Source organism: Anoxybacillus suryakundensis (genome assembly GCF_001418025.1).
GTDB lineage: Bacteria > Bacillota > Bacilli > Bacillales > Anoxybacillaceae > Anoxybacillus > Anoxybacillus tengchongensis.
The window spans coordinates 1-57671 of the sequence record NZ_LIOK01000006.1; the positions used below are offsets into that span (position 1 = coordinate 1).

General features: G+C 42.5%; 64 protein-coding genes (1 of these 64 running past the window's edge). 12 read left to right on the plus strand and 52 right to left on the minus strand.

The window, feature by feature from the left end:
• Nucleotides 1-519: 519 nt before the first annotated feature.
• Entirely contained in the window at nucleotides 520-726 is a 207-nt protein-coding gene (locus ASC42_RS05450) for a CDGSH iron-sulfur domain-containing protein (RefSeq protein WP_003394257.1), read from the plus strand.
• 31 nt (nucleotides 727-757) lie between these two features.
• Here the strand turns inward: ASC42_RS05450 and ASC42_RS05455 are convergent, their stop codons facing one another.
• From ASC42_RS05455 to ASC42_RS05465, 3 genes are read right to left on the minus strand one after another with little or no spacing between them, the layout of a single operon-like run.
• Nucleotides 758-1072: an iron-sulfur cluster biosynthesis family protein gene (locus ASC42_RS05455; protein WP_055440896.1), complete on the minus strand. Its 315-nt coding sequence runs from the start codon at nucleotides 1070-1072 to the stop codon at nucleotides 758-760.
• 14 nt (nucleotides 1073-1086) lie between these two features.
• Nucleotides 1087-1872: an SDR family NAD(P)-dependent oxidoreductase gene (locus ASC42_RS05460; protein ID WP_055440897.1), complete on the minus strand. Its 786-nt coding sequence runs from the start codon at nucleotides 1870-1872 to the stop codon at nucleotides 1087-1089.
• Nucleotides 1869-2816 (minus strand): MBL fold metallo-hydrolase, encoded by a 948-nt coding sequence (locus ASC42_RS05465; protein WP_055440898.1) that lies wholly within the window; start codon nucleotides 2814-2816, stop codon nucleotides 1869-1871. The genes ASC42_RS05460 and ASC42_RS05465 overlap by 4 nt, the downstream gene beginning before the upstream one ends.
• Nucleotides 2817-3254: 438 nt before the next feature.
• Here ASC42_RS05465 and proI point away from each other — a divergent pair, with 438 nt between their 5' ends.
• Both proI and namA read left to right on the plus strand, forming a co-directional pair.
• Nucleotides 3255-4076: a pyrroline-5-carboxylate reductase ProI gene (proI, locus tag ASC42_RS05470; protein ID WP_055440899.1), complete on the plus strand. Its 822-nt coding sequence runs from the start codon at nucleotides 3255-3257 to the stop codon at nucleotides 4074-4076.
• Between the two features lie 72 nt (nucleotides 4077-4148).
• Nucleotides 4149-5150: an NADPH dehydrogenase NamA gene (gene namA / locus ASC42_RS05475; RefSeq protein ID WP_055440900.1), complete on the plus strand. Its 1002-nt coding sequence runs from the start codon at nucleotides 4149-4151 to the stop codon at nucleotides 5148-5150.
• Between the two features lie 37 nt (nucleotides 5151-5187).
• Here the strand turns inward: namA and ASC42_RS05480 are convergent, their stop codons facing one another.
• The gene (locus ASC42_RS05480; protein ID WP_055441050.1) at nucleotides 5188-5505 is read right to left on the minus strand and encodes a CHY zinc finger protein; all 318 of its coding nucleotides are present in this window, start codon (nucleotides 5503-5505) and stop codon (nucleotides 5188-5190) included.
• The gene (rnz, locus tag ASC42_RS05485; protein WP_055440901.1) at nucleotides 5505-6440 is read right to left on the minus strand and encodes a ribonuclease Z; all 936 of its coding nucleotides are present in this window, start codon (nucleotides 6438-6440) and stop codon (nucleotides 5505-5507) included. The genes ASC42_RS05480 and rnz overlap by 1 nt, the downstream gene beginning before the upstream one ends.
• A gap of 119 nt (nucleotides 6441-6559) precedes the next feature.
• Between rnz and zwf the strand changes: the two genes are divergently transcribed.
• Both zwf and ASC42_RS05495 read left to right on the plus strand, forming a co-directional pair.
• A complete protein-coding gene (gene zwf, locus ASC42_RS05490; RefSeq protein ID WP_055440902.1) occupies nucleotides 6560-8047 on the plus strand; it encodes a glucose-6-phosphate dehydrogenase in 1488 nt (495 codons plus the stop codon).
• A 13-nt stretch (nucleotides 8048-8060) separates the two neighbouring features.
• Nucleotides 8061-8672, plus strand: a complete 612-nt coding sequence (locus tag ASC42_RS05495) for a cyclase family protein (RefSeq protein ID WP_003394231.1) — start codon at nucleotides 8061-8063, stop codon at nucleotides 8670-8672.
• A 39-nt stretch (nucleotides 8673-8711) separates the two neighbouring features.
• On the opposite strand, the gene gndA is transcribed toward ASC42_RS05495, so the two are convergent.
• The 5 genes from gndA to mce form a co-directional block, all read right to left on the minus strand.
• The gene (gene gndA, locus ASC42_RS05500) at nucleotides 8712-10121 is read right to left on the minus strand and encodes an NADP-dependent phosphogluconate dehydrogenase (RefSeq protein ID WP_055440903.1); all 1410 of its coding nucleotides are present in this window, start codon (nucleotides 10119-10121) and stop codon (nucleotides 8712-8714) included.
• A gap of 65 nt (nucleotides 10122-10186) precedes the next feature.
• On the minus strand, nucleotides 10187-10654 hold the full coding sequence (locus tag ASC42_RS05505; protein ID WP_055440904.1) for a chemotaxis protein CheW: 468 nt from the start codon (nucleotides 10652-10654) through the stop codon (nucleotides 10187-10189).
• A gap of 4 nt (nucleotides 10655-10658) precedes the next feature.
• Nucleotides 10659-11783, minus strand: a complete 1125-nt coding sequence (locus ASC42_RS05510; protein WP_055440905.1) for a M20/M25/M40 family metallo-hydrolase — start codon at nucleotides 11781-11783, stop codon at nucleotides 10659-10661.
• 118 nt (nucleotides 11784-11901) lie between these two features.
• Nucleotides 11902-13452 (minus strand): acyl-CoA carboxylase subunit beta, encoded by a 1551-nt coding sequence (locus ASC42_RS05515; RefSeq protein ID WP_055440906.1) that lies wholly within the window; start codon nucleotides 13450-13452, stop codon nucleotides 11902-11904.
• Nucleotides 13449-13862 (minus strand): methylmalonyl-CoA epimerase, encoded by a 414-nt coding sequence (mce, locus tag ASC42_RS05520; RefSeq protein ID WP_032099988.1) that lies wholly within the window; start codon nucleotides 13860-13862, stop codon nucleotides 13449-13451. Before mce ends, ASC42_RS05515 begins: the two co-directional genes overlap by 4 nt.
• A 140-nt stretch (nucleotides 13863-14002) precedes the next feature.
• On the opposite strand from mce, the gene prli42 reads away from it, so the two are divergent.
• Nucleotides 14003-14101, plus strand: coding sequence for a stressosome-associated protein Prli42 (gene prli42 / locus ASC42_RS13915; protein WP_238811341.1), 99 nt, complete (start codon nucleotides 14003-14005; stop codon nucleotides 14099-14101).
• Between the two features lie 30 nt (nucleotides 14102-14131).
• Here the strand turns inward: prli42 and ASC42_RS05525 are convergent, their stop codons facing one another.
• The 13 genes from ASC42_RS05525 to ASC42_RS05585 all read right to left on the minus strand — a co-directional run bounded on the left by ASC42_RS05525 (nucleotide 14132) and on the right by ASC42_RS05585 (nucleotide 31278).
• Nucleotides 14132-14635, minus strand: coding sequence for a L,D-transpeptidase (locus tag ASC42_RS05525; protein ID WP_055440907.1), 504 nt, complete (start codon nucleotides 14633-14635; stop codon nucleotides 14132-14134).
• A 52-nt stretch (nucleotides 14636-14687) separates the two neighbouring features.
• Nucleotides 14688-15626: an aromatic acid exporter family protein gene (locus ASC42_RS05530; protein WP_055440908.1), complete on the minus strand. Its 939-nt coding sequence runs from the start codon at nucleotides 15624-15626 to the stop codon at nucleotides 14688-14690.
• A gap of 64 nt (nucleotides 15627-15690) precedes the next feature.
• On the minus strand, nucleotides 15691-16791 hold the full coding sequence (meaB, locus tag ASC42_RS05535) for a methylmalonyl Co-A mutase-associated GTPase MeaB (RefSeq protein WP_055440909.1): 1101 nt from the start codon (nucleotides 16789-16791) through the stop codon (nucleotides 15691-15693).
• Nucleotides 16788-18983 (minus strand): methylmalonyl-CoA mutase, encoded by a 2196-nt coding sequence (gene scpA, locus ASC42_RS05540; RefSeq protein ID WP_055440910.1) that lies wholly within the window; start codon nucleotides 18981-18983, stop codon nucleotides 16788-16790. Before scpA ends, meaB begins: the two co-directional genes overlap by 4 nt.
• Nucleotides 18967-20988 carry a methylmalonyl-CoA mutase family protein gene (locus ASC42_RS05545; protein WP_055440911.1) on the minus strand — a complete coding sequence of 674 codons (2022 nt, stop codon included), beginning with the start codon at nucleotides 20986-20988 and terminating at the stop codon, nucleotides 18967-18969. Before ASC42_RS05545 ends, scpA begins: the two co-directional genes overlap by 17 nt.
• Nucleotides 20989-21147: 159 nt before the next feature.
• Complete coding sequence (locus ASC42_RS05550) at nucleotides 21148-22464, minus strand: dihydrolipoamide acetyltransferase family protein (RefSeq protein WP_055440912.1); 1317 nt, start codon at nucleotides 22462-22464, stop codon at nucleotides 21148-21150.
• A gap of 12 nt (nucleotides 22465-22476) precedes the next feature.
• Nucleotides 22477-23460, minus strand: a complete 984-nt coding sequence (locus ASC42_RS05555) for an alpha-ketoacid dehydrogenase subunit beta (protein WP_003394199.1) — start codon at nucleotides 23458-23460, stop codon at nucleotides 22477-22479.
• A 2-nt stretch (nucleotides 23461-23462) separates the two neighbouring features.
• A complete protein-coding gene (locus ASC42_RS05560) occupies nucleotides 23463-24455 on the minus strand; it encodes a thiamine pyrophosphate-dependent dehydrogenase E1 component subunit alpha (RefSeq protein WP_055440913.1) in 993 nt (330 codons plus the stop codon).
• A gap of 11 nt (nucleotides 24456-24466) precedes the next feature.
• Nucleotides 24467-25888: a dihydrolipoyl dehydrogenase gene (lpdA, locus tag ASC42_RS05565; protein WP_055440914.1), complete on the minus strand. Its 1422-nt coding sequence runs from the start codon at nucleotides 25886-25888 to the stop codon at nucleotides 24467-24469.
• Nucleotides 25889-25900: 12 nt separating this feature from the next.
• Nucleotides 25901-27001 (minus strand): butyrate kinase, encoded by a 1101-nt coding sequence (gene buk, locus ASC42_RS05570; protein WP_055440915.1) that lies wholly within the window; start codon nucleotides 26999-27001, stop codon nucleotides 25901-25903.
• A 60-nt stretch (nucleotides 27002-27061) separates the two neighbouring features.
• Complete coding sequence (bcd, locus tag ASC42_RS05575) at nucleotides 27062-28165, minus strand: branched-chain amino acid dehydrogenase (protein ID WP_055440916.1); 1104 nt, start codon at nucleotides 28163-28165, stop codon at nucleotides 27062-27064.
• Nucleotides 28166-28181: 16 nt separating this feature from the next.
• A complete protein-coding gene (yqiS, locus tag ASC42_RS05580) occupies nucleotides 28182-29084 on the minus strand; it encodes a phosphate butyryltransferase (RefSeq protein WP_055440917.1) in 903 nt (300 codons plus the stop codon).
• Nucleotides 29085-29211: 127 nt separating this feature from the next.
• Complete coding sequence (locus tag ASC42_RS05585) at nucleotides 29212-31278, minus strand: sigma 54-interacting transcriptional regulator (protein WP_055440918.1); 2067 nt, start codon at nucleotides 31276-31278, stop codon at nucleotides 29212-29214.
• 124 nt (nucleotides 31279-31402) lie between these two features.
• Between ASC42_RS05585 and ASC42_RS05590 the strand changes: the two genes are divergently transcribed.
• Complete coding sequence (locus ASC42_RS05590; RefSeq protein ID WP_032099999.1) at nucleotides 31403-31654, plus strand: DUF2627 domain-containing protein; 252 nt, start codon at nucleotides 31403-31405, stop codon at nucleotides 31652-31654.
• Here ASC42_RS05590 and ASC42_RS05595 read toward each other — a convergent pair.
• Nucleotides 31646-32380, minus strand: coding sequence for a glycerophosphodiester phosphodiesterase (locus ASC42_RS05595; protein WP_055440919.1), 735 nt, complete (start codon nucleotides 32378-32380; stop codon nucleotides 31646-31648). The two genes, ASC42_RS05590 and ASC42_RS05595, sit on opposite strands and share 9 nt — an antisense overlap.
• A 55-nt stretch (nucleotides 32381-32435) precedes the next feature.
• Between ASC42_RS05595 and ASC42_RS13660 the strand changes: the two genes are divergently transcribed.
• On the plus strand, nucleotides 32436-32582 hold the full coding sequence (locus ASC42_RS13660; RefSeq protein WP_072242674.1) for a YycC family protein: 147 nt from the start codon (nucleotides 32436-32438) through the stop codon (nucleotides 32580-32582).
• 21 nt (nucleotides 32583-32603) lie between these two features.
• Here the strand turns inward: ASC42_RS13660 and spo0A are convergent, their stop codons facing one another.
• From spo0A to ASC42_RS05710, 23 genes are all read right to left on the minus strand, one after another.
• Nucleotides 32604-33383: a sporulation transcription factor Spo0A gene (gene spo0A, locus ASC42_RS05600; protein WP_055440920.1), complete on the minus strand. Its 780-nt coding sequence runs from the start codon at nucleotides 33381-33383 to the stop codon at nucleotides 32604-32606.
• A gap of 217 nt (nucleotides 33384-33600) precedes the next feature.
• On the minus strand, nucleotides 33601-34878 hold the full coding sequence (gene spoIVB / locus ASC42_RS05605) for a SpoIVB peptidase (protein ID WP_055440921.1): 1278 nt from the start codon (nucleotides 34876-34878) through the stop codon (nucleotides 33601-33603).
• Between the two features lie 113 nt (nucleotides 34879-34991).
• The gene (recN, locus tag ASC42_RS05610) at nucleotides 34992-36722 is read right to left on the minus strand and encodes a DNA repair protein RecN (protein WP_055440922.1); all 1731 of its coding nucleotides are present in this window, start codon (nucleotides 36720-36722) and stop codon (nucleotides 34992-34994) included.
• Between the two features lie 18 nt (nucleotides 36723-36740).
• Entirely contained in the window at nucleotides 36741-37190 is a 450-nt protein-coding gene (gene ahrC / locus ASC42_RS05615; protein ID WP_032100003.1) for a transcriptional regulator AhrC/ArgR, read from the minus strand.
• Nucleotides 37191-37283: 93 nt separating this feature from the next.
• Nucleotides 37284-38126: a TlyA family RNA methyltransferase gene (locus ASC42_RS05620; protein WP_055440923.1), complete on the minus strand. Its 843-nt coding sequence runs from the start codon at nucleotides 38124-38126 to the stop codon at nucleotides 37284-37286.
• A 3-nt stretch (nucleotides 38127-38129) separates the two neighbouring features.
• Nucleotides 38130-40022 (minus strand): 1-deoxy-D-xylulose-5-phosphate synthase, encoded by a 1893-nt coding sequence (gene dxs / locus ASC42_RS05625; RefSeq protein ID WP_055440924.1) that lies wholly within the window; start codon nucleotides 40020-40022, stop codon nucleotides 38130-38132.
• Between the two features lie 172 nt (nucleotides 40023-40194).
• On the minus strand, nucleotides 40195-41073 hold the full coding sequence (locus ASC42_RS05630) for a polyprenyl synthetase family protein (protein WP_055440925.1): 879 nt from the start codon (nucleotides 41071-41073) through the stop codon (nucleotides 40195-40197).
• 3 nt (nucleotides 41074-41076) lie between these two features.
• The gene (locus tag ASC42_RS05635; RefSeq protein ID WP_032100006.1) at nucleotides 41077-41289 is read right to left on the minus strand and encodes an exodeoxyribonuclease VII small subunit; all 213 of its coding nucleotides are present in this window, start codon (nucleotides 41287-41289) and stop codon (nucleotides 41077-41079) included.
• Nucleotides 41286-42626 carry an exodeoxyribonuclease VII large subunit gene (gene xseA / locus ASC42_RS05640; RefSeq protein WP_209424227.1) on the minus strand — a complete coding sequence of 447 codons (1341 nt, stop codon included), beginning with the start codon at nucleotides 42624-42626 and terminating at the stop codon, nucleotides 41286-41288. Before xseA ends, ASC42_RS05635 begins: the two co-directional genes overlap by 4 nt.
• A gap of 23 nt (nucleotides 42627-42649) precedes the next feature.
• Complete coding sequence (gene folD, locus ASC42_RS05645; RefSeq protein WP_055440927.1) at nucleotides 42650-43501, minus strand: bifunctional methylenetetrahydrofolate dehydrogenase/methenyltetrahydrofolate cyclohydrolase FolD; 852 nt, start codon at nucleotides 43499-43501, stop codon at nucleotides 42650-42652.
• Nucleotides 43502-43524: 23 nt separating this feature from the next.
• Nucleotides 43525-43911 (minus strand): transcription antitermination factor NusB, encoded by a 387-nt coding sequence (nusB, locus tag ASC42_RS05650; RefSeq protein WP_055440928.1) that lies wholly within the window; start codon nucleotides 43909-43911, stop codon nucleotides 43525-43527.
• 120 nt (nucleotides 43912-44031) lie between these two features.
• A complete protein-coding gene (locus ASC42_RS05655; RefSeq protein ID WP_032100010.1) occupies nucleotides 44032-44427 on the minus strand; it encodes an Asp23/Gls24 family envelope stress response protein in 396 nt (131 codons plus the stop codon).
• A 21-nt stretch (nucleotides 44428-44448) separates the two neighbouring features.
• Nucleotides 44449-45801 carry an acetyl-CoA carboxylase biotin carboxylase subunit gene (gene accC, locus ASC42_RS05660; RefSeq protein WP_055440929.1) on the minus strand — a complete coding sequence of 451 codons (1353 nt, stop codon included), beginning with the start codon at nucleotides 45799-45801 and terminating at the stop codon, nucleotides 44449-44451.
• Between the two features lie 13 nt (nucleotides 45802-45814).
• The gene (gene accB / locus ASC42_RS05665; protein ID WP_055440930.1) at nucleotides 45815-46315 is read right to left on the minus strand and encodes an acetyl-CoA carboxylase biotin carboxyl carrier protein; all 501 of its coding nucleotides are present in this window, start codon (nucleotides 46313-46315) and stop codon (nucleotides 45815-45817) included.
• Between the two features lie 190 nt (nucleotides 46316-46505).
• Nucleotides 46506-47069 (minus strand): SpoIIIAH-like family protein, encoded by a 564-nt coding sequence (locus ASC42_RS05670; protein ID WP_055440931.1) that lies wholly within the window; start codon nucleotides 47067-47069, stop codon nucleotides 46506-46508.
• Nucleotides 47070-47081: 12 nt separating this feature from the next.
• Complete coding sequence (gene spoIIIAG / locus ASC42_RS05675; protein ID WP_055440932.1) at nucleotides 47082-47648, minus strand: stage III sporulation protein AG; 567 nt, start codon at nucleotides 47646-47648, stop codon at nucleotides 47082-47084.
• 6 nt (nucleotides 47649-47654) lie between these two features.
• Complete coding sequence (gene spoIIIAF / locus ASC42_RS05680) at nucleotides 47655-48224, minus strand: stage III sporulation protein AF (protein WP_055440933.1); 570 nt, start codon at nucleotides 48222-48224, stop codon at nucleotides 47655-47657.
• Nucleotides 48225-48240: 16 nt separating this feature from the next.
• Nucleotides 48241-49401, minus strand: coding sequence for a stage III sporulation protein AE (gene spoIIIAE / locus ASC42_RS05685; RefSeq protein ID WP_055440934.1), 1161 nt, complete (start codon nucleotides 49399-49401; stop codon nucleotides 48241-48243).
• A 4-nt stretch (nucleotides 49402-49405) separates the two neighbouring features.
• The gene (spoIIIAD, locus tag ASC42_RS05690; RefSeq protein WP_280790523.1) at nucleotides 49406-49807 is read right to left on the minus strand and encodes a stage III sporulation protein AD; all 402 of its coding nucleotides are present in this window, start codon (nucleotides 49805-49807) and stop codon (nucleotides 49406-49408) included.
• A 6-nt stretch (nucleotides 49808-49813) separates the two neighbouring features.
• Complete coding sequence (gene spoIIIAC / locus ASC42_RS05695) at nucleotides 49814-50020, minus strand: stage III sporulation protein AC (protein ID WP_032100016.1); 207 nt, start codon at nucleotides 50018-50020, stop codon at nucleotides 49814-49816.
• 15 nt (nucleotides 50021-50035) lie between these two features.
• The gene (gene spoIIIAB, locus ASC42_RS05700) at nucleotides 50036-50548 is read right to left on the minus strand and encodes a stage III sporulation protein SpoIIIAB (RefSeq protein ID WP_055440936.1); all 513 of its coding nucleotides are present in this window, start codon (nucleotides 50546-50548) and stop codon (nucleotides 50036-50038) included.
• Nucleotides 50549-51472 (minus strand): stage III sporulation protein AA, encoded by a 924-nt coding sequence (gene spoIIIAA, locus ASC42_RS05705; RefSeq protein ID WP_055440937.1) that lies wholly within the window; start codon nucleotides 51470-51472, stop codon nucleotides 50549-50551.
• Nucleotides 51473-51485: 13 nt separating this feature from the next.
• Nucleotides 51486-51758 (minus strand): YqhV family protein, encoded by a 273-nt coding sequence (locus ASC42_RS05710; RefSeq protein WP_055440938.1) that lies wholly within the window; start codon nucleotides 51756-51758, stop codon nucleotides 51486-51488.
• 195 nt (nucleotides 51759-51953) lie between these two features.
• Here ASC42_RS05710 and ASC42_RS05715 point away from each other — a divergent pair, with 195 nt between their 5' ends.
• Together ASC42_RS05715 and ASC42_RS05725 are read left to right on the plus strand one after the other, a co-directional pair.
• Nucleotides 51954-52259, plus strand: a complete 306-nt coding sequence (locus ASC42_RS05715) for a hypothetical protein (RefSeq protein ID WP_055440939.1) — start codon at nucleotides 51954-51956, stop codon at nucleotides 52257-52259.
• Between the two features lie 311 nt (nucleotides 52260-52570).
• On the plus strand, nucleotides 52571-53236 hold the full coding sequence (locus ASC42_RS05725) for a hypothetical protein (RefSeq protein ID WP_055440941.1): 666 nt from the start codon (nucleotides 52571-52573) through the stop codon (nucleotides 53234-53236).
• A gap of 61 nt (nucleotides 53237-53297) precedes the next feature.
• On the opposite strand, the gene efp is transcribed toward ASC42_RS05725, so the two are convergent.
• The 4 genes from efp to ASC42_RS05745 are packed head-to-tail and all read right to left on the minus strand — an operon-like array spanning nucleotide 53298 to nucleotide 55986.
• On the minus strand, nucleotides 53298-53855 hold the full coding sequence (efp, locus tag ASC42_RS05730; RefSeq protein WP_003394108.1) for an elongation factor P: 558 nt from the start codon (nucleotides 53853-53855) through the stop codon (nucleotides 53298-53300).
• 18 nt (nucleotides 53856-53873) lie between these two features.
• Nucleotides 53874-54935, minus strand: a complete 1062-nt coding sequence (locus ASC42_RS05735) for a M24 family metallopeptidase (protein WP_055440942.1) — start codon at nucleotides 54933-54935, stop codon at nucleotides 53874-53876.
• Nucleotides 54936-54937: 2 nt separating this feature from the next.
• Nucleotides 54938-55384, minus strand: coding sequence for a type II 3-dehydroquinate dehydratase (gene aroQ, locus ASC42_RS05740; protein WP_055440943.1), 447 nt, complete (start codon nucleotides 55382-55384; stop codon nucleotides 54938-54940).
• Between the two features lie 38 nt (nucleotides 55385-55422).
• Nucleotides 55423-55986, minus strand: a complete 564-nt coding sequence (locus ASC42_RS05745) for a YqhR family membrane protein (RefSeq protein WP_055440944.1) — start codon at nucleotides 55984-55986, stop codon at nucleotides 55423-55425.
• A 115-nt stretch (nucleotides 55987-56101) separates the two neighbouring features.
• Between ASC42_RS05745 and ASC42_RS05750 the strand changes: the two genes are divergently transcribed.
• The gene (locus tag ASC42_RS05750) at nucleotides 56102-57031 is read left to right on the plus strand and encodes a DUF1385 domain-containing protein (RefSeq protein ID WP_055440945.1); all 930 of its coding nucleotides are present in this window, start codon (nucleotides 56102-56104) and stop codon (nucleotides 57029-57031) included.
• Between the two features lie 20 nt (nucleotides 57032-57051).
• Nucleotides 57052-57393 carry an SA1362 family protein gene (locus ASC42_RS05755; protein ID WP_055441051.1) on the plus strand — a complete coding sequence of 114 codons (342 nt, stop codon included), beginning with the start codon at nucleotides 57052-57054 and terminating at the stop codon, nucleotides 57391-57393.
• Between the two features lie 15 nt (nucleotides 57394-57408).
• Here ASC42_RS05755 and ASC42_RS05760 read toward each other — a convergent pair whose 3' ends face one another.
• Nucleotides 57409-57671, minus strand: the 3' portion of a protein-coding gene (locus tag ASC42_RS05760; protein WP_055440946.1) for a patatin-like phospholipase family protein. It continues 616 nt past the right edge of the window; only the last 263 of its 879 coding nucleotides appear in the window; its start codon lies off the right edge, out of view; the stop codon is at nucleotides 57409-57411.

Sequence of the window (57671 nt, forward strand, 5' to 3'; positions counted from 1 at the left end):
GTTAGAAAAACGGGTACCGGTCGTCATCCCAGCGTTAGAGAGCCTTCCGCATATGCCGGCACGTTGGGCAAGGCTCATTGTCATGGCTCAAGAGATGTTGACCCAACAAGCCGCATCCTAAGGACGGATTCGGCGGAGCGTACCCTTGACCATCCGAACCTCGCCAAAGGTAAAATCAGGATAGGGCAAGGGCTGCTTTCCTATGCCCTTCTTTTCTGCCCTTGCCCTTACTGACCGTTTTTCTCCTTTGGCGAGTGTTGGTCAAGGGCGAATCCGATTCCACCATCCCCTTTATTTCCCTTCAAAAGGTAGCCCGTGATGACTTTTCATAGATTTTTTGACGCTACCTCAATCACTACTTCCCATTGTACAAAAAGGTGGAGAGGGATCATGTGATATTTATCACAAAAAGTATAATGTAGCTATCTTGTCACTATTCAGACAAACATGTACGTCCTTGCATTTCCAATATGAAATAAGATAGTATATACGATATAAGGTATACAAGGAGGTGGAAAAATGACGAAAGTACAAATTAAAGTGATGGATAATGGTTCATTTCGTGTAACCGGCGATGTCGAATTAATTGACATGGAAGGAAACAAGTTTGAAACAAAAGAAACGTTTTCTCTCTGTCGTTGTGGGCTCTCACAAAACATGCCGTTTTGTGATGCAGCCCATAAAGGAAAATTTCAATCGGTCGTTCGCGCGCCGAAAAACGAATAAGCCCGGCTTTTATTCCGGGCTTTTTTATTTTTTAGCGCTCAACCAGTGACATGCGCGGATTCAATATTTGATTTGGACTTTTTAATTGAAAACACCCTGCTCTATCGACAACGTCAAGCGTCATTTGATCATCGAAAAAAATGAGCTGATGTTTTTCCATCCAAATGGGCACATCGTTTGTTTCGATCGCTACATCATGCTCATCTAGTTCATCGATGAGCAACAAAACAGGCACTCCATTTACGGCACATCCGCAACCATCTGTATCGTATATGAGTTTCACATGTTTATTTCCTTGAACACGACGAAGATGTTCAATCGCTCGTTTTGTCAATGTCACGTTCATCATTTCAACCTCTCTTACTTTTTTAAAAATGCTTGTTTGCCGACTTTTTCAATGAGCGATGGAAATAGTTGATATATACGGCTTCCCATATGCATCCAAAACGGCAAGTTCACTTCGCGCGTAGGGGTAAGCATCACATCAACGATGCGCTTTGCGACAAATTCCGGGCGGAGCATCCATCGCTTTACGTTCTTTACATATTCCCCAGACGTATCAGCAACGGTAAAAAAGTTCGTTTCGATTGGTCCAGGGTTTACAGCCGTCACATAAATGCCATACATTGATGCTTCCATTCGTAAACTATTTGTAAATCCGAGCACAGCATGTTTTGTCGCCGCATATACGCTCGATTTCGGCGTGGCAATTTTTCCTGCTTGCGATGCGATATTAATAATATGACCCGATCGTTTTTCCATCATATGCGCATACACTTTTTTCGTACAAGCGATCAATCCGAGCACATTGACATCAAACATTTGCTTCGCTTCCGAAAGATCAATCTGTTCAACGTATCGAAATACGCCGAAACCAGCATTATTGACAAGAATATGGACATCGATCGAGGTGAGCAAGCGATCAAATACATCGTCTACTTCTTTTACGTTACTAACATCTAATTGCTCATATAGGCAAGAAATACTGTACGTTTGTTCAATCTGTTGCGCAATTTGCGCTAGCTTTTCTTTTGAACGTGCGAGCAATACAGGTATTCCTCCGCGTTTAGCTACTTCGTATGCGATTTGCTCACCGATGCCACTCGATGCTCCTGTAATAACAACGTATTTCCCTTTCAGTTTCATGATCTCACCGCTTCGTACATATATATTTGATCATCTTTTTCTTTTTTCACTGCACCTATCGCCTCTAAATAATCCAGTTGGCCAATCGTTTCAGACATCGTCAACAAAAACTCTCGCTCATATACAGTCGGGAAAAGTGATCGACATACGTCAAATACCGTCATCGGCTTTTCATTCAACAGTTGCCACACGTACTGTGCACGTTCTTTTTGTTTTTCAAGCCGCTTGTCAATAAGCGGTGCGACATCCGTCACATCTTCCCCATGTCCCGTAACAATTGTTGTAATGTCGTACTGGAGTAGTTTTTTTAATGAATCATTATATTGCAAAAGTGGCTTCGGTCGTTCCTTTTCACCAATCGCAGGAGGTTCTAACAGCGGATTAGATGAAATCGCTGCTAGCAAATGGTCGCCTCCGATCATCACACCGTCCGCTTCACGATACAACACGATGTGACTTTGCGCATGACCTGGCGTTTCGATGACCGTCCAACCTTCAATCATATCCCCTTCTTTTACTTCTTGTGTGAGCGAGCGCTCGCACGAAAAACGAAGAGAACGCCGAAAGTTTCCTAGTTTCGTCACACCCTCTTCGCCAACGCCACACTCGATTAAAAATTGTTCGAAATATTGTTGGTGCCACGAAAAAAAAGCAGCATCTTTCGCAATCCAAGGCGCAGCTTTGCGATGCCCAATAACAGGAAGTGACGGCGGCAAATAATCAAGTAAACCGACGTGATCTGGATGGTGATGCGTAATGATGACTTGTTCAATATCTGTCGGTTGGTAGCCGATGTTCTGCAATTCACGAACGAAAACGTTCCATGCTTCCTCCGTTTTTACACCCGCATCGATGAGCGTTAAACGATCCCCTTCGATAATATACATGTTCACATCCCCAACAGCAAATGGCGTGGGAACGACAATGCGATGTAACTGTTCCATTTTTCTGACTCCTTCATTATATCATCATAATTTTCCGTTTCGTCTGTTTATCAGTTTACACTTATTTTCTCTGTTTGTCATTTATTTTTATTTATTTATTAAAAAAATTCAGAAAATAAAACCGTGAAACCTATTGACAACACGCTTGTTTTTCATGCATAATTGCAAACAAATCATATATGTACGAAGCGATGACTAGGGCCAGTACATGATAAACGGTAAAAGAGAGTGAAACCCATTGGCTGAAAGGTTTCATTACCCTCTTTATCATGGAACCTACCCTATGAGCTGTTAGGCAAACCTAACCGTCTTGCCGACGATACCGGCATAAGAGGTGGGCACATTGTGCCAACAAAGGTGGTACCGCGGAAATAAAGACCTTTCCGTCCTTTATCGGACGAAAGGTCTTTTTTATTTTGGAGACGAGGAGGAGAAAGTATGACAATCACGTTTCTCGGTGCAGGATCGATGGCAGAAGCACTTATTTCTGGGGTGACACAAACGTTATATAAGCCAGAGCAAATGATCGTAACGAATCGCTCTCGAATGGAACGACTGACATATATGCAACAAACATACGGGGTACGAATCGACACAGATAAAGCAAAAGCAGTGAAAGAAGCTCATATCGTGATTTTAGCGATGAAGCCAAAAGACGTTGCGGATAGCTTGACGTCGATCAAACATGCATTTAACGAACAGCAACTTATTATTTCATTGCTTGCGGGAGTAACGACCGATACAATTGCATCGCTCATTGGAAAACAAATGCCTGTCATTCGCGCCATGCCGAATACATCCGCAGCCATCGGACAATCCGCCACAGCATTAGCGCAAGGGGCATACGCAACGGACGAACATATGCGCATCGCAAAAACGTTATTTGAAACAGTCGGAATTGTGACGATTGTTGATGAAAAGCACTTGCATGCTGTGACAGGATTATCCGGCAGCGGACCAGCGTACGTTTACTATTTAGTTGAAGCGATGGAAAAAGCAGCGGATGAAATTGGGCTTGAGCGTGATATTGCCAAAGAGCTTATTTTACAAACGATTATCGGCGCGGCCCATATGTTAAAAGCAACAAATAAGCATCCTTCCATCCTACGCAAAGAAGTGACAAGTCCAGGCGGAACGACAGAAGCAGGCATTGGCGTACTTGAACGTTATCGCTATCAAGAAGCGATGATTGCCTGCATTAAACGAGCGACTGAACGTTCAAAAGAACTCGGTGAGGCACTGCTTTCCTCCGTTCAATAGTGCAAGTTGTTTTTCTTTTCCAAATACCCATGGTATCATTTGTTATGAAACATACTGTGGGAGGGATTAGCCATGTTATTTTCACCATATACGATTCGAGATGTTACCTTTAAAAACCGCATTGTTATGTCGCCGATGTGTATGTATGCGTGCGATCGCGAAGACGGAACGGTGCACAATTGGCATCTCATTCATTATGCATCTCGCGCTGTTGGGCAAGTCGGGCTTATTATTGTCGAAGCGACAGCCGTGACACCACAAGGAAGAATTTCAGCTCGCGATTTAGGCATTTGGAATGATGACCATATTGACGGATTACGTACACTTACCTCACTTGTTCACGAACAAGGCGCCAAAATCGGCATCCAACTTGCCCATGCCGGACGAAAAGCGATGGTTGCCGGAGAAATCATCGCGCCATCACCACTTCCATTTGATGAAACGATGCGCACGCCAAAAGAGATGACAAAAGCGGACATTGAAGAAACGATTCATGCGTTTCAACAAGGTGCGCGTCGCGCCAAGGAAGCTAGATTTGATGTCATCGAAATTCACTCCGCGCACGGCTATCTCATTAACGAGTTTTTATCGCCGCTTACAAACAAACGAACAGATGAATACGGTGGAGAAAACCGTTACCGCTTTTTAAGTGAAGTGATTGAAGCGGTAAAAGAAGTATGGGACGGACCGTTGTTTGTCCGCATTTCTGCTTCTGACTACCATCCGGACGGTTTAACGGTGAACGACTACGTCGAATATGCCAAACGAATGAAAGCGCAAGGTGTTGACCTCATTGATGTCAGCTCTGGCGCTGTCGTTCCAGCAAAAATTCAAGTATATCCAGGCTATCAAGTGCCGTTTGCTGAAACAATTCGCCGTGAAGCAGACATGCCAACTGGTGCTGTCGGGCTTATTACGTCAGGCTTACAGGCAGAAGAAATTTTACGTAACGGACGCGCTGATCTCATTTTTATCGGTCGCGAGCTTCTTCGCAACCCATATTGGCCAAGAGCAGCCGCAAATGAACTCGGCATATCGCTTGAAACACCAAAACCATATGTAAGAGGATGGTAAAACACGACAAAGGATGTCCAATGCAACGGACATCCTTTTATATGTCAAAATAATAGTGGGCGTGAAGTTGACACCCCGGATTAAACGCTGCATGGCAGCTTGGGCAACAATAGTTGCTTGTCATATATTGTTCAATCGTTAGTTCCGTTTTGCAAACGCCGCATAAAATAGCTTTTTCATGGAAACGCTCTTTCGGCCACACTTCATGTCGACCGCAACCATGTTCTTCATGACAGTGCACGCACGGGAAATACGTTCGACAACAATAAAACTTAATCGCAATGACATCGCGTTCACTATGATAATGTACGCATCGTGTCTGTTTATCGATGACGCTCCCTTTTACTTCGATCATCACTCATCATTCCCTTTTCTTATAATCGGAAATGATGAAAAATCAAAGGCAAGTGCGACATTCGGAAAAATGGTTTTTGCTTCTTCCACGAGTCGCTCACACATCTCTCCTTGATAACGAGAGCTAATATGTGTCAAAATGAGTTGCTTCACTTCCGCTCGTTTCGCTACTTCCGCTGCTTGCAACGTCGTTGAATGATAGTAATCGTGCGCTAAATGGGCTTCCTCTGCGCTAAATGTCGCTTCATGGACAAGCACATCCGCTTGTTTTGCTAGTTCAACACTTGCCTCACAATAACGTGTATCTCCCATCATGACCACAACGCGCCCTTTTTTCGGTGGGGCAACAAATTTACGCCCATCAATAACTGTTCCGTTATCTAACGTAACGAGCTCTCCCCGTTTAATTTGTTGATAAATCGGACCGGGCTTCACACCAAGCGCGCGCAGCTCGTCAACGAGCAGCGTACCCGGCAAATCTTTCTCGACAATTCGAAAACCGTACGAAGGCAACCCGTGATCAAGCAATTTTGCTGTAACAATAAACTGTTCATCTTCAAATACGACACCTTCTGTAAATTCTTCAATATGTAGCTCATATTTTAGCCGCGTGCCGCTGACCGTCAATGCCGTTTCAACGAACGAACGAATACCCGCCGGACCGTAAACAAAAAGCGGCGTTTCTCCTCCTTGAAATGAACGGCTACCGAGCAATCCGGGTAAACCAAAAATGTGATCGCCATGTAAGTGCGTAATAAAAATACGCTCAATACGTCTTGGGCGAACAGACGTATGTAAAATTTGATGTTGTGTCGCTTCTCCGCAATCAAATAGCCATGTCGCTCCTCTCTCTTCTAACAACTGAAGAGCGATAGCTGAAACGTTTCTACCTTTTGATGGCACACCAGAGCCTGTCCCTAAAAACAATAACTCCACGCTACGATCTCCTCTCTGTTCTTTAATTAGATAAAACATTTGCGTTTACCACAATAAACCTCTAAAATTACATTATCATGAACCTTTCAAAAAATGAATAAAAGCGAGGTATGTGATCCGTGAATGACGTACAACCAAAAGCGACAATTGTAATTTTTGGTGCGACTGGCGACTTAGCAAAACGTAAACTATTCCCATCTATTTATAAACTTTATCAAAAAGGAAAGCTTGATGAACAGTTTGCGGTTGTCGGCGTTGCCCGTCGCCCGCATACAGACGAATCGTTTCGCCACTACGTAAAAGAAACAATTGAAGAAGCAACGAAACAAGAGTTGATAGATGAGAAATTTATTTCTCATTTTTACTATCATTCACTAGATGCGACAAATACACAATCATACAAACAATTAAACGAACTATTAACACACGTCGAAGAACAATTTTACATCCCAGGTAACCGCATTTTTTATTTAGCGATGGCGCCTGAGTTTTTCGGAACGATTACATCGCATTTAAAATCAGAAGGACTGACGACAACGAACGGCTGGACGCGATTAGTCATTGAAAAACCGTTCGGTCACGATTTACAAAGCGCGAAAAAACTAAATGAAGAAATTCGCCAATCGTTTTTAGAAGAGCAAATTTTCCGGATCGATCATTATCTCGGCAAAGAAATGGTGCAAAACATTGAAGTCATTCGCTTTGCGAACGCCATTTTCGAACCGCTTTGGAACAACCGGTTTATTGCTAATATTCAAATTACATCAAGCGAAACGCTCGGTGTAGAAGACCGTGGGCGCTATTACGACCACTCCGGTGCACTGCGCGATATGGTGCAAAACCATATGCTGCAAATGGTCGCCCTTTTGGCAATGGAACCACCGATTAAGCTGACGACAGATGACATTCGCAGTGAAAAAGTGAAAGTGTTGCGCGCCCTTCGTCCGATGACGCATGATGACGTCGAGACATACTTCGTGCGCGGGCAATACGGTCGCGGCATGATGCGCGGGCAACAAGTCGTCGGATATCGTGAAGAACATAACGTCGATCCAAACTCGAATACGGAAACGTTTGTTGCAGGGAAATTAATGATCGACAACTTCCGCTGGGCAGGCGTGCCATTTTACATACGAACCGGAAAACGAATGACAGAAAAATCAACGAAAATCGTTGTGCAATTTAAAGATGTGCCGATGAATTTATATTATCGCACAAGCGAATATGTTCATCCGAACTTGCTCGTCATCCATATTCAGCCAGACGAGGGCATTACCCTTCACTTGAACGCGAAAAAAAGCGGCGAAAACATGAAAACGACGCCGATAAAACTCGACTATTGCTACAACTGCATCGACGGCATTAATACACCAGAAGCGTATGAGAAATTGTTATATGACTGCATGCGTGGCGATGCGACAAACTTTACGCATTGGGATGAAGTCGCTGCTTCATGGAGCTTTGTCGATCCGATTTCGGAAGTGTGGGCAAACACGAAAGCCGCGGACTTTCCGAACTACGAAGCAGGCTCGATGGGACCGAAAAAAGCAGACGAACTATTGCAAAAAGACGGCTTTCATTGGTGGCCGCTTAGCCCAAATATGTGAGGAGGAAACAAACATGAACATGTACGATGTCACCGCCCCAATTTTTGAAGGAATGCCTGTGTATAAAAATAAGCCGGAAAAACAACCGAAGCTAATGACCGTTACGAACGATTACGTCACCGAATCGCGTATCGATATGGATGTGCATACAGGTACGCATATCGACGCACCGCTTCATATGGTAAAAGACGGTGAAACGTTCGAAACGATCCCGCTTGAAAAACTTGTCGGCTACTGCAAAGTATTAGACGTGACAAACGTCGATGATCGCATTACAAAAGAAGATCTCATTCATTTTGACATTCAAGAGAACGATTTTATCTTATTCAAAACGAAAAACTCGTTCGACGACGCTTTTAACTTTGAATTTATTTACGTTGCCGAAGATGCGGCAGCGTACTTAGCCGAAAAACGCATTCGAGGTGTCGGCATCGACGCGCTTGGCGTCGAGCGCAATCAAGCGGGACACCCGACGCATAAAACGCTGTTTAGCCATGGCATTATCATTATCGAAGGGCTCCGACTAAAGGACGTCCCAGCAGGCGAATATTGGATGGTCGCCGCTCCGCTTAAACTCGTCGGCACTGACGCTGCTCCAGCGCGCGTATTATTGTTCAAACAATAATAAACACCCCCTAGAGTCTCTTGCTCTAGGGGGTTTGTTTTATTTCAGCCATTCCGTATGGAACACGCCTTCTTTGTCGATGCGCTCGTATGTGTGGGCACCGAAGTAGTCGCGCTGGGCTTGGATTAAGTTCGCTGGCAATGTTTCCATCCGATAGCTGTCATAGTAAGCTAATGCGCTTGCGAACGCCGGAACCGGGATGCCGCGCATCGCTGCCGTTGCAACGATTTCGCGAAGCGATTGTTGATAGTTTTCAACGATGTCTTTAAAGTATGGGTCAAGCAATAAGTTAGAAAGCGATGGGTCGCGGTCGTACGCTTCCTTAATTTTTTGTAAAAATTGCGCACGAATGATGCAACCGCCGCGGAAAATCATCGCGATATTGCCATATTGCAAATTCCAGTTGTATTCTTCCGATGCAGCCTTCATTTGCGCAAAGCCTTGAGCGTATGAGCAAATTTTGCTCATGTAAAGCGCGCGGCGCACAGCTTCGATAAAATGCGCGCGATCGCCTTCGTACGGCTTCGCAGCTGGTCCTGCTAATAACTTGCTCGCTTTCACCCGCTCTTCTTTCATCGCCGAAATAAAGCGAGCGAATACCGACTCGGTAATGATCGGAAGCGGAACACCTAGATCAAGCGCGTTTTGGCTCGTCCATTTTCCTGTTCCTTTTTGCCCTGCTTTGTCTAAAATGACATCAACAAGCGGCTTGCCCGTTTCTTCATCGATTTTTGTGAAAATGTCCGCTGTAATTTCAATTAAATAGCTGTCTAATTCCCCTTTATTCCATTCCGCAAACACTTCATGAAGCTCTTGGGCATTTAATCCGAGCACATGTTTTAATAAAAAGTATGCCTCGGCAATTAATTGCATGTCGCCATATTCAATTCCGTTATGCACCATTTTTACGTAATGACCTGCACCGTCTGGACCGATGTATGTCGTGCATGGCTCACCGTCGACTTTTGCCGCAATTGCTTCGAAAATCGGACGAACGAGTTCATGCGCCTCTTTTTGTCCACCAGGCATAATTGAAGGACCTTTTAATGCCCCTTCTTCTCCACCTGAAACACCTGTGCCGATGAAATGAATGCCTAGTTCCGCAAGTTCTTTATTGCGGCGCTGCGTATCTTTAAAATACGTATTGCCGCCATCGATGACGATATCGCCTTTTTCTAAATACGGCTTTAGTTGTTCGATTGTTGCGTCTGTCGCGGCACCTGCTTTTACCATTAATAAAATTTTGCGCGGCTTCTCAAGCGCGTGAACAAACTCTTCAATGCTGTATGTACCAACGATGTTTTTTCCTTCTGCTTCCTTTACAAACTCATCCGTTTTTTCACGCGAACGGTTATACACAGCAACGGAATATCCACGGCTTTCAATGTTGAGCGCCAAGTTTTTTCCCATGACTGCTAAACCGATCACACCAATTTGTTGTTTCGCCATAGTAAACGTTCCTTTCTATATTTTGATTGTTCAAAAAAGAACATACCACAATCGTCTTTTCTCGTTCAAGTGTTCTGTCTCTCATTCTTTATATGTTCTTTAATGATGTTTACTCCTTCTAAATGATTAAACAATATCGTAGGATCGATGACTGTAATGAGCCGATCAGGGAAATTGGCAATGCCGATAAAGTATGGCGTCTGTTGATAAGCAAGCATATTCACTTGTTTCATCATATGTGGTGGAATATCAATAATTTCTTTTGCATCATCTACGATAAATGCTACGTGTAAATCGCTCGTATGCACAACGACAAGCCGCGTTTTTTCTGTTTTCGTATACGGACAGCGATATAAAATTTGTGATGTATCTAGTACGGGAACGAGCTCACCACGAATGCGAACAACGCCAAGCATGTACGAAGGCATGCTCGGAATGAGCGTCGGATGGCTCATCTTTTCAATGGAAACGACATGTTCAACCGGAATGGCGTATTGTTCGTTAGACAGTTGGAAAACGACGACTTTATTCATCGTTTCACCCCCTCGCAGCCACTTCCTCAATAATAGCGATGACCATTTCCGTTGCTTTAACAAGTTCTTCAATTGGCATCCGTTCATTTGTTGTATGGATCTCTTCATAACCGATCGCTAAATTGACCGTTGGAATGCCAAATCCGGCAATGACGTTCGCATCGCTGCCGCCGCCGCTACGCAACAGCTCGTGCGGACGACCAATTTTTTCAGCTGCTCGTTTTGCGATTTCAACAACATGATCGCCGTCGCCAAATTTAAATCCTGGATACATCACTTCCACATGAACATCTGCACGACCGCCCATTTCTTCCGCTACGCGCTCAAACGCTTCTTTCATTTTTGCCACTTGCGCTTCCATTTTTTCTGGAACGAGCGAACGTGCCTCAGCTAAAATATCAACGCGATCGCAAACGATGTTCGTTTGTGTTCCACCTTCAAAGCGACCGATGTTTGCGGTTGTTTCTTCATCAATGCGACCAAGCGGCATTTGCGCAATCGCTTTGGCGGCGATTGTAATCGCCGATACGCCACGCTCTGGTGCAACACCTGCATGAGCCGTCTTTCCGTGAACGGTCACTTTCAACTTTGCTTGCGTCGGAGCAGCAACGATAATTTGTCCAACTTTTCCATCGCTATCTAGCGCATAGCCAAATTTCGCTTGAATAAGCGACGGATCGAGCGCCTTCGCCCCAACGAGCCCGGACTCTTCTCCAACAGTAATAATAAATTGAATTGTGCCGTGGGCGATTTGTTTTTCTTTTAATACGCGGAGCGCTTCAAACATCGCGGCAAGCCCTGCTTTATCGTCCGCGCCTAAAATCGTCGTACCATCTGTGACGATATATCCATTTTGAATGGACGGTTTCACCCCTTTTCCTGGCACAACGGTATCCATATGAGATGTAAAGTAAATCGGATCGACTCCTTCTTTTGTCGCTGGCAAAGTGCAAATTAAATTTCCTGCCCCATGCCCTGTTTGCGCTGTCGTATCATCTTCAATGACGTGCAAACCGAGCGCCTCAAACTTTGTTTTCAACACATCCGCAATGTCGCGCTCATATTTCGTTTCCGAATCGATTTGCACAAGCTCTAAAAATTCTTCGACTAAACGCTGCTCATTGACCATCTCGCATCCTCCTATGTATGTACTCATCTTTAAGTATAACGGATTTTTATATCGTTTGCGAAACGTACAATTATTTTTCAAAAAAACATATACCGCCAAACAACTGGCGGTATGTCCTTTACAAAGGAATATTCCCATGTTTCTTTTTCGGACGTTCTTCATGTTTATGACGAAGCATATCGAGCGCTTGAATGAGTTTGATTCTCGTGTCGCGTGGATCGATGACGTCATCGACCATGCCGTATTTTGCTGCGACATATGGATTCGCAAACTTGTCGCGATATTCTTCAATTTTTTGCGCTCGCGTTTCTTCTGGGTTCGGACTATTTTCGATGTCGCTTGCGAAAATAATGTTCGCTGCCCCTTGTGGTCCCATCACAGCAATTTCTGCATTTGGCCATGCGTATACGACATCCGCCCCAATCGATTTACTGTTTAATGCAACGTATGCTCCGCCATATGCTTTCCGTAAAATAACCGTTATTTTCGGCACGGTCGCTTCCGAATACGCATATAAAATTTTTGCCCCGTGGCGAATAATTCCCCCATGCTCTTGTTTGACTCCCGGGAAAAAGCCCGTCACATCTTCAAATGTAATAATCGGAATATTAAACGAGTCGCAAAAACGAATAAAGCGCGCCGCTTTATCCGATGAGTCAATATCTAGTCCTCCCGCCATAAACTTCGGTTGGTTGCATACAAGTCCGACAACTTCCCCTTTTATGCGGGCAAAACCGATGACAATATTTTTCGCAAAATCTTTTTGTACTTCCATAAACGATCCTTCGTCAACGACTTGCCACACGACGTTTCGCACATCGTATGGACGTACCGCATCAATGGGAATAGCATCCGCTAAATCGGGACGGTAATCGCTTTCCTTTTGTGCAGGTGCAACAGGCGGCTTTTCTTGACAATTTTGTGGAAGATAGCTTAATAGCCGTCGTACTTGGGCAAGCACCTCTTCTTCTGTCGCGCCTGAAAAGTGGGCATTTCCGCTAATCGTATTATGAACACGCGCCCCACCTAAATCTTCTGCACTAATCTTTTCTCCAGTCACCGTTTCAATCACTTTCGGTCCCGTAATAAACATTTGGCTCGTTTTTTCGACCATAAAAACAAAATCGGTAATGGCTGGTGAATAGACAGCCCCTCCTGCACATGGCCCCATGATGACAGAAATTTGTGGAACAACGCCTGAATAAATCGAGTTTCGATAAAAAATATGACCGTATCCATCAAGCGACAATACGCCTTCTTGAATGCGCGCGCCACCAGAATCGTTTAATCCAATGATTGGAGCCCCTGTTTTCGCTGCTAAATCCATAATATTCGCAATTTTTTTCGCATGCATCTCCCCAAGCGCTCCACCGAATACAGTAAAGTCTTGCGAAAAGACAAATACCGTTCTCCCATCGATTTTACCGTATCCTGTGACAACTCCGTCACCTGGACCCTTTCTCCCCGCTAATCCAAAGTCGGTGCAACGATGTTCAATAAACGGATTTAACTCAACGAATGTCCCTTCATCTAATAAGAGATCGATTCGCTCTCTTGCCGTTAATTTTCCCTTTTCATGTTGCTTTGCAATTTTATCGTCGCCACCACCTAACTCAATTTCTCGACGACGGTCATATAACTCGTTTATTTTATCGTACATATCCATTATTGCCCACCGACCTTTTCACAAAGCTCATATAACACGCCGCGGGCTGATTTCGGATGCATAAAAGCGATGTGTGCACCACCTGCACCGCGCTTCGGCTGTTCGTGAATCATACGAATGCCGTTATTTTTTAACTCCTGAATGCGCAGTTCAATATCATCCACGCCAAGCGCGACATGATGAATACCTTCACCTCTTTTTTCAATAAAAGAAGCAATGGGACTATGTTCAGAAAGCGGCTCAAGCAGCTCAAGCTTGACATCGCCGACTTTTAAAAATGCTACCCGAACTTGTTCTGATTCGACTGTTTCAATGCCAACGCACGATAAGCCGAGCGTATCCGTATAAAACGGAAGCGCCTCGTCTAACGATTTGACTGCAATACCAATATGATCGACTTTTTTCACTTCCATGCCCCCACCCCTTTGTTGTTCTCGGCTGCAAACCGTCTATGTATTTCGACATTCTTTTTCGTTTTTCCTTCTTTTTTTGCATTTTTTCCTGCTTGTTTGTCGAACAGCATGTTTGTACAATAGGAAGCAAGAGGTGAAGAATGATGCATTCAAAAAAAGTACAAAAAATCGTCGTTTATTTAATGCTCGGTTCGATGCTGTTGACATCATTGCTTGCTGGGTTAAGCATGTGGATATAGAACAAGCTGACCGCATTCGGCCAGCTTGTTCTATTTGAGCGCTCCGTACTTTTTCCCGAGCTGTTGAAATGATTGACTTGTTTTCACAATCGCTACTTTCGTTCCAATAGGCACGTTTGGATATAACGCCTCGACATCACGATTGTGCATTCTTACACATCCTTCTGTTATATAACGTCCAATCGATGACGGTCGATTCGTTCCATGAATCCCATACGTTCGACCGTCTGTCCCGCGGGCCTCAAATCCAATCCAGCGCGTGCCAAGTGGGTTATTCGGTGCACCTCCCGGAATGTTTTTTTTCCGATAATACGGGTTCACCGCCTTCACTGTAACCGTAAATAATCCTTCTGGTGTGAGCGCATTCGTTTTTCCTGTCGCCACCCGATATATGCGTTCAATTTTCCCGTTGCGAATAAAAGCAAGTTGATTCGTTTGTTTGTTGACAACGATCATTGGATCGCCGACCCGCGGATTGTCTCCAAGTGGCCAAAGCGGCGAAATAAAAAGAAAAAAAGCAAACAAAAGCGACATGATCTCACCCTTTTTTTCAATTATTGTGCATCAAAAAAGGGCGATCATACCGTTATAATTGGCTTTTAATGATTAAATATTGCTCCATCTCTTTCACAAAATGCAAAAGAGCAGCTCGTTCTTCAAATTCTTCACGCGTTTTTGGCAACGGCATTTGTTGAAACTGCTTTTTCATCGCTTCAAGCTGACGAATAAAACGATCCGCTGTATTTCCTGGGTGAATGGCATCGCTTAATTCGTCGATAAAATCGGCGATCATATTGCGTTGCTCGACCGTATATGTCATTGAACTAATGAGCGGCAACATGCGCTCAATAATTTCAAATTGCCGCTCACGCATACGAAAATATCGATAATAATAATCTTCATTGCGTAAAAAATGGTTTTCAATGTTTTGTAACGCAAGCGCCTTCGCTTGCTTTAACGTATCGCTTGCTAACGCAATTTCTTTCCCGTCCCATAAACTTTCGTTCGTACGTAAATAATGAACAATTTCTTTAAAAATAATACGAAATAAATCTTCTACAATACGTTGATACTCTTTTAAGTCTTTTTCAACGCTCGGCATGTACATATTGACAAGTAAAGCGATACCGATTCCAATAATCATTAACATCACTTCATTATATACGAGGTGCCACGTCATCGTTTTTGCCATATATACGTGCAAAATAATAACCGTACTTGTTGCAATCCCTTCAGTTACTTTTAACGAAACGGTCGTTGGAATAAAAAACAACAACAATAACCCAATTGAGAGCGGATGATAATGAAGCCCTTCAAAAAAGAGAAATGAAAACAATAAGCCCACTAGCCCAGCAACAAATCGGGCGCGTGCTGTTTGCAACGACTTTTTTTTCGTCACTTGAATACAAAGTATTGTAATAATGCCGGCAGAAGCGAAATTTTCAAGATGTAACCATTGGGCAAGCGCAATGGCACTCGCCGTTCCAATCGCTGTTTTTACTGTCCGATAACCAATTTTTAACACAAATATCACACTCCGCCCTCATTATAACATATCCCATATAAAAGGTGCCCATAACGGACACCTTTTACGTTTGCTCATATAAACGAATTAATTGCTGAGCGGCCATCGTGACCAATTGTTTCCCTTCTATCACATCTTGTTCAATGGTCGGCAACTGTTGTTGTACAGCCGGATGATGAAAAAAGCGGATATGCAAATAATCTTTAATCATCGCGTGCAACCAATCTTTCATCTGTTCTCTTCTTCTTTCTTCAAACACGCCAGATTGTTTTGTCGTTTGGACAAACCGTTCGATTACTTCCCAAATTTGTTCAATGCCCTCTCCGTAAAGAGAAGAACATGTATATGCTTTCGTCCCCCAACCTTTCGTTGCATGACGTAAGTAATGTAAAATTTGATTATATTCTTCTTTTGCAAGCTCCGCCTTCTTTTTATTATCTCCATCTGCCTTATTAATGACGATGGCATCGACGAGCTCCATCATTCCTTTTTTCATTCCTTGTAGTTCGTCACCAGCGCCCGTTAAAGCGAGCAATAAGAAAAAATCAACCATGGCGCGCACTGCCACTTCGCTTTGGCCAACACCAACTGTTTCAACAAGAATAATATCATATCCTGCTGCTTCACAAAGCAACATCGTCTCACGCGTTTTTCGATGCACGCCACCGAGCGTGCCACCCGATGGCGATGGGCGAATAAACGCACGTGGGTTTCGAGCTAAATTTTCCATGCGCGTTTTATCGCCAAGAATGCTTCCTCCTGTAAGCGAGCTGCTCGGATCAACAGCTAACACGGCAACACGATGACCTTTGTCGCATAAAAATTGCCCAAATGCTTCAATAAACGTACTTTTTCCCGCTCCCGGTACACCAGTAATGCCGATGCGAATGGAACGCCCCACATAAGGAAGGAGCTCATGCAATATGCGTTGAGCCTTTTCTGTATGTTTTGCCGCATTGCTTTCAATAAGCGTGATCGCTTGCGCTAAAATGGTGCGTTCGTTATTTAATATCCCTGCGACGTATTCCTCAACTGAACGTTCTTTTCGTTTCACCCACCGTCTTTCTTTTGATGCATAAACATTGTCACTTCCTTTGACGTATGATGTGGCAAACGTATTTCCGTCATCAGCCCATTCTGGTCGGGATGTTCGCTCATCATTCATTCGCTCACTTCCTCATAACCGAGTCGTCGATAAATTTCATGCAATACTTTTTGCGCCGCGACCGGGATAATTGTACCTGGTCCGAAAATAGCTGCTGCACCATGTTCATATAAAAATTCATAGTCTTGTGGTGGAATGACCCCACCAACAACGACGATCATATCTTCCCGCCCTAATTTTCGCAACTCTTCAACAAGTTGTGGCAATAACGTTTTATGCCCCGCAGCAAGCGAGCTCATTCCAACGACGTGCACATCGTTTTCAACTGCTTGTCGCGCTGTCTCTTCTGGCGTTTGAAAGAGCGGGCCAATATCGACGTCAAACCCTAAATCGGCAAATGCGGTGGCAATAACTTTTGCCCCACGGTCGTGCCCATCTTGCCCCATTTTTGCGATTAAAATGCGCGGTCTTCTTCCTTCTAGCTCATAAAACTCATCCGTCATTTTTTTCACGCGCGCAATTTCTTCTTCGTTCGCAAACTCGGCGCTATATACCCCGCTAACAGAACGAATGACCGCTTTATGTCTACCTGCTACTTTTTCAATGGCGTCTGAAATTTCACCTAACGTCGCACGAGCACGAGCGGCTTCAACTGCTAATTCAAGCAAGTTTCCTTCCCCTGTTTCCACCGCTTTTGTAATCGCTTGTAACGCTTGTTGTACACGCGCTTCGTCACGTGAAGCACGCAACTGTTTTAATTTTTCAATTTGCCGCTCTCTGACAGCGGTATTATCGACTTCTAAAATGTCAATCGGCACTTCTTTTTCCGGACGATATTTGTTCACGCCAATAATCGTTTCCGCCCCAGAATCAATTTTCGCCTGCCGTCTTGCCGCTGCTTCTTCAATACGCATTTTTGGCAATCCTGTTTCAATCGCTCTCGCCATCCCACCGAGATTTTCGATTTCTTCAATATGTTTCCATGCTCGCTCCATTAGCTCGTTCGTCAACGTTTCGACGTAATACGAGCCCGCCCACGGGTCAATGACACGGCAAATGCCCGTTTCTTCCTGCAAATAGAGCTGCGTATTGCGAGCGATGCGCGCAGAAAAATCAGTCGGTAACGCAATTGCTTCATCAAGCGCGTTTGTGTGGAGCGACTGCGTATGCCCCATCGCTGCTGCATGCGCTTCAATGAGCGTGCGGACAACGTTGTTGAACGGGTCTTGTTCGGTTAAACTCCAACCCGATGTTTGTGAATGCGTTCGCAACGCCAATGACTTCGGATTTTTCGGGTTAAATGTTTTCATCATTTTCGCCCAAATCACACGCGCTGCCCGCATTTTTGCCACTTCCATAAAATAGTTCATGCCAATTGCCCAGAAAAACGATAAGCGCGGGGCGAACGAGTCGATGTCAATACCTGCTTTTAAGCCCGTACGCACATACTCAAGCCCATCGGCGAGCGTATAGGCAAGTTCAATATCCGCCGGCGCACCCGCTTCCTGCATATGATAACCGGAAATGCTAATGCTATTGAATTTTGGCATATATGTTGCGGTATAGGCGAAAATGTCAGCGATAATGCGCATCGACGTTTCTGGCGGATAAATGTACGTATTGCGCACCATATATTCTTTTAAAATGTCGTTTTGGATCGTACCGGACAGTTTGTCTCGCGTCACTCCCTGCTCTTCAGCAGTGACGATGTAAAACGCCATGATTGGGAGCACAGCTCCATTCATCGTCATCGATACGGACATTTGATCAAGCGGAATGCCATCGAATAAAATTTTCATATCGAGCACCGAATCGATAGCGACCCCTGCTTTGCCGACGTCGCCGACGACGCGTGGATGGTCAGAATCATAGCCGCGATGGGTGGCAAGGTCAAACGCAACCGACAACCCTTTTTGCCCCATGGCTAAATTACGGCGGTAAAAGGCGTTGCTTTCTTCGGCGGTGGAAAAACCTGCGTATTGGCGAATCGTCCAAGGCCGAACAACGTACATTGTTGGGTACGGTCCGCGCAAATACGGCGAAATGCCTGGCATATAATCGAGAAAATCAAATCCTTCAATATCTTTTTTTATATATAGCGGTTTAAGCGAAATTTGTTCATTTGTTTGAAAGAAAAGGTCGTCAATGGATGTTTGCAGCTTTTCTTCGATAGCCTGCTTCCATTGTTGTTCGCTCACCGTATCGCCTGTTCGCTGGAAAGGAATATTCGTAAAATCAACTTTCCGCTCCATCTAAAGCCACCCCCATGTCCTTCATAAACGCTACAAGCGTTTCATAGCAATTCGAACCGATATGAATAAATCCGTCCACTCCAGCTTCTATAAAAGCAGTTTCGATTTCTGGCGATTGTTTTCCAGCAACGTAGACGTTTCGTGGCGGATTCACGCCCTTTAATGCTTTCGCAATCGCTGGAACCGCTTCCGGATAGCTTTCGTCCGTTCCGCAAATGATATAGTGCGTTCCGTCTGTTTCTAACGCTTCTTTGATCGCCTCGTCAACCGACATATAACCGTCATTTTTTACGACAGCAAATCCACCTGCTTCAAAAAAGCCGGTCATAAAATCAGCACGCGCCTTATGATAGACGACAGCACCGAGATTGATGAGATGCACGGTTGGACGCTTTCCATGCGTTTTTAAATACCTCTCCGCTGCTTGACGCAGTTGCTCAAACGGCTCAGATAGGCGCCATTGGCGAACTGGGGGAATGGCAATCGACGGACCGGTCATCGCGAGCGCAGCATCAATTCCTCGAGCGGTCGCTCGATGACGGACGAAAGTAATGGCACTTTCTACCCAATTTCCGTTCCACTTCATCGTTTCGCCATCATACGATTCATCTTTTGTCGGCGATGCAGATTGGATATCCGGTGTTGGCTCCTCTACATTCGCATAAACGTTTGTGCCGATGATTCGTTCTTTGCGCATTTTGACGTTTTGTTCGCGCAACTTGGCGATTTTTTCGATTTCTACTTGCACAAATCCTGCTTCAAGCGCTTTTGTCATGCCGCCTTTCGCTTCGATTTGTTGAAATAGCTTCCATGAAGCTTCTGCGATTTGTGCCGTTAACGTTTCAACGTAATACGAACCGCCAGCCGGGTCGATGACTTTCCCGATATGTGCTTCTTCTCGTAAAATCAATTGTGTATTACGAGCAATTCTTCGTGAAAACTCATTCGCTGATCGAATCGCTTCATCAAATGGAGAAACGTGCAAACTATTTGCTCCACCGACAATCGCAGCAAACGCTTCTGCCGATGCCCGAAGCATGTTCACATATGGGTCATACACTGTTTTCGTGAAATGCGACGTTCGCGCATGAAGCGACATTTTTTGTGCTTGCTCGCTTCCGCCAAACGCTTGAACAATATTCGACCACATCGCACGAGCCGCACGCAGTTTTGCAATTTCCATAAAAAAGTCAGCGCCGATCGCAAACGAAAAACTCATTCGTTCGGCCACTTCATCGACCGTCAACCCGCGCTTTAAACATTCGTTTATATATTCAACAGCAGTCGCAAATGAAAACGCTAACTCTTGCACCGCATTCGCTCCACCGTGATGATACGGCTCTCCGTGAACGATGACCGTTTTTATATGAGGCATCTGTTCTTTCGCCCATTTTGTCACATCCGCCATCACGTCATACAGCGTCGACAGCGACGTAGAAAGTTCTCCTTTTATCGCTAATGCCGCAAGCGGGTCCATGCCGATTGTTCCGTGCAATGAATCAAGCGAAAGTTGTTGCTTATGGAAATAAGCGACAAACAGCGCCAAAACGGATAATGAGCATGCCCCTGCATCGAGACGAATCGAATAATCGGAAAGCGAAATGCCAGAAAACATCGTCTCGACATCCGCCAGCGATGTGATAGAAAATCGAAGCTCATCTAAAATAAGATGAATTTCCGTCTGTCCTCTTGCGATATCGTATGTGGCGATTTCGTTCCATTCCTTAGGACTTTTGGCAGAAATGGCTTGACTGACTGCCCATGGTTTTGTCATGTACCCATCTGGCTCCGTCCCACGCACATAGCTAGGAAACCCGGGATATTGCTCAAGAGTTACCTGTATGTCGCTTTGTACATAGATCGGTTTTACTTGCAGTTGTTCATACGTTGTTGTCCCTAACTTTTCGAGCGGTTTTCCTTTCAGCGATTTTTCTGCTTCTTGTTTCCATTCGTCATATGTCGGAATAGGAAACGAGGCATTTTTCATCGTTAAAAAATCCGCCATTACAATCCCTCCCCTTTGAAGACCGTTAAAGCGCTTTCTTTTTAATTTTTGAAACATTCATATTTATTGTAGTATATATAGACAGCTTGGGCAACGAACAATTGTAATTAATGGATAACATAACGAAAGAGGGGTCCTAAGTGGACACCCTCTTTTCGTTTAATAAATTGGTGTATTGTCTTTATTCATGTTTTCTAAAATTTCTTTGACACGCGCTAGGAAACGACCGCAAATTAAACCGTCGAGGACGCGATGGTCAAGCGATAAACAAAGGTTGACCATGTCACGAATTGCGATCATGCCGTCTTTCACGACAGGACGTTTGACGATCGATTCGACTTGCAAAATGGCTGCTTGTGGATAGTTAATAATGCCCATTGATTGCACCGAGCCGAACGAGCCGGTGTTGTTGACGGTGAATGTCCCGCCTTGCATATCTTCTGGGCGGAGTTTACCAGCCCGCACTTTCGCTGCTAATTCAGCAATTTCACGCGCAATACCTTTAATCGATTTTTCATCAGCATGTTTAATGACTGGTACAAATAAAGCATCATCTGTCGCTACAGCAATCGAAATGTTAATATCTTTCTTTTGAACGATTTTATCTCCTGCCCACATCGAGTTCATTTGTGGGAATTCTTTTAATGCTTGCGCGACTGCTTTTACAAAAAACGCAAAATACGTTAAGTTAAAGCCTTCACGCTTTTTAAACTCGTCTTTAATTGAATCGCGATAAGCAACTAAGTTAGTGACATCGACTTCTACCATCGTCCATGCATGTGGAGCTTCGTGCTTGCTGCGAAGCATGTTCGTCGCAATCGCTTTCCGAACCGGTGTAACTGGAATTTCAATATCGCCCGGTTGAACCGGTACGTTAGGCGCAGCGGCTTGTTTTGGTGCTGCCGCAACAGGAGCTTCCGCTTTTGGTGCTTCTTGCACCGATTGCACAGACGCTTGCGCTTGAACCGGAGTTGTTGACGCTTGACTTGGCGTTGGGATGTTGCCTGATTCAATCAATTTCAACAAGTCTTTGCGCGTAATGCGTCCGCCCATGCCTGTTCCTTGTACTTGTTCAAGGTCGATGTTGTGCTCTTGGGCAAGGCGAAGAACGGCTGGCGAATAGCGGCCTTTTTCTCCCGCTGGTTTTTTCGGCGCTACTGCTTGTGCTGGCACTGCCGGCGCTTCCGCTTTCGGTGCTTCTTCTCGTTTCGTTTCCGCCGTTTCTGTGCCTTCTCCTTCAACTTCAATCGTACAAATGACAGCACCAACCGGCAACGTTTCCCCTTCTTTTGCGATAATTTCTTTAATGACACCAGCAAATGAAGATGGGATTTCCGCATTTACTTTATCTGTCATCACTTCCGCAAGCGGATCGTATTTGTTCACACGAGTGCCAACCGATACGAGCCATTGGCTAATCGTTCCTTCCGTTACACTTTCACCAAGCTGTGGCATTGTAATTTTCTCAATCGCCATCGTGACTCCTCCTTAAAACTGCGCCAATTCGCGCATTGCCTTTTCGACTTTATCCGGATTGACCATAAAGAATTTTTCCATCGTTGGCGCATATGGCATAGCCGGAACATCTGGACCAGCTAGTCGCATAATCGGTGCGTCTAAGTCGAACAAGCAATGTTCGGCAATGATGGCAGCAACTTCGCTCATGACGCTTCCTTCTTTATTGTCTTCTGTCACAAGCAACACTTTTCCTGTTTTGCTTGCGGCTTCAATAATCGCCTCTTTATCGAGCGGATATACAGTACGCAAATCTAAAATGTGTGCAGAAATGCCTTCTTGCGCCAATTTTTCAGCAGCTTGTAGCGCGAAATGAACACATAAACCGTACGTAATGACTGTGATGTCTTCTCCTTCACGTTTGACATCTGCTTTACCAATCGGCAGCACATAATCGTCTGTCGGCACTTCTCCTTTAATGAGACGATATGCTCGCTTATGTTCAAAAAATAAAACTGGATCTTCATCGCGAATGGCCGCTTTTAATAATCCTTTCACGTCGTATGGGGTAGATGGCATAACAATTTTTAGTCCCGGTTGATTCGCAAAAATCGCTTCAACAGATTGAGAATGGTATAACGCCCCGTGAACGCCACCGCCGTACGGCGCACGAATGACAATCGGACAATTCCAATCGTTATTTGAACGATAACGAATGCGCGCTGCTTCCGAAATGATTTGGTTTACAGCCGGCATGATAAAATCGGCAAATTGAATTTCAGCAATTGGACGTAATCCGTACATAGCCGCGCCAATGCCGACACCAACGATTGCAGATTCCGCAAGCGGCGTATCGATGACGCGCTCTTCGCCAAATTGATCATACAGTCCTTGCGTCGCTTTAAATACGCCACCTTTTTTTCCGACATCTTCCCCAAGTACGAATACGCGCGGGTCACGTTCCATTTCTTCGCGAATCGCCATCGTAACGGCATCGATATATGAAATGACAGGCATGTTTATTCCTCCTCTGCGTACACGTATTTCAACGCATGCTCTGGTTGTGCATATGGTGCTTTTTCCGCGTAGTCTGTCGCTTCGTTCACTTGCTTCATGACGCGATCGAGAATTTCTTTTTCCAGTTCATCCGTTAATACGCCTACTTCTTTTAAGTAGTTCGCAAATAAGTAAATTGGATCTTTTGCTTTCGCTTCAGCAATTTCTTCTGGCGTACGATACGCGCGATCATCATCGTCTGATGAATGAGCGGTTAGACGATAAGCGACCGTTTCAATTAACGTTGGCCCTTCGCCGCGCCGCGCACGGTCTGCCGCTTCTTTCACGACGCGATATACTTCAAGCGGATCCGTACCGTCAACTGTATATCCCGGCATACCATAACCAATCGCACGATCTGATACTTTTTCACAAGCGAGTTGTTTTTCGATTGGAACCGAAATGGCGTATTTATTGTTTTCGCACATGAAAATGACAGGCAGCTTATGAACGCCAGCAAAATTTGCTCCTTCATGGAAGTCGCCTTGGTTTGACGACCCTTCCCCAAATGTAACAAACGATACGAAATCTTTCTTCTCCATTTTCGCCGCTAGCGCAATACCAACGGCATGTGGCACTTGCGTTGTCACAGGAGAAGAACCGGTGACAATTCGATTTTTCTTCTTCCCGAAATGCCCAGGCATTTGACGTCCGCCAGAGTTTGGATCTTCCGCTTTTGCAAATGCCGAAAGCATGAGTTCTGTCGGTGTCATACCGAACGTTAAGACGACGCCCATGTCGCGGTAATATGGCAATACGTAGTCTTTCGTGCGATCTAAAGCGAACGCTGCTCCTACTTGCGCCGCTTCTTGTCCTTGACAAGAAATGACAAATGGAATTTTACCTGCGCGGTTTAGTAGCCACATCCGTTCGTCAATTTTACGCGCTAATACCATTGTTTCATACATTTGCAAAACGGTTTCATCGCTTAAACCGAGTTGTTTATGACGCATCATGCATTCCTCCTTTAAAAATGAATCGCTTTTCCGTCAACAGCAAGCGCCGCTTCTATCATCGCCTCTGACAGCGTCGGATGCGGATGAATCGTATGCGCGATTTCCCACGGTGTCGCATCAAGTACGCGCGCTAAACCAGCTTCAGAAATCATATCCGTTACGTGTGGACCAACCATATGCACACCAAGCAAATCATCTGTTTTTGCATCAGCGACAATTTTTACAAACCCTTCAGCCTCTCCGTACACAAGTGCCTTTCCGATCGCTTTAAATGGGAATTTGCCGACTTTCACTTCATATCCTTTCGCTTTTGCTTCCTCTTCTGTTAAGCCGACGCTCGCGGCTTCCGGACGACTGTAAATGCATTTTGGTACCATCGCATAATCAAGTGGGTGAACTTCTTTTCCAGCAAGATGTTCAATCGCGATCATTCCTTCATGGGAAGCGACATGAGCAAGCTGTAAACCGCCGATCACATCACCAATCGCATAAATATGTTTTTCTTTTGTTTGATAAAACTCATTCGTTTGAATAAATCCTTTTTCAATGATAATATCCGTATTTTCTAATCCAATGCCTTCAACATTTGCTTGACGTCCAACGGAAACAAGCATTTTGTCAGCTGTAAACGTTTCGTTTTGTCCATTCATTTCCGCTTGAATGCGCACGCCATGATCGACAACAAGCGTTTCCGGTAACACTTTCGCTTTTGTAACAATGCGTACGCCGCGCTGTTTTAATATTTTTTCAATTTCTTTCGACACATCGCGGTCTTCTGTTGGCAAAATGCGATCTGCATACTCAATGACTGTAACATTTACACCGAAGTCGTTTAACATCGATGCCCATTCGATTCCGATAACACCACCGCCAACAATGATGATAGAAGATGGCAACGTCTCCATACGCAATGCTTCGTCTGATGTCATGACAAATTGACCATCAATTGTTAAACCCGGTAACGTACGTGGGCGGGATCCTGTTGCGACGACAACGTATTTTGGGACAAGCATTTCGTTTTCTGTTCCGTCGTTCATCTCAACAGAAATCGTTCCCGACATCGGTGAAAAAATCGATGGTCCTAAAATGCGTCCCGTTCCTTCATATACGTCGATTTTTCCTTTTTTCATCAACATGTGAATGCCTTTATGCAGTTGGTCAATAATCGCTTGTTTGCGCGCTTGCACTTTCGCAAAATCTAAACGCACATCACTTGCTAGCACGCCAAACGTTTCACTTTCTTTTGTTTGCGCATACACTTCCGCGCTGCGCAATAACGCTTTGCTCGGAATGCATCCTGCATGTAAGCACGTCCCTCCAAGCTTTCCTTTTTCAACGACTGCTGTTTTTAAACCGAGCTGGGCAGCGCGAATCGCAGCGACATATCCGCCTGTTCCGCCGCCAAGTATGACTACATCGTACTCTTTTGCCATCATTTCATCCCCTTAAACCGTTGTTTTGACCGCTTGTGGATATATTTTTGCTTCTTCCTCTCCGCGCAACACGCGAAGCGCCCCTTCGGCAAGCGCCTGCAATTCATTTTCCCCTGGTTGCACGATGACATCAGCGATCCATTGTACCCGATCAGCAATTTCTTTCACAAATTGTTTTCCATACGCTAAACCGCCTGTTAAAATGATGGCATCGACTTTTCCAGCTAGCACGGCACTTGCCGCTCCAATTTCTTTCGCTACTTGATATGCCATGGCGCTATAAATGAGCTTCGCCTTTTCATCACCATTTTCGATCATTTTCTCGACTTTCACCGCATCGTTCGTCCCTAAGTAACCAACGAGACCTCCGCCCCCAACGAGCATGCGCATCACTTCTTCACGATAATACTCGCCTGAAAAACAAAGGGAAACAAGATCCCCGGCTGGCACAGTTCCAGCACGTTCTGGGCTAAACGGACCTTCTCCGTCTAATCCGTTGTTGACATCAATGACACGACCGCATTTATGTGCACCAACGGTAATCCCTCCGCCCATATGCGCGACAATGAAATTGACTTCTTCATACGTTTTCCCCATTTGTTTAGCTACACGACGAGCGACGGCTTTTTGATTTAATGCGTGGAAAATGCTACGACGCTCAATTAATGAAAATCCAGAAACGCGAGCAATCGGATCAAGTTCATCGACAACGACTGGGTCGACAATAAACGCTGGAATATTTAATGCGGAAGCAATTTCATGTGCTAAAATGCCTCCAAGATTTGAAGCATGTTGGCCAGAGTACCCGCGTCTTAAATCTTGCAACATCGCCTCATTCACAGCATATGTGCCACCTTCAATTGGACGAAGTAAGCCTCCACGGCCGCATACTGCATCGAGCTTAGAAATATTGATACCTTCATGATCAAGCGTTTCTAAAATCGTTTGCTTACGAAATTCGTATTGATCAATAATTTTTTTATACACTTGTAACGCTTCTGCATCATGACGAATCGTTTTTTCTAAAATGGAGCGCTCGTTATCAAAAACGCCAATTTTCGTTGACGTCGATCCCGGATTAATGACTAAGATGCGAAATGAATGTTCTTGCAATGTGTAACCCTCCATTTTTATCATCGACGAAGCGAGAACGAGCGTCCTCGCTTCTTTTATTTAACGTGTGCGACGACGGCTTAAAATGTGCTGACCGTTTTGTAAAAATTGGCTACGTGATTGACGCATTTTTGCAATACGTTCTTCAGCTAAACGGTCTGCTGCTTGGTATGTCGGGATGCCATCACGCTTCGCAATTTCGATGACTTTTTCAATATTGTTGTAAATTTGCTCAACTTTTTTCATCGCACGTTCACGATTATATCCATATAGCTCATCAGCTACGTTAATAACGCCTCCGGCATTAATGACATAGTCTGGCGCATAAACGATACCCATTTCATGAATGATGTCTCCATGTCTTGCTTCGCGCAATTGGTTGTTGGCAGCGCCAGCAATGACTTTTGCTTTTAACTGCGGAATCGTTTGGTCATTAATAATGCCTCCGAGCGCACACGGAGCAAAAATATCGCAATCCACACCGTAAATATCGTTCGGATCAACTGCTTTTGCGTCAAACTCTTCGACAACGCGTTGTACTGCTTCTTTATTAATATCTGTAACAATGAGCTTTGCACCTTCTTCATGAAGATGACGGCATAAATTGTACGCCACGTTACCGACACCTTGCACCGCAATGACTTTTCCCTCAAGTGAATCGCTGCCAAACGCCTCTTTTGCTGCTGCTTTCATGCCACGATACACACCGTACGCAGTAACAGGAGAAGGATTTCCAGATGAACCGAACGCTGGTGAAATACCTGTGACATAATCTGTTTCTTCATAAATAATGTCCATATCCGCAACTGTTGTACCGACGTCCTCTGCTGTAATGTAGCGACCGTTTAATCCTTGAATAAAGCGACCAAACGCACGGAACATCGCTTCATTTTTATCTTTTCGTGGATCCCCAATGATGACCGCTTTTCCACCGCCAAGATTTAATCCGGCTGCAGCGTTTTTATATGTCATGCCACGCGCTAAACGAAGCGCATCTTCAATGGCTGCATCTTCTGATTCATACATCCACATACGCGTGCCACCTAACGCTGGTCCAAGCGTTGTATCATGAATAGCAATGATTGCTTTTAACCCAGATTCTTTATCTTGGCAAAATACTAATTGCTCATAATCGTATTGCTCCATATATTTGAAAATCTCCATCTTTCGTTCCCCCTTGTTATTTGTTCGTTGCACAAATGGCTAGTGCTAGTGAGTATAATTTGCTTTCTGCAGAATCTGCGCGAGATGTTAATACAATTGGTGCTCTCGCTCCGGCAATCATCGCCCCTACTTGCGCACGGGCAAAGTATACGAGCGATTTATATAACACATTTCCCGTTTCAATGTTCGGTACAACTAAGATGTCAGCATGTCCTGCTACCGGGCTTTGAATGCCTTTATGTTGGGCAGATTCAACAGAAATGGCGTTATCTAAAGCGAGTGGACCGTCGACGATGCAATCTTTCAACTGACCGCGTTGATTCATAAGCGACAACGCTGCTGCATCAATCGTTGCCGGCATCGCTGGATTGACAGCTTCAACGGCGGCGAGTGGTGCGACTTTTGGCATATGAATACCAATTGCTTTCGCCACTTGTACGGCGTTCATAATAATTTCTGTTTTTTGTTGCAAATCAGGTGCAATGTTCATCGCTGCGTCAGTGACGAGAATTGGCCGTTCATAGTGTGGTACATCAAATACAGCAACATGCGATAAAACACGACCCGTGCGCAGCCCGTATTCTTTATTTAACACCGCTTTTAAAATAGTTGCTGTCGGCACATTCCCCTTCATTAAGACGCTGGCTTCTTTTTCGTGCACCGCTTTCACAGCCATGTGGGCTGCTTCTTCGTTTGTCGCAGCATGAACGATACGAATCACATCGTCACTTGCTTGCTGAACATATTCAGCAACGAGGTTTGATAAAACAGATTCATCGCCGTATAAAATAAATCGCCCGAATCCCGCTTGTAGTGCTTGTGCGACCGCTTTTAATACTTCTTCATCTTCGGCCGCTGCAACAGCTACAGTTGCCTCAAGAAATTGGGTTGCTTTGGTGATCAACGATTGTAGCTTCATCTCATCTGCTCAACCCCTTTATTTTTTCGTCACTTTTTATCCTTGCAAAAAGTGTGCCAACTTCTTTTATGATGAAAACGCTTTACTTCTATTTGTTTTCATTGCAACTTTTTGCACACTATGAACATTATTGCATGCTTTTTTTATCAAGTCCATACTTTTCAAGCTTGTAATATAAATTTCGAATAGAAATGCCAAGCTTTTTGGCAGCTGCTGTTTTATTCCCTTGACACGATTGTAAAACGCTCGCAATCACTTTGGCTTCATATTGTTCTACGAGCACCGCCAACGGTTGATGAACACGGGATGATTCAGGAGATGAAAGATGTTCTTGTTCTTTCGGTTTGTGTAATAGCGAAATATGTTTACGCTCAATGATCACTTCAGTATATTTCATAAAAATCATTGCTCTTCCTAACACATTTTCTAGCTCCCGTACGTTCCCAGGCCAATCATACGAGAGTAAATAAGCTAGCGCATCATCTGTAATACCTTCCACATTGCGCCCATAGTCTTGATTTAGTTTTTGTATCAGTCGTTCACATAGAGCTGGAATATCTTGTTTTCGAGCACGTAACGGCGGAATGTAAATCGGCATGCGATTTAACCGATAATATAAGTCTTCACGAAATGTCCCTTCGGCAATCGCTTTTTCGAGGTGAACGTTTGTTGCAGCAATGACACGTACATTAATCGGAATCGACTTTGTGCCACCGACGCGCACAATTTCTTTTTCTTGCAACACTCGCAAAAGTTTTGCTTGCATATTGGCTGATAACTCCCCAATCTCATCGAGAAAAATACTTCCGTTATTTGCTTCTTCAAATAATCCTTTTTTCCCTCCGCGTCTTGCACCAGAAAACGCCCCTTCTTCATAACCAAATAATTCACTTTCAAGTAGCGACTCGGAAATGGCAGCGCAATTGACGCGAACAAATTTATGGTATTTTCGATCACTCGCATTATGAATAGCGTGGGCAAACAATTCTTTCCCTGTTCCTGATTCACCACGAAGCAAAATAGTTGCTGGGGTTTTAGCTGCCAATTTCGCCTGTTCAATCGCTAACATCATCTCTTCTGACGTACCGACAATGTCGTCAAAGGAATATTTCGCCTCTAACGTGCGAATAATTTGACGAGCACGTTGCAACTCAGAAGTTAATTGTTCAATTTCGGAAACATCATGAATGACACCAACACTTCCTTTTAACACCCCATCAACGATAATCGGGGCAACATTCACGACAACATCCCGTTTTTTCGGACCAACTTTCATGCGCACACCTCTGACTGGTCGGCGTGTTTTTAACACTTTCATATGCATGCTTTCCCCTTCCGAAATATCCGCTGTTGCCGGTTTTCCGATCACTTCTTCTTCAGATAAGCCTGTTAGCTTTGTATACGCTGGGTTAATTAAAATGCCATTGCCATATTCATCAACAACAGAAATCGCTTCTTCGGAAGAATGAATAATAGCTTCTAACATCGTGCGAATTTCTTTCAAATTTGTTACTTCTTCCGCCAAATGAACAACTTCTGTAATATCTTTGAATACCGCAAAAGCACCAAACAATTTTCCGTTTTCGTCTATCAACGGAATACGTGTCGTAATCATTTTTTTCCCGTTTTCTAATAACAATTCTTGGTTTAATTCAACTTCTCTTGTATGTAATACACGCGGTAATCCGCTGGTTGGAATAACATGTAAAATGTATGATCCTATTACTTCCTTTCTTTTTTTCCCAATCATCTTCTCTGCACTCGGATTCATATGTGTCACGAGACCACGTTCATCAATAACAATCATTCCGTCATGCGTAGAGTTGAAAATTAAATCGTGTTTCGTTGTCGCTGTTTTTAACGTAGCAATGAGTTGTTCTTTTTCTTCAACAAGTTGTGCCATAATATAAGCGATATCACCAGGAATGACAACCGTATGCACAGCACTTGCTTTACGCAACGTGGCAAACACTTCGTCGTCTCCCGTTACTTCAACAATGACGTCAATATCGTTCGTTAACACATCTTTCCAATGGTTACTCGTTTGAATACCCATGTCACGTGCTGCCTTTATCCCTGGTGCATCGTCGTTTCGATCCACGATCGCTACAACATCCATTAGTTTTGTTTCATGGAACATTTTTAATAGCGCACTTCCACCTTTGCCTGCCCCAACAATTAATACTTTTTTCATTTCCCATCACCTATTCGTTTGCAATTTTTTGCAGACGCTTTCATCATACCGTTTTTTTCTCTTCTTGACAAACAAACAAAAACATTTATGATGAAAACAGAACAAATGGAAAGGGTTTTGTTTTATGCAACGAATGATCGCCCTACTCATCTTACTTATTCCCGGATTTATTGCAGCGTTAGGAATTAAATGGATGAGAGATACCGTATTTGGCATTTTACATGCGCCAATTCCTTCACTTGCCATTCAGTTTTTACTCGGTTTATTTTGTTTTCTCATCGGTCTCAGCTTTATCGCAGGATTTATTTTTCATCGCGATCGAAAACGAAATAAAGTACAACCTCGCTTTCAAAAAAAACGCTTCGATTCAAAATGATCGAAGCGTTTTTTCACGTATGTTTTTTGCTTTTTCAGGGAAATCCGTAAAAATCCCATCCACTTCATATCCAAACATTGTTCTCATCTGTTCTTCTTTATTGATTGTAAAAGGGCGGACGAGCAAGTGATGAGCATGAGCCGCTTCGACAAACGATTGATCGATCGTCGGATGATACGGATGAAGCGCTAATGCCTGTAAAGTGTGGGCATAGCTCCACGGTCGGTGTAACTTTTCCATGTATAGTAGCGCTGTCTCAATATCGGGAGCCAATTTGTGACATGTTGCCATACTTTCGTGGTTAAACGATGAAAAAATGACACGCGATGCTAAACCGTATCGTTCAACAAGCTCAATCGTTTTTGCTTCTAGTCGTTCATAAGGTACAAGATTGTTTTTTAATTCAATATTGATGAGTAGCGACGTATTTTGCGCCCACTCCAATACTTCTTGTAGCGATGGAATAGGACAAAAACCGTATTGTTTAAATTTATAACTGGCGTTTAATTTCCGTAATTGCCGATACGTCATTTGTCCTACCCATCCTGTTCCATCTGTCGTTCGATTTACGGTTTCATCATGAATCACGACGACAACCCCATCTTTCGAAAGCTGTACGTCAAGTTCAATTCCGTCTGCTTGCACACGTGCCGCTTCTATAAACGAAGCCATTGTATTTTCTGGATGTGTTCCTGCTGAACCACGATGAGCAAAAATATGTGTCATCCTTTTCCCACCTTCAAAAACATTTTATACTTAACATATGAAAGGAGTTGAATGTATGCGACCACTAAACATTTCGTTAGAAACAGCCCAAAAGCTAGCAAAAGCATTGAACATGCCACTAGAACAAATTATGCACATGCCTCAGCACATATTAATCCAAAAGTTGCTTGAGATTGAGAAAAATGAACAACAAAAAAGGTAGTCGTACGGACTACCTTTTTTATTAGCTTGCTTTATGCTCAAGTCTTAGCCGATCAGCAACCATCGCGATAAATTCTGAGTTTGTCGGCTTTGCTTTTGACATACTGACCGTATGGCCAAATAAAGATGAGATGGATTCTAAATTACCACGACTCCATGCCACTTCAATCGCATGACGAATCGCTCGCTCCACGCGACTAGCTGTCGTATTATACTTTTTGGCGATATCTGGGTATAGCACCTTCGTAATGGATCCGAGCAGCTCGACGTCGTTGTATACCATCGCAATGGCCTCACGCAAATATAAATATCCTTTAATGTGTGCGGGAACACCGATTTCGTGAATAATGTTCGTAATGCTTGCATCTAAATTTTTTGGTTTTCCATCACGAATTGGAGCAAGAAGCGGCCGCTTTAATACGGCTGGCTTTTTGCCACATACTTGACGAATTTGATTCACTAAATGGTCAATGTCAAACGGTTTTAAAATGAAGTACGAAGCTCCGAGTTCAACTGCTTTTTTCGTCACATCTTCTTGTCCAAATGCTGTTAACATAATGACGTTTGGCAACGGTTGTTTGAACATACGCAACTTTTCTAATACAGCCAAGCCGTCTAAATGTGGCATAATAATGTCAAGAATGAGAACATCAGGATCGCGATCGCGCAATAATTGCAAGCAATCTTGCCCATTATATGCAACGCCAATGACTTCCATATCTTCTTGGCTTGTAATGTATTCTTCAAGCAAATGCACTAGTTCTCGATTATCATCTACAATACACACTTTTATTGTACTCACGAAATCCTTCCTCCCTAAAGCAATGATCTTTTGTCACATACGTGCTTAATTCGCCACAACGGACAAAAATCCTTTTTCTTTCACAAAATTAGTCAAATAATTTATATTTTTCATAAAACATTCGTACACGCTGTTTCTTTCATTTTACACTACATTTTTATATCATGTCATGATAAAATATGACAAATTGTGTGAGAAAACAAAAAGCAAGCTAATATTAGCTCGCTTTTTGTGCGCTTCGGTCATAAATGTTAATTCCCGCTTCATGCAGCATCCATTCAATGTGTACACCGTAACCAGATGTCGGATCGTTAACAAATACGTGTGTGACAGCTCCGACAAGTTTTCCATCTTGAATAATTGGGCTTCCGCTCATTCCTTGTACAATTCCACCTGTTTTTTCTAACAATCGTGGATCGGTGACTTTAATTACCATCCCTTTGGTAGCTGGAAATTTTTGTGGTGTGACACTAACAATCTCAACATCAAACGCTTCTACCCGATCTTGTTCGACAACCGTCAATATTTTTGCCTTTCCTTTTTTTACATCTGTCGATAGAGCAATTGGCATCGGCTTGTCGAAAATGCCATTTTGAATCGGTTGTGAAAGCTTACCAAAAATACCGAACGGACTATTCGTTTTAATGTTGCCAATAATTTGTTTATCGCTCGAAAATCTTGCTAGTTTTTCACCTGGACTACCGTTTCTTCCTTTATCGATTGCCGTCACCGTTGATTTAACAATCGTCCCATCACGAACAACAATCGGCTTTCTCGTATCCATATCAGAGATGACATGTCCAAGTGCCCCATATATGTTTGATTTCGGGTCAAAAAACGTCATTGTTCCAATTCCTGCTGCTGAATCACGAATGTATAATCCGATACGATACGCCTGATCGTGTTTATCTTTCAACGGAGTAAGTGTCGTCTCAAATGTATGATGATCACGGGCAACGGTTAATCGTAAAGGTTTACCCGTTTTTCCCGCCTCTTCAATGAATGGGGAAACATCTGTCATTTTTTCGATTTTTTGTCCATTAATGTGAGTAATCGCATCCCCCACTTGAATGCCGGCCGTTTCCCCTGGAGATTGTTTTCCTTGTTCCGTCTCCACTAAATGGTGACCGACAACAAGAACTCCAACCGTATTTAACTTGACTCCAATCGATTGGCCGCCAGGAACAACTTTAAAATCTGGTAATACTTTTACATTTACTTGTTTCATCGGAAATCCCGCCATTTGTAAAATGACATCACTTTCCCCGATATGTTCTCCGGTAATTGCTAACTTTTCCTTTTGATGAACAGAAACGGCGTTCGTCGTTATCGCGTGAGCAGAACCAAATACAGGTATATGAGCCGTTTGTCCTTGAAATAACACAATTTGTTTCGGAATATTTACATATTTTTGAAATGGTGTTGCCATACTTAGAACGATAAAAGAAACAAGGAGAAATGCACCTATTCCTTTTCTTAATTTGTCAAAATCCAAAGTCTTCACTCTCCTCGTTCCTACGTACACACCGAATCCTACACTATTTAATGTTGCCTGAAACGAGTGAAATATAACAGAATAAAATGAAAAAACAATGCCAATGTTGGTATTTATGCTGGTTCATTTTTGATCTTTTTCGCCAATTGTAATAATTCACGCGCATGCTGTTTCGTCAAATCTGTGATTTCCACACCAGAAATCATACGGCCAATTTCGTTAATTTTTTCTTGTTCATTTAACGCTTCCACCGTTGTTTTTGTCCGTCCATCCTTCGTTTCTTTTGCAATAAATAAATGCGTATCCGCCATCGCCGCCACTTGTGGTAAATGCGAAATGCATAATACTTGCGAGTGACGAGCGACACGATAAATTTTTTCTGCAATCGCTTGAGCGACGCGACCACTTACACCGGTATCGACTTCATCAAAAATAATGGACGTGACACCTTGATGTTTAGAGAAAATGCTTTTTAAAGCAAGCATCATGCGCGACAATTCTCCACCTGATGCAACTTTTGCCAGCGGTTTTAACGGCTCCCCTGGGTTTGTCGAAATGAAAAATTCGACTTCATCCATTCCGTTTGCTTGCAACTTGACGGGCGCTCCATCAAGCAGCGGGTCATCATACGTTCCTTTCCGTTTTCGAAAGACGACATCAAACGTCGTTTTTTCCATGTATAAATCTTTTAGTTCTTGATGAATGTCATCGATCAACTGTTTCGCATATTGCATACGTAATTCGCTTATATGTTTCGCTTCAACTAACAAATCGGCAGTAATGGACTGAAGCTCCGTCTGCAATTTATGAATATGATCATCGCGGTGTTGAATCGTTTCAATTTCTTCTTCCACTTTCGCTGCATATTCTAAAATGTCGCGCACCGTTTGACCGTATTTCCGTTTTAAATGATTAATTTCATTTAAGCGACTTTCAATTTCATCAAGCCGAAGCGGATCATATTCTAACTGATCTAACTGTTCGCGTAGCTGGTGAGCAACTTCTTCTAACAAGTAGTAACAGTTCGATACAACCTCTTGAGCTTGTTTAACGGATGAATCAATCTCGCTAACATGATCTAAATGATTCATTGCTAGTCCAATCCAATCAAGTCCACGTTGCTCTCCGTACAGCGCCTCATAGCTGCTTTGTAACGCCTCATATATTTTTTGGAAGTTGACGATTTTTCGGCGTTCTTCCATCAGTCGTTCATCTTCATCTATTTGCAAATCCGCTTTTTGAATTTCATCTAACTGAAATGTTAACAAATCTAAACGATGCGCCATTTGTTGCTCGTTTTCATTTAATTTTTGCAGTTGGCGCTTCACTCGTTCATATGTGGCATATAACGCACCGTATTCTTCTAAAGCGCCACGAATATGCTCGCCACCATATTCGTCTAATAAATGTAAATGTTTACTTTCATCAAGCAACTCTTGATGCTCATGTTGCCCGTGAATATCAACGAGCGTAGAACCAATTTCACGCAATGCTGCAATCGTGACTAATTTTCCGTTCACACGACAGACGCTTTTGCCGTTTATCGTTAGTTCTCGACGAAGCACAATCATACCATCGCTTATATCGATGCCGAGTTCGGCACATTTGCTGTAACATGGGTGATCGTCTCGTTCAAGCAAAAAAAGGCCTTCAATTTCTGCTTTTGCTTCCCCGTATCGAACAAATTCTGCCGAACCGCGTCCGCCAATTAATAAATGAATGGCATCAATAATAATGGATTTTCCCGCTCCCGTTTCTCCCGTTAAAACGGTTAATCCTTTTTCGAACGAAAGCGAAAGGGATTCAATAATGGCGAAATTTTTAATGGATAACTCTGCTAACATTTTCCGTTCACACCTTTATTACAGCATGTCCAACAATCGTTTTGAAATAACTTCTGTATCTTCTGGCGTGCGGCAAATAATTAAACACGTATCATCCCCGCAAATCGTTCCGACAATTTCGTCCCATTCTAAATGGTCAAGTAGCACCCCGATAGCATGCGCATTGCCAGGCAACGTCTTCATGACAAGCAAATGACCTGCCCCGTCAATTTTTACAAACGCATCCATGAGTGCCCGCTTCAGTTTTTGTAGCGGGTTAAATCGTTGATCTGCCGGCAAACTATATTTATATCGCCCATCGATCATTGGCACTTTCACTAAATGTAGTTCTTTAATGTCGCGAGACACCGTTGCTTGTGTGACGTTAAAACCTTCTTTGCGCAACATATCAACAAGTTCATCTTGTGTTTCAATATCATGGTTTGAAATAATTTCACGAATTTTAATATGACGTTGTCCTTTATTCAACGAAAACACCTCTTTCGTGTGTATAACATATGCATATTTATACTTCTATGTTACCGAACGATAGACAGGCAAACAAGAGGGAATAACCGATCGTTATTCCCCCACATGTTCCTTATTTTCCTTCAATTCGTCATGTGCCCTAGCAACTACTTCTATCGGGGAAATGGTCAAACGATTTTCCCCGATTTCTTTCCCTTCCCAACGTAAATGAAGTAAAAATTCAATATTTCCATCACCGCCTGTAATCGGCGAGTGAGTTAGCCCAATAATATCGTACCCTTCTTGTTGAGCAAATGCTGTAATCGTTTCAAGCACATGTACGTGAACGCGTGCATCACGAACGATTCCTTTTTTTCCAACAAGCTCTTTTCCCGCTTCAAATTGTGGTTTGACTAAAGCAACGACATCGCTATGCGGAACTAAAATCATCTTTAAGACGGGGAAAATTAACTTTAATGAAATAAACGACACGTCGATCGTTGCAAAATTCGGCAAACCGTGCTGAAAATCACTCGGTGTCACATAACGAAAGTTTGTCCGCTCCATGACTACAACACGCTCATCTTGGCGCAGTTTCCATGCTAATTGGTTATAGCCCACATCAAGAGCGTATGACAACTTCACCCCGTTTTGCAACGCACAGTCTGTAAATCCGCCCGTTGATGCACCAATATCAACCATAATCTTATCTTTTACTTCAAGCGAGAATACTTGCAACGCTTTTTCAAGTTTGAGCCCCCCGCGGCTCACATACGGTAGTGCATTTCCTTTGACCGTAAGCGGAATGTCAACTGGCACTTTTTCTCCCGGCTTGTCAAGCCGCATTTCGTTCGAATAAACAAGGCCAGCCATAATCGTTCGCTTTGCCTTTTCCCGCGTTTCCGCCAATCCACGTTCGACAAGCAATACATCTAAACGTTCTTTCTTCCCTTTCATCTCTCATGCCCTTTTTCTTTTTTTCGGAGTTAATAAATAAATCCGTTCCATCACATGTTCTGTTGTCAAACCAATTTCTTCAAGAAGTTGCGACACACCACCATGTTCGATAAAGCGATCCGGTATACCCATTCGGTCGATCACCGCTCCATAGTATCCATGATCATGAGCAAACTCAAGTACTGCGCTGCCAAATCCACCTTGAAGCACCGCTTCTTCAATCGTAAGTAACGGCATGTTTTGTTGTAATAACGTATGCAACATCGCTTCATCAAGTGGCTTAATAAAACGAGCGTTGACAACTTGTACAGAAATCCCTTCATTTGCAAGACGTTCAGCTGCTTGAAGCGCCATCGGAATCGTCGTACCGAACGTTAAAATTGCAACATCTGTTCCTTCACGTAATACTTCCCACGTACCGATCGGGATTCTTTTCAATTGCTTATCCATCGCCACACCGAGACCGTTGCCGCGCGGAAAACGCATCGCAATCGGGCCGTCATCGTATTGAATAGCTGTATATACCATATGTTGCCCTTCATTTTCATCTTTTGGCATCATTAATACGATGTTTGGAATATGGCGTAAGAAGGCGATATCAAACACCCCTTGATGTGTTTCACCGTCCGCACCAACGAGACCTGCGCGGTCAATGCCAAAAAACACGTTTAAATTTTGGCGACAAATATCATGAACCACTTGGTCGTACGCCCGTTGTAAAAAGGTTGAATAAATTGCTAAAAACGGTTTCATCCCCTGCGTTGCCAAACCAGCTGCCATCGTTGCAGCATGTTGTTCAGCGATACCAACATCATACATACGCTCAGGAAATTCGTTTGCAAATCCCTCCAATTTCGATCCAACAGGCATCGCTGGCGTAATAGCAACAATACGGCGATCTTCCCGTGCTAATTTACGTACCGTTTCACTCACAAGCGCACTCCAAGAAGGAGCAGATTGCTTCGTTTGAATGAAATCACCCGTTTCAATTTTATATGGTCCTGTTCCGTGCCACGTTCCGACTTTGTCGCTTTCCGCAGGATGGTATCCTTTTCCTTTTTTCGTTATGACGTGAACAAGGACAGGTCCTTTCGTCTTTTTTGCATAATGTAAGTTTTCAAATAAATCTTCAAAGTTATGGCCATCTACCGGACCAAAATACGTAAAGCCCAACTCTTCAAAAAATACGCCTGAAACGAGTAAATATTTGATGCTATCTTTGACACGTTCCGCTGTTGTAGCAAGCTTTCCACCGACAGCTGGAATTTTCTTCAACAACATTTCTAATTCATCTTTGACCCAATGATATTTTCCTGCTGTCCGTAGTCGCCCGAGCACATTGTGCAACGCTCCAACGTTTGGAGCAATCGACATTTCGTTATCGTTTAAAATGACGATGATATCTTTTTTCTCATGTCCGATATGATTTAATGCTTCTAGCGCCATTCCGCCGGTGAGTGCGCCGTCTCCAATAATCGGAACAATATATTCGTCCGTTCCTTTTAAGTCGCGCGCAATCGCCATGCCCATTGCGGCAGATAACGACGTCGAACTGTGCCCTGTTTCCCATACGTCATGTTCACTTTCACTCCGTTTGGGAAAACCGCACAATCCTTTATATTGTCGCAACGTATCAAACTGACTGGCACGACCGGTTAAAATTTTATGCACGTACGACTGATGACCAACATCCCAAATGAGTTTATCTTTTGGACTGTCAAATACTTTATGAAGGGCGATTGTCAATTCAACGACTCCAAGATTCGGACCAATATGTCCACCTGTTTTCGATAGTTTTTCAATTAAAAATTGTCGAATTTGCTCGCTCAATTGAACGAGCTGTTCATTTGACATTTGTTTTAAAAATTTCGGGTTTTGAATCGCTGCAACATCCAACGCGATCACTCTCTTTCATGTAAGCTAAAACAATCGATATCATACAGTTTTATGTATTTTCAATTATACAGATAAACATGCTTGTACGCAAAAAAGAGCCGCTTACACGAACGTGTGAACGGCTAACATTTCTTTTCCACTATACCACATGTTGCTTCTTTCCTCAATGCTATTAATGATCGCGCGTTTCGACGATATCACAAATATAATGTAGTAGCGATGCGTCCACCCCGACTTCATGAAGAAGTGTACGCGCCTCTTTCATATGATTGCGAAGTTTCCTTTTTGCCCCATCAAGCGTCAAAAGAGCAGGATAAGTCGATTTATGATTTTCGATGTCGCTTCCTACTTTTTTTCCGATTTTTTGTTCGTCTCCTTCAATATCTAAAATGTCATCGCGAATTTGAAACGCTAAGCCGAGATGGTCGGCAAATGCTGTTAACAGCGTTAATTGTTTTTCTGTTGCTTCACCTAGTATGGCACCCGCTCGAACGCTGTATTGTAACAACTTTCCTGTTTTATGACGGTGAATGTATTCTAATTGTTGTAAATGAATCGTTTTTCCTTCTCCTTCAAGGTCGGCTACTTGTCCGCCAACCATTCCTTCAGGTCCAGCTGCTTTCGCTAATTCAGAAATGAGACGGACTTTTACGTCAGGTGAAATAGCTTCAGCATCGGCAACGACTTGAAAAGCGTATGTCAGTAACGCGTCACCTGCTAAAATAGCATTGGCTTCACCAAATACTTTATGATTTGTCGGTTTACCACGCCGTAAATCATCGTTATCCATACTTGGCAAATCATCATGAATAAGTGAATACGTATGAATCATTTCAAGCGCACAGGCAACAGACATGCCGATGTCAATGTGTTTACGAAACGCATGTAACGTTGCAAGCAATAAAAGAGGACGAATGCGTTTGCCACCTGCTTGCAACGAATATAACATCGCTTCTTTAATCGTCTCAGGTGCCCGCAACGATTCAATATATACGGGGAGCTGCTGTTCAATTTGCTCTTTATATTGTCGCAATACTAATTCCGTGTTCAACGTCTATTCCTCCTGCACCGTAAACGGCTCAAGCTGCCCATCTTCTCGTAAAATAAATTCCATTTGTTTTTCAACTTGCTGTAATTTGTCGTGACAAAACTTCGATAATTTCATGCCCTCTTGGAAAAAGTGGATCGCTTCCTCAAGCGGAACGTCCCCCTCTTCTAATTTTTGCACAATGTCTTCAAGTTTGCTCATCGCTTCTTCAAACGTCATACGTTCTCCTCCTCAATGTCAGAAACAATACAATGCGCGCGCCCATCTTGAAAACGGATATGAACTCGAGCTCCTGTTTCCAGTTGTGTCACTGTCTTAATGAGTTTGTTTTGTTCATCGTATGCAAGACTATATCCTCGTTCCATAATTTTCAATGGGCTAAGCGCGTCGAGCTTCGCCATCGTTGTTGCAAGCGACCACTTCTTTTGTTTGATCACATCGCTCATGTTGCGAACGATTGTTTGTTCTAACGTACGAACACGGTCAGTCGCTTTTTCGATTCGTGATTGCGGATGATGGGGCAATAACGTCAGCTGTAGTTGCTGAAGTTTGTTTTTTTGTTGTTTTAACATATCGTTCATTTGCCGTTGCAATCGATCAACAAGCATATCTAGTTGCTGCTCTTTTTGTTCATAAAGTCGCTTTGGATAGCGGAAAGCATATGATGAACGTAACGATTGAAGCCGTTTTTGTTCCATATTCATTCGTTCTTTCATTGCTCGAATGAGACGCGCCTGCTGATCAGACACACGGGAAAGCAAATCTGCAACATGTGGCACTGCAAGCTCCGCTGCTCCAGTTGGCGTCGGTGCACGCAAGTCCGCAACAAAGTCAGCAATCGTGTAATCCGTTTCATGCCCGACAGCAGAAATAATCGGAACGCGCGAGGCAAAAATCGCCCGCGCCACAATTTCTTCATTAAACGCCCAAAGTTCTTCAATCGAGCCACCACCGCGTCCCACGATGAGCACATCAATATATCCTATGTCATTCGCTTTTTGAATCGATTGAACGATAGATAACGGAGCTTGTTCCCCTTGAACGAGCGTCGGAAATAAAATGACTTTCGCTAGCGGATAACGGCGACGAATCGTCGTTAAAATATCGCGAATCGCTGCCCCGGTCGGCGATGTCACAACCCCGATATGTTGTGGAAATTTTGGGATTGGCTTTTTATGCTCTTTTGCAAATAGTCCTTCTTGTTCCAGTTTCTTTTTTAATTGCTCATACGCTAAGTAAAGAGCACCGATCCCATCCGGCTGCATCTCTTTGACATATACTTGATACGTCCCACTCGGCTCGTATACGGAAATTTCGCCACGTACAAGTACAGTCATTCCATTTTCAGGCTTAAATGTAAGCTGACGATTATATCCTGCAAACATAACCGCTTGAATGCGGGCTTGTTCATCTTTTAAAGTAAAGTACATATGTCCACGAGAATGATATGTAAAGTTTGAAATTTCCCCTTTAATCCATAAATCTTGTAAATGGGGATCGACTTCAAATTTTCGCTTAATGTACTTTGTTAACGCCGCAACAGTTACATACCTCATGTCTGTCACAAAAATAACCTCGCTTATTTATGTTGTTCACGTGCTGCTTGTACAGTATTGTGCAACAACATCGTAATCGTCATGGGTCCGACACCTTTTGGCACAGGGGTAATGTAGCTTGCTATTTGTTTTACATCATCAAAATCGACATCCCCACACAACTTTCCATCTTCTAATCGATTAACGCCGACGTCGATCACAATTGCTCCTTCTTTCACATATGAAGACGTGATCAGCTTCGGTTTGCCGACCGCAACAATTAAAATATCTGCTTGGCGTGTGATCGCTTCTAAATCGCTTGTGCGTGAATGACAATACGTTACCGTCGCATGTTCTCGTAAAAACAGTTGACCAACTGGCTTACCGACAATGTTACTACGTCCAACGACAACGACATGTTTTCCTGCAATATCAACTTGCAAAGATTGCACCATATATAAAATACCATACGGTGTACAAGGTAAAAATGTTTGTTGTCCCGTCATCATTCGTCCAATATTGAGCGGATGGAAACCATCGACATCTTTTTCTGGTGCGATCGCTTCAATCACATGTAATTCATTAATTTGTGGCGGTAGCGGCAATTGAACTAAAATGCCATGTACTGAGCCGTCTTCATTTAGACGAGCAATTTGCTCTAACAAAAACGACTCGGATATGTCGCTTGGAAAAGTCAGTAAAACTGAACGAACCCCAATTTCTTCACATGCTTTTTGCTTCGCTTTCACGTACGATTGTGAAGCAGGATGATCTCCAACGAGAATAACCGCTAGTGATGGAACAATACCTTCTCGTTTTAACTGCTCGACTTCTTTCGCTAATTGTGCTCGTTTTTCTTTTGCTAATTCAAAACCGTTAATGATTTGCGCTGTCATAAACCCTTCTCCCCCTTATTCTTTTAAGACAATATTTCTTTTATTTTTGCAAGTACGCCGTTAATAAAGCGACTTGATTTTTCGTCACCGAATACTTTGGCTAATTCAATAGCTTCGTCCATACTTACACTCAACGGAATATCATCCATATATTTCATTTCGAATACAGCCATGCGCAAAATGGAACGATCGACATTTGCGACACGCTCTAACGTCCATTTTTCTAAATGTTGGCGCAATAAATCATCGATTTCTTTCTGGTGCTTAACTACGCCAAAAACAAGCATCTCCATAAACGGATCTGTTTCTTCTTCAATAACGTTCGCAACCGCTTCGTGTGGTTCAATGCCTCCTACGTCAATCTGAAACAACGCTTGTAACGCCTTTTCCCTTGCTGTATGCCGTTTCATGACCAAAACCCTTTCTATCATATTGTCGAAAATTATATCATGATCATACCATATTTCGACGAAAGAAAACACTCACACATTGAAAAAGGGCGATCTCATAAACGAGATGGCCCTTTTTCTTTACTCCACTTCCGTCTCTACTTTCGGTGTTTCAAATTGAACGCCAACAATATGGACGTTCACTTCAGCTGTTTCTAATCCTGTCATCGTCAACAATGCTTGCCGAACATTTTCTTGAATTTTTTGCGAAACAGTTGGAATAGATACACCAAAGTTCATCACACAATAAATATCAATGACAATGCCACGATCTGTTAAATCGACTTTTACGCCTTTACCGTGATTTTTTTTACCTAATCGCTCAACGACACCAGCCGCAAAATTACCGCGCATTTGCGCTACTCCTTCAATTTCAGAAGCCGCAATGCCTGCGATCACTTCAATGACTTCCGGCGCAATTTCTACTTTACCTAAACTGTTATGGCCATTTTCCATTTCTAATACGTGTTCAGACATAACAAATCCCCTCCTTTATCATTAAGAGTTCATTACATCGTATGTTTCTAAAAACTTTGTATTAAAGTTTCCTTCGACAAATTTTTCGTGCTCAAGTAATTTTAAATGAAACGGAATCGTCGTATGAACGCCTTCAATGACAAATTCACTTAAGGCGCGTTTCATACGCGCAATCGCTTCTTCACGCGTCGGTGCATGAACGATCAGTTTAGCAATCATCGAATCGTAATACGGCGGAATCGTATAGCCTGAGTAAGCGGCAGAGTCCACTCGCACACCAAATCCTCCTGGCGGCAAATACATTTGTATTTTCCCAGCCGATGGCATAAAGTTTTTCGCAGGATTTTCCGCATTAATTCGGCATTCAATAGACCAGCCGTTGAACGTCACATCTTCTTGTTTCAACGTTAATTTCTCACCAGATGCTACGCGAATTTGCTCTTTAATTAAATCGACACCTGTTACCATTTCCGTCACCGGATGTTCAACTTGAATGCGCGTGTTCATCTCCATAAAATAAAACTGACGGTTGCGGTAGTCGTAAATAAATTCTACCGTTCCTGCCCCCGTATATTGAACTGCTTGCGCTGCTTTGACAGCTGCTTCTCCCATTTTTTTACGCATTTCTTCATCAAGTACAGGAGATGGCGTTTCTTCTAATAGTTTTTGCAAACGACGTTGAATCGTACAATCGCGCTCTCCAAGGTGAATGACGTTTCCATATGAGTCTGCTAGCACTTGAATTTCTACATGCCGGAAATCTTCGATGTATTTTTCAATATATACCCCTGGATTTCCGAACGCTGTTGCAGCTTCTTGTTGCGTGATCGTAAGTCCTTTAATGAGCTCTTGCTCATTTCGAGCGACACGAATGCCTTTTCCACCGCCACCTGCAGTTGCCTTAATAATAACAGGATACCCGATTTCGTTCGCTAGCGCAATTGCTTCATCGATGCTTTCAATAATTCCTTGTGAACCAGGAACAATCGGAACCCCAGCTTGTCTCATCGTCTCACGCGCAACATCTTTTGTACCCATTTTTGTAATCGCTTCCGGACTTGGTCCGACAAACGTAACGTTACATTCCCGGCATAGTTCGGCAAAATCAGCGTTTTCAGCTAAAAACCCGTAGCCCGGATGAATCGCATCACATTGAGTTAACGTCGCTACGCCCATAATATTTGTAAAGTTTAAGTAGCTGTCTTTAGACGTTTTTGGACCGATACAATATGCTTCGTCTGCTAATTGAACATGAAGCGCTTCGCGATCTGCCTCAGAAAATACAGCAACCGTCTCGATACCAAGCTCTTTGCACGCCCGAATAATCCGAACAGCAATTTCCCCACGATTGGCAATTAACAATTTTTTTATCATCACGATCGCTCCTTTATTCAGGCTTCACAAGGAATAAAGGTTGTCCATATTCAACGAGCTGACCGTTTTTCACGAGCACTTCTACGATTTCTCCATCAACTTCCGCTTCAATTTCGTTAAATAATTTCATTGCTTCAACAATACATACAATCGTATCTTTTTTCACTTTATCGCCAACCTTTACGTACGGTGCAGCATCTGGTGATGGCGCTGCATAAAACGTACCGACCATCGGCGATGTAATCGTATGTAAGTTTTCTGCTTCCATAGCTTTTTTTTCCAGCTTCGCTTCTTCTTTCACTTCCACCTTCTCCACAACTGGTGCCACCGGTGTTTGTTGTTGAGCGACAGCTATTTGCGGCACGTCCACTTTTGGTGAAGCAACAACAACCTGTTCAGCTGCTCCAGCTTTTTTCATTTTAATTTTTGATCCGTCGTGTTCATACACAAACTCGACAATGTTTGATTCGTTCACTAATCGGATTAATTCGCGAATTTCTTGGATTTTCAACATTGACTTACACCCCTCGCCCCATCATTTGTAGAAAAAGATTATACAATACCATGATACGACACACCTTTTCCATTATTCAATAAAATGATAAGAAAATGTTAGAAAATTTATATCTGGTCATAAAAACAATTATTATTATATAGTATTATAAAATTTATTTTCAACCGAAAAAAAATAACCGGTAATCCGGTTATTTTTGGAAACGAACAGCTACATCTTGCACGCGGCCAAGTTCACTTTGAACGAGTTGGATAATTTCATTCGCTGCTTTTTTCGAATGTTCTTTTGCTTTCACTGTAATATGCACTTGATTTTCGTGAACGCGAACAAGGGCATCGTCATATCCTTTCGATTTAATTAACGTTTCTAACACCGCTTCTTTTTCTGCAATATTGGAAAGCTGTTGCAACTGGTCAATCGCTTTGCTTTTCTCTTCGGCAGATACGTTATTGGAAGCGACAATGGCATTCAACTCTTGACGCAATTTGCTTCGCTCATCTTCAATTTCGAGTCGAAGCGCTGTAAATAAATCGTCACTTCCTGTATTCGTTTGTTCGACAGTCACATCTTGCTCATTTACGACTTCTTCTTTCATCGCTTCATCTGTCGGTTTTAAGCCTTTTTCATTGTTTGCCTCTTCCTTTTGGTCAAACGCTACTTGCTCTGTAAGCTGAGGACTTGTTACATAATACACCGATAAGACGACAACTAAACTAAACATTGTTAACAACCAAACTGTTTGCTTTTTCAACATATGTTCTCCCCCTTACTTTTTTGGTAAAACAGCAACGCGATGACTCGGAACGTTCAACGTTCGCGTCACAGCTTCGACAATCCATTTTTTCACTTGCACTTGATCAGCCCCTTTAGCAACAACAAGCACACCGCGAATTTCTGGTTTTTTCGTTTGCAAAACGAGAGGTGTTTCTTCGTCTCCTTTGCGGACGATGACAATTTTTTCGTCTGTTGACTCATCTTCAATTTGACGTTTTCCACCTTCTTTATCTTCTTCCATCGTTCGTTTTTTTTGAACGATTTCATTTTTTTCAAGTACGTTTTGTTCTGTGGCATCGACATTTACGATTACTTTTACTTCACCAACGCCAACAATCGCCTCAAGCGCTTCTTTTAGTTGTTGTTCGTATCGTTTTTCATAGTCGGAAATTTGTTTTAATTTTTTCTCTTCATCTGTTTGACGAAATACAGCTTGAGTTGTTTCTTGCTGAACTTGTTTTGAAGAAGAGGAGTTAAATACATTGCTAAAGATCATAAATGACAAACCGAAAGCCAAAAGGATTGCGATTAGTCCGTTTTTTTCAATCCATTGTTTCACCCCTCCCTACTCCCTCCTTTCTAGGTGAATCGTGATCGTTTGTGGGTCGACTCCCCACATGTTTGCTAAAAAGCGAGCGAGGTCATCATGTTCATTTGTTATTTGTGGCGATGACTCAATGCGAATCGGTTTGACAACAGAACTTGTTTCTTCTGCTAATTCAACCGTAATCGCCTCAATCGGAGGGGGGGTTTTTTCCGTCTCCCCGATCGTTAATGAAATATCCGTCACCGTTAACCCATACGTGCGCATCAACTCCTCAGCCGCTGTGTTCTTTAGCTGGACAGCCATTTGTTCTAAAATATATGCACGTTGTGAGGCTTGTATTTCTTTTTTCTTTCTTTCAATGTCATTTTCAAGTGTTTCATTTTGTTGGTGTTGAATCGAAGCGAACCACGTATCTACATTTCCATGAAATAAACGAAGAAGCGGTGAAAATAAAATGAAAATAAACAGTAAACCGACAACTATCTTTACATATTTTTGGAATGATCCGTTTGGCAAAATGAGATCAATGATAACGGCTAGCAAGATGAACGTAATGAGATGGGAAATCCATTCGGTCAATAGTCCCACAGCCTCTATTCTCCTTTCAGCGAACCATCATCGTTAAATTTCCTGCTGCGATGATGACAGTCATACTTAAAAAAAACATAAGCGATACGATCATCAGAGCAACGAGCACATACATGATACTTTTGCTCATTATACTCAAACAGGAAATGACGATGCCTCCTCCCATCGGTTGTAACATTGCGGCTGCTAGTTGATAAATAAGGGCGATGACTAAAATTTTGATCGCTGGAAACGCTGCAATAAGAAGCAACAGAGCCACTCCGAACAACCCAACTGTATTTTTTAATAAGACAGACGCGGTGACAACGGTATCTGCCGCATCCGTAAACATCCTCCCGATAATCGGGATAAAATTTCCTGCCACAAATTTAGCTGCTCGTATCGCCACTCCATCCGCAATTGCGGTTGTCGCTCCCTTGACCGACAATACACCGAAAAAAATCGTCAGCATTACACCAAGTGAACCGACACTAATGTTGCGCAACAAATCCGCCAATTTGGTTACTTTATAATGTTCGCTTAATAAACTAACGATGCTTAAAATTGTCGCTAAAAACAAAAGTGGTAATGAAAAATGTTCAACGATCGTTCCTGTTATATTCATAAAAAACAACACAATTGGGTGAAAAAATGCTACGGATACAACACCACCAGACGACGCCATCAGCGCAAGTAAAATGGGTAAAAGGGCAATCATAAAACTCGTCATCGTTTGAATGGCTTCTTTCGCATACGTCACCGCAACATGAAAACTATTTAGCGCAATAATCATTAACACCATATAAACAACTGCATGTGCGACTTTACTGACAGCATGATGTGAAAAAGCGTTTTGTAACGATTGTAAAAATAAGCTAAATATCGTTAATAAAATAAGTGTCCCAAGCAATTTTCCATTCGCCATCAGCTCGTACAATAAAAATTTTATAAACGCCCGCAACCATTCACTAAGCGATAGTTCTTTTTCTCCATGAATAAACTGCCAAAAGGAACCTTTTTGACTTTCTGGCAATAGACCACCATACTGTTGAACAATATGATCCCAATATTGTTTCATCGACTCAACTCCAACTTGTTCCGCCTGTTGTTTCACTAGTTCATTCGTTGTTGGTGAAGCTTGTACAATAGAAGGCAAGAAAAAAAGAAGAAAGAAAAATAAGATGGGAGCGCGCTTCATGTCATCACCCCTTCATCGGAAGAAAGCTTAAAATCGTTTCAATTAAAGCTGTTAAAATCGGAATCGCCATTGCTAAAATTAAAATTTTTCCACCTAGTTCAATTTTTCCAGCGATCGCTCCTTGGCCAGCATCTTTTGAAATTTGTGCACCAAACTCCGCAATATAAGCAATGCCGATAATTTTCAAAATCGTTTCGACATACACCGTTTGAACGTGTGCTTCGTTCGCTAGCGTTTGAACCATGCGAAAAATGTCTTGAATGCGATCAATTAAAAATAAAAAAATAACTGTTCCAACAAAAACGGTTAACAAAAGTGAAATATTCGACTTATGTTCGTTTAAAATCGTCACTAAAAACGTTGCAACAAGTCCGAGTCCAACAATTTGCAAAATATCAATGAGTATTCCCTCCTAACTTTGAAACAAAAAAACAGATTTAATTTTTTGGAATAAGTCTTGAACGATCGAAATGACTAAAAATAAAATGTAAATAAACCCTAATAATGTAACCCATTGTGCATATTCTTTTTTTCCAATCCCTTCTAATACAGCGTGCAAAAAAGCAACGACAATGCCTACACCAGCAATACGAAAAATTAAATCTACGTCAACGCCCATTTGAAATGTCCTCCTCTATATGAGTAAAAGCACGATGAGAATGCCCGTTAATACACCTAAACTTTTCATCATTTTTTCATAACGTTGTTGTTTTTCGATGGCATCCCCTTCTTCTCTCTCTAAATGCACCATCGTTAAACGAATATAATTTTGTTGAATTTCATGATCGTATTGTCCAAGCGTCTCGCCAAACTGTTTCATAATCTCCAATTCACCTTCTTTGAAGGCAGTCATTTTCCACACTTCATGCAAACTTTCTTCCCACGCTTGACAAGCATTCATCGTTCCTTTTTGCAACTTTTGCGCAAACGATTCAAACAACCATGATAACGGTTTTGATAGCTGTTGAGATAATCGAGACGCAGCGTCCATTAACGGCGTATGCCCGTACATAATTTCTGCTTCAAGTGACTGCAATGCCATTTTTAACTGGCGCAATTGTCTTGTGCGCTCGCGTAAAAGTCGCGACGCTTCAAAACCTGACCATGTTGTCGCCAATATAATGCATATTGCTCCAATCCATTTCATTTACATCACGCTCATCTTTCGATATATATCGCGACCGTTTGCATCTCGAACAGCTTGAATCGTTCCAGGACGTCCGATATTCGTCAATTCAACAAATCGTTCAAATACAGCTTGTTCTATAATCGGGCGCAGCGATGGGCGCTTGATTATATCGTCGAAATGGTGGCCATGCGCTGTCATAAATAAGCCCACTCCCGCATGAACCGCTTCTAAAATCGCAGTGCAATCTGCCTCACTTCCGATTTCATCAACGATCAATACATTTGGGCTCATCGAACGAATCATCATCATCATTCCTTCTGCTTTCGGGCATGCATCGAGCACATCGACACGATGGCCGAATGTAAATTGCGGAATGCCTTTCACACAACCAGCAATTTCTGAACGTTCATCGACGATTCCCACTTTTTGAGGTGCAATTTGCCTCTCTTTCACTCCGATGCTTACGATGCGTGCAATATCGCGAAGAATCGTTGTTTTTCCTGTTTGAGGCGCTCCGATAATCATCGTATTAAGCCATCGTTTGTCGTATAAGTAAGGAAGAAGTGGCTCAGCCATGCCGATTTGTTGCCGAGCCATCCGAATGTTAAATGATGTAATATGTCGGATCGCTTTTACTTTTCCGTCTTCTGTAATTACTTTTCCGGCTAAACCGACTCGATGCCCACCTTGAATGGTAATGTAGCCTTTTTTCAACTCTTCTTCGATCGTATAAAGAGAATATTGACTTAATTTATTTAATAGTTCGATGCCTTCTTCTATTTGTACAACATGTGGATATATGTACGACCTCCCCCCAGCAATGACTTCCAACGGGCGATGAATGCGAATGCGAATTTCTTCGATCGTAGAATGGGAACGAGTAGAAAACGATTGAATGGCATGCACGAGCGTTTTAGGTAACATATCAAACACCGCTTGCATCTTCTTCCCTCCTTCATTTCACGACATAAATACCGATCAATATACATATGACTCCCGCACCGATCCATACGAGCTTAAACAATGATAGTTCATTCGCCACCGCAACAAGCCCAATCATCATAACAACGAAAAAAATCGTCGGACCGACAACAGCAAGCAATGTATTGATCGCAATCGCCTTTTTTACATCATTCAGCGACAACATAACAATTGCTGCGCTTAACTCAATCGCCGCAGATAAAAACCGTAAACCCGCCATCGTCCAAACAGTTGCATCAATTTTCATCGCATCCTCCTTGTACAACGGTGCTAGTACAACGTATGCAGAAATGGGACAATTCAGAAGTACAGAAGGAGGGAATTTATAAAAAATGAAACCTATCCCGAAAAATTAATTTTCTAAAAATATTTACAAAAAAAAAAAAAAAAAAAGTAAAATGTTAATTGAAATTTAAAATTTAAGGATCCTGGAGGTGCTTATATGTCTTTAAACCAAATTTCATACAAACTAGGTATCACTGAAAAGGCAAATAGCCTTTATCATGAAATTGACAGACGAATAACAACTCCTATTTCTAATGCTATTAAAGACTTTTTTGGAATTCCTACAGCTACTGGTGCAGGTGGAAGTTATGTTTACAGTAAATATATTCAAAAAGCATCTACAAAAGTCGCAGTAAAATCTACAGTTGGTGGAGGAGTAATATCAGCATTAATGGAGATAGGGGTAAGAAGTTTTAACAACTTATATAATGCCAACAAAGATATTATCCGAGGTTACAAGTAGGTGTAGCAATTGAGATGGACATATTTACTTATAATAATATCATGTGTTATCTTATCAATTCCAATTATCCGTCTTATTTTAGAAAAGGTGAGTAATTCGAATATACGTTCAAAAACTATAGATATATGGCTTTTTCTCAACTTGCCTATCGCCCTGTATGTGTATTTTCTTTACATTAAGTACACAAATAAGCTTCCTTTAACACATCTTTTAATAATTGAAGTTTATTTTCTACTTTTGATTACTCTGTTCATCGCTAGTGCTATAAAAGGAGGCATTGCCAAAAAAATGATCCAAATCTGGAGAGATATATGGAAATAAAAACTGTTGTATATGATCCAAAGGATTTACCGATTTACAACGTTGGTGCATATTCCATAATTACTGGAAAGACATACCCCTTGATACCGGAAGGGGATATATGGATATTAGAGTTGACAGGCTCCTTGAAAACAGAGCTAAAACTCTATCAAATACTAATTAACGATCAATTTTTTATCCCAGATCCCACAAAAAAATGTGTTATATGGGATAAAACTATTGTATCGGTTCTAAGTGAGACCCAGGATATGAGTATGTCACCTAAAATTGATCAATTTTCTTTATCAAAAAGTATCTCTATAAATAAAGAGGAAAAAACAATATATCCATTAAAACAGTCTTTAAAATTCAACTCTTTAGATCAGCGTTTACACTGTGTTTGTAGGCTAAAAAATGTAAAAATCGATTTTCCTATCGTGGTAAAAATATATAATAAAAATCAGTTCTTATATATTTTTGATGAATGGATAGAAAAATCGGACTCACACAACAAATTTGAAAGGACATTTTATTTTAGTGTAAATACCACACAATTCTCAAGTGGACTCTGGAACATTGAATTAGAAACTCCTTTTGAAAGATATATTTCGCAATTCGAGTTCTGCTGTTTTGGTTACACTTGGTCATCATCTAGCCTTTTTGACACAATTATTTAAGGACATCAAAAACATATAAAAGAAAAAGATGCCCCATTTGCTTTAGGGGCGCCTTTTTCCATTACGCGCGTGATACGTATGTGCCGTCTGTTGTGTTAATAATTAATACATCGCCTTCGTTGACGAAGAACGGTACTTGAACGACAAGACCTGTTTCCAATGTTGCTGGCTTCGAGCCACCCGATGCCGTATCACCTTTAATGCCTGGCTCTGTTTCAACAACTTTTAACTCAACTGTGTTTGGCAATTCGACACCAATTGTTTCACCTTGGTACATCATAATAAATACTTCCATGTTTTCTTTTAAAAACTTTAATTCATGTTCAATTTGTTTCGCAGGCAACTCAATTTGCTCATATGATTCCATATCCATGAACACATGTTGATCGCCGTTTGCGTATAAATATTGCATTTTGCGGTTGTCGATTTGTGCTTTGCTTACTTTTTCACCTGCGCGGAACGTTTTTTCTTGAATCGCACCTGTGCGCAAGTTGCGAAGTTTTGAGCGAACGAATGCTGCACCTTTTCCTGGTTTCACATGTTGGAATTCGATGACGCGCCAAATATCGCCGTCAACTTCAATCGTTAAGCCTGTACGAAAATCGTTTACTGAGATCATGTTCATTTCCTCCTACGTCTATAAAGTAATGAGATCTTTTGGTGAAAGTGTGAGCCGCTCATTGCCGTTTTCTGTAATGACGATGTCGTCTTCAATGCGAACACCGCCTAATCCTGCTATGTAAATGCCTGGTTCAACCGTCACAACCATTCCCGGCTGTAGCACTGTATCCGAGCGCATCGAAAGCGCCGGCATTTCATGCACTTCCATGCCGAGCCCATGACCTGTGGAATGTCCAAAATATTCACCAAATCCGCAAGCAGAAATATAATCGCGTGTGAGCGCATCTGCCTCTCGTCCTGTCATCCCGGGACGAATGTGTTCAACACCGCGAAGTTGGGCTTGCAATACAACATCGTATATGCGCTTTAATTCGTCGCTTACCTCTCCAACGGCAATCGTTCTCGTCATATCGGAGCAATATCCTTTATAATACGCACCAAAATCAAGCGTGACGAGCTCTCCTTTTTCAATGACTTTCTCTGTCGCCACTCCATGAGGTAATGCTGAGCGCACACCAGATGCAACGATAATATCAAACGATGAACTTGTCGCCCCATGTTTGCGCATAAAAAATTCTAACTCATTCGCCACATCAATTTCACGCACACCAGGGCGAATAAAATCAAGAATATGGCGAAAGGCGGCATCGGCAATCTCGGCTGCTTCCTTTAATATCTTAATCTCTGCTTCCGACTTAATCAAGCGTAACTTTTCAACTACGCCTGAAATTGGAACAAGCGTTGCTTTGATCGCTTTTTCATATGCTGAAAACGTTGCATACGAAAGATCGTCTTGCTCAAATCCAAGCTTTTTAATACCTAATCGCTCGACTTGTTTGGCTACTTCTTCAATGAGCGTCTGTGTATGTTGAACAATTTCATACCCTTCAATTTGTCTTGTCGCTTGTTCGACGTAGCGAAAATCGGTAATAAATACGGCACCCGTTTCGCTAATCAAAGCAACACCCGCCGTTCCTGTAAAATTTGTCATATAGCGACGATTATAATCATTTGTAATGAGAAATCCGTCAATGCCATGTTCAGCGAATTGTTCACGAAGTTTTTGTACTTTATCCAATGTTATTTCCCCTTCCCTTCAACCATATCAAGCAACGCTAAAATCGCCAATCGATATCCGTTTACACCAAGTCCAACAATTTGTCCAGCCGTCACAGGAGCAAGAACAGATTGATGACGAAACGGCTCTCTTGCGTGAATATTTGAAATATGTACTTCAATAACTGGTGTTTGTATGCTTGCAATCGCATCACGCAACGCATAACTATAATGCGTAAACGCTCCAGGATTAAAAATGATTCCATCGTACAACGATTCCGCCCGATGAATTTGGTCAATTAACGCCCCTTCATAATTACTTTGATAACATGTTAATTCCGCCCCATATTCACCAGCAAATTCTGTTAACTGTTTTTCTAATTGAGCAAGTGTCGTATGTCCATAAATATGCGGCTCTCTCATACCGAGACGATTTAAGTTTGGACCGTTTAAAAGGAGGAATCGAACCATTCCCCCTCTCCCCCCTTTACTGATGAAAATACATATGGTTATTTTACCACATCGACCTGTTTTTGTCGCCTCATCTCTGCAACTTCAAATGAAATGGAATAACCGATAAACATTCCATATAAAATGTAAAAGCATACCATCGTGACAACCGTATTTCTCTCAAGTTGTGAAACAGCTTTTAACTGCGGAAAAATGGGATTTAATACGTAAAAAACAAGTACCCATAACCCGATGCCGAAAGCGACGCCTGGCCAAATGCCTTGACGATTTTTTAAAAAAGCATAGTACAGAAACGAAGCAATAACTGAAGCGAGCCCAATGAACAAAATCGCAATCGTCTGACCAAGGGTGCCGTCTTTCCAATCACCGATCGCCCACGGTTGCAAAATGAAATTTGGCGCTACTTCTGTAAAATGAAAAAAATAAGCACAGTATGCGAGGAAGCTCCAAAATACACCCCCAATAAAACCAATCAATGCAACCTTTGCTAAAACGGGCATTGGTTTTTCTCTCTTATTTTGTTCAAGTTGTGCGTCTTGTTTCGTTTTTGTTTGCACAGCAATCACCTCCGTTTTTATCTTGTCCAAAATGTTGGATCTCATGTGTATCAGCTCTCATTTTTGGTAACAATACAAATACAAACGATACATCGACCTAGAGGTTTTTAGCGTTTTCTTGTAGAATATAAGAAAAAAGAAAATAGGTTGGTGTCTTCTTATGAGTAAAAACGTATATGGCGGGCAGGCGGTCATTGAAGGGGTCATGTTCGCTGGACGTAATCATTCTGTCACAGCCATTCGGCGAAAAGACGGTTCGATTGAGTATTTCCATGTTCCACGCGAAACAAATAAAACGCTTGCTTTATTCAAAAAAATTCCGTTTCTTCGCGGCATTTTTGCAATTATTCAAGCAAGCGCGAACGGCTCGAAACATTTACAGTTTTCAAGTGAACGATATGATCTTGATCCAAATGAAGACGAAGCGTTGGACAATGAGGCTCCATCCAAATGGACAATGATTTTAGGTGTTGCGCTCATCGGGGTGTTATCGTTTTTATTTGGGAAGTTTATTTTTACGCTTATTCCTGTATTTTTAGCCGAATTAACGAGACCGATGTTCCCATCGAACACAGCACAAATACTCGTTGAAGGGTTTTTTAAACTTCTTTTACTTTTAGGGTATATTTACTTTATTTCGCTCACACCACTCGTTAAACGACTGTTTCAATATCATGGAGCAGAACATAAAGTAATTAATGCCTATGAAAATGGGTTACCGTTGACGGTTGAACATGTACAACGACAATCTCGTCTTCATTATCGTTGTGGTAGTAGCTTCATTTTATTTACTGTCATCATTGGCGTATTCGTTTACATGTTCGTCCCAACTGAACCACTTTGGGTGCGCGTATTAAATCGATTAGCGCTCATTCCCGTTGTATTAGGATTATCTTTTGAAGTATTACAAGTCACAAACGCGTTGCGACATGTTCCTGTGTTGCGCTCACTTGGCTACCCCGGCTTATGGTTACAACTATTAACGACGAAAGAACCGACTAATGATCAAGTGGAAGTAGCGATCGCATCATTTCAACGTTTGCTTGAGTTAGAGGGAGAAGCGACGAAACAGCAAGAAGAAGTGGTGTAATGATAAAGGAGGTGGATCGATTGCGTCGGCGCCCATTCCCGCTTATTACTTTGCTTATTGTATTCGCTATTTTTGGGTTTTCTTATCGTTTATGGAACGATCCGATTCAGTTGTTGAAACAAATATTTTTTATCATATGTATTGTGGCTGTCTTTTACGGTATATATAAATGGATACAAAGGCAGCGCTTTGGTCACTCGTATCAAAAAGCGGTGAAACAATCGAAAAAACTCCACCACCAAAAAACGAAGCCGACGTCGAAAAAGCAAACGCGCCCAACCGCTTTAAAGAAAAAACATGCCACTCATTTAACAGTCATTGAAGGTAAAAAAGGAAAGAAAAAAAATCGGGCTTCTTTTTAACCCGATTTTCTTCTTTTAATATGTCCATGTTTTTAAAAATTGCTCTGTCCGTTCTTTTCCAAACGAAATAAGCTTCTTTTTTTCTTCATCGGTCATTGAAAAATCTGTGGCAACAATATGTTTGACCGGAAGAAAAATAATGTTTTTCTCATGACGGCGTGAAATGTATCGTTCATCATGCGCCTCGCGCATCGTTTGAAATAACGCTTCATATAAGTCAATTGCATTATGAATGTTCTTTTTGGCTTTTTGTGCCTGTCTCGCGCTTAGTTTTATGC

What these genes read in the sequence shown, in the direction of transcription:
- spoIIIAC (WP_032100016.1), bottom strand. Translation starts at nt 50,020, where the DNA reads ATGGGCGTTGACGTAGATTTAATTTTTCGTATTGCTGGTGTAGGCATT.
- ASC42_RS05750 (WP_055440945.1), top strand. Translation starts at nt 56,102, where the DNA reads ATGAGTAAAAACGTATATGGCGGGCAGGCGGTCATTGAAGGGGTCATG.
- ASC42_RS05595 (WP_055440919.1), bottom strand. Translation starts at nt 32,380, where the DNA reads ATGACACATATTTTTGCTCATCGTGGTTCAGCAGGAACACATCCAGAA.
- ASC42_RS05620 (WP_055440923.1), bottom strand. Translation starts at nt 38,126, where the DNA reads ATGAAAGGGAAGAAAGAACGTTTAGATGTATTGCTTGTCGAACGTGGA.
- ASC42_RS05635 (WP_032100006.1), bottom strand. Translation starts at nt 41,289, where the DNA reads ATGACGTTTGAAGAAGCGATGAGCAAACTTGAAGACATTGTGCAAAAA.
- folD (WP_055440927.1), bottom strand. Translation starts at nt 43,501, where the DNA reads ATGACAGCGCAAATCATTAACGGTTTTGAATTAGCAAAAGAAAAACGA.
- ASC42_RS13660 (WP_072242674.1), top strand. Translation starts at nt 32,436, where the DNA reads ATGCGACCACTAAACATTTCGTTAGAAACAGCCCAAAAGCTAGCAAAA.
- ASC42_RS05550 (WP_055440912.1), bottom strand. Translation starts at nt 22,464, where the DNA reads ATGGCGATTGAGAAAATTACAATGCCACAGCTTGGTGAAAGTGTAACG.
- lpdA (WP_055440914.1), bottom strand. Translation starts at nt 25,888, where the DNA reads ATGGCAAAAGAGTACGATGTAGTCATACTTGGCGGCGGAACAGGCGGA.
- recN (WP_055440922.1), bottom strand. Translation starts at nt 36,722, where the DNA reads ATGTTAGCAGAGTTATCCATTAAAAATTTCGCCATTATTGAATCCCTT.
- prli42 (WP_238811341.1), top strand. Translation starts at nt 14,003, where the DNA reads ATGATGCATTCAAAAAAAGTACAAAAAATCGTCGTTTATTTAATGCTC.
- efp (WP_003394108.1), bottom strand. Translation starts at nt 53,855, where the DNA reads ATGATCTCAGTAAACGATTTTCGTACAGGCTTAACGATTGAAGTTGAC.
- proI (WP_055440899.1), top strand. Translation starts at nt 3,255, where the DNA reads ATGACAATCACGTTTCTCGGTGCAGGATCGATGGCAGAAGCACTTATT.
- ASC42_RS05670 (WP_055440931.1), bottom strand. Translation starts at nt 47,069, where the DNA reads ATGTTGAAAAAGCAAACAGTTTGGTTGTTAACAATGTTTAGTTTAGTT.
- ASC42_RS05545 (WP_055440911.1), bottom strand. Translation starts at nt 20,988, where the DNA reads ATGGCGGATTTTTTAACGATGAAAAATGCCTCGTTTCCTATTCCGACA.
- mce (WP_032099988.1), bottom strand. Translation starts at nt 13,862, where the DNA reads ATGGAAGTGAAAAAAGTCGATCATATTGGTATTGCAGTCAAATCGTTA.
- bcd (WP_055440916.1), bottom strand. Translation starts at nt 28,165, where the DNA reads ATGGAGATTTTCAAATATATGGAGCAATACGATTATGAGCAATTAGTA.
- ASC42_RS05455 (WP_055440896.1), bottom strand. Translation starts at nt 1,072, where the DNA reads ATGAACGTGACATTGACAAAACGAGCGATTGAACATCTTCGTCGTGTT.
- ASC42_RS05655 (WP_032100010.1), bottom strand. Translation starts at nt 44,427, where the DNA reads ATGTCTGAACACGTATTAGAAATGGAAAATGGCCATAACAGTTTAGGT.
- spoIIIAB (WP_055440936.1), bottom strand. Translation starts at nt 50,548, where the DNA reads ATGAAATGGATTGGAGCAATATGCATTATATTGGCGACAACATGGTCA.
- ASC42_RS05495 (WP_003394231.1), top strand. Translation starts at nt 8,061, where the DNA reads ATGAACATGTACGATGTCACCGCCCCAATTTTTGAAGGAATGCCTGTG.
- ASC42_RS05555 (WP_003394199.1), bottom strand. Translation starts at nt 23,460, where the DNA reads ATGCCTGTCATTTCATATATCGATGCCGTTACGATGGCGATTCGCGAA.
- ASC42_RS05450 (WP_003394257.1), top strand. Translation starts at nt 520, where the DNA reads ATGACGAAAGTACAAATTAAAGTGATGGATAATGGTTCATTTCGTGTA.
- ASC42_RS05480 (WP_055441050.1), bottom strand. Translation starts at nt 5,505, where the DNA reads ATGATCGAAGTAAAAGGGAGCGTCATCGATAAACAGACACGATGCGTA.
- ASC42_RS05585 (WP_055440918.1), bottom strand. Translation starts at nt 31,278, where the DNA reads ATGAAAAAAGTATTAATTGTTGGGGCAGGCAAAGGTGGAAGTGCGCTA.
- spoIIIAA (WP_055440937.1), bottom strand. Translation starts at nt 51,472, where the DNA reads ATGCAAGCGGTGTTTGATATGTTACCTAAAACGCTCGTGCATGCCATT.
- nusB (WP_055440928.1), bottom strand. Translation starts at nt 43,911, where the DNA reads ATGAAACGGCATACAGCAAGGGAAAAGGCGTTACAAGCGTTGTTTCAG.
- meaB (WP_055440909.1), bottom strand. Translation starts at nt 16,791, where the DNA reads ATGAATGATGAGCGAACATCCCGACCAGAATGGGCTGATGACGGAAAT.
- accB (WP_055440930.1), bottom strand. Translation starts at nt 46,315, where the DNA reads ATGTTGAAAATCCAAGAAATTCGCGAATTAATCCGATTAGTGAACGAA.
- ASC42_RS05710 (WP_055440938.1), bottom strand. Translation starts at nt 51,758, where the DNA reads ATGAAAATTGATGCAACTGTTTGGACGATGGCGGGTTTACGGTTTTTA.
- scpA (WP_055440910.1), bottom strand. Translation starts at nt 18,983, where the DNA reads ATGGAGCGGAAAGTTGATTTTACGAATATTCCTTTCCAGCGAACAGGC.
- namA (WP_055440900.1), top strand. Translation starts at nt 4,149, where the DNA reads ATGTTATTTTCACCATATACGATTCGAGATGTTACCTTTAAAAACCGC.
- aroQ (WP_055440943.1), bottom strand. Translation starts at nt 55,384, where the DNA reads ATGGTTCGATTCCTCCTTTTAAACGGTCCAAACTTAAATCGTCTCGGT.
- yqiS (WP_055440917.1), bottom strand. Translation starts at nt 29,084, where the DNA reads ATGAAGCTACAATCGTTGATCACCAAAGCAACCCAATTTCTTGAGGCA.
- ASC42_RS05465 (WP_055440898.1), bottom strand. Translation starts at nt 2,816, where the DNA reads ATGGAACAGTTACATCGCATTGTCGTTCCCACGCCATTTGCTGTTGGG.
- accC (WP_055440929.1), bottom strand. Translation starts at nt 45,801, where the DNA reads ATGATAAAAAAATTGTTAATTGCCAATCGTGGGGAAATTGCTGTTCGG.
- ASC42_RS05725 (WP_055440941.1), top strand. Translation starts at nt 52,571, where the DNA reads ATGGAAATAAAAACTGTTGTATATGATCCAAAGGATTTACCGATTTAC.
- gndA (WP_055440903.1), bottom strand. Translation starts at nt 10,121, where the DNA reads ATGGCGAAACAACAAATTGGTGTGATCGGTTTAGCAGTCATGGGAAAA.
- ASC42_RS05505 (WP_055440904.1), bottom strand. Translation starts at nt 10,654, where the DNA reads ATGAATAAAGTCGTCGTTTTCCAACTGTCTAACGAACAATACGCCATT.
- ASC42_RS05745 (WP_055440944.1), bottom strand. Translation starts at nt 55,986, where the DNA reads ATGAGATCCAACATTTTGGACAAGATAAAAACGGAGGTGATTGCTGTG.
- spoIIIAE (WP_055440934.1), bottom strand. Translation starts at nt 49,401, where the DNA reads ATGAAGCGCGCTCCCATCTTATTTTTCTTTCTTCTTTTTTTCTTGCCT.
- xseA (WP_209424227.1), bottom strand. Translation starts at nt 42,626, where the DNA reads ATGAGGTATGTAACTGTTGCGGCGTTAACAAAGTACATTAAGCGAAAA.
- ASC42_RS05460 (WP_055440897.1), bottom strand. Translation starts at nt 1,872, where the DNA reads ATGAAACTGAAAGGGAAATACGTTGTTATTACAGGAGCATCGAGTGGC.
- ASC42_RS05590 (WP_032099999.1), top strand. Translation starts at nt 31,403, where the DNA reads ATGCAACGAATGATCGCCCTACTCATCTTACTTATTCCCGGATTTATT.
- ASC42_RS05715 (WP_055440939.1), top strand. Translation starts at nt 51,954, where the DNA reads ATGTCTTTAAACCAAATTTCATACAAACTAGGTATCACTGAAAAGGCA.
- ASC42_RS05510 (WP_055440905.1), bottom strand. Translation starts at nt 11,783, where the DNA reads ATGGTCAATGAGCAGCGTTTAGTCGAAGAATTTTTAGAGCTTGTGCAA.
- ASC42_RS05525 (WP_055440907.1), bottom strand. Translation starts at nt 14,635, where the DNA reads ATGTCGCTTTTGTTTGCTTTTTTTCTTTTTATTTCGCCGCTTTGGCCA.
- ASC42_RS05560 (WP_055440913.1), bottom strand. Translation starts at nt 24,455, where the DNA reads ATGATGCGTCATAAACAACTCGGTTTAAGCGATGAAACCGTTTTGCAA.